Raw genomic sequence first — 57,671 nt, forward strand, 5'->3', positions numbered from 1 at the left:
TGTGAGCGCCCGTTCCGAGATATCCCCCTCCATATCCCGCTCCATAGGCCCGCCATGCTTGTTGATACGCCTTCGGCAAATAGGGAAGCAAGTCATCCTTGCTTCCCATACTATTGTGAACATCCGCATCGATCAATGTTGGTTTCGTACTCGGCATCTCCATCATCATCGTTCCCACTCCTCGCAAAACAGATTTCCTTCAGCATAGGACAACGAGTCGGAGGAGTCGATGCATGATCTATCGTTTTTGGACGATATTACGATTATTTGCAAATAATTTGTAGGTTGGAATACTGGATAACTTGTATAAAAACAGCTATGATGAGGACAAACAATGTCTGGTGCGCATTTCGCATTTCGAATATTTTACCGATTGTATTAAGAGAGGGTGTTCGCCGCCATGGAGTTTGTCATGCTTAATCCCCCACGCCAGATTTCGCAAGATTGGAAGCTTGGTCCATCGCCTACCGCGACCTATATTCTCGCTTTGGTGACCGACGGCAATCTCATCTACCAATTCCAGCAGGGGTCGATGCATTTGGCAGGAGGCGATCTCTTGTTCATGCCGCAGCATTTGCTTCGTTCAGCCCGTTCCTGTCCTCCAGGTTTCCATAAAATGTATTCCGCCCATTTCCATCCCGATGACCGGGAAGCAGCGCTCCCCTTTCTTCACTACAAGGAGCCGAGGAAGCTGCGGCTGGACCGCTTCGAATATGTGCGAAGCCGCTTTGCGGCGCTCCATGACGCCTGGCAATCTCATGAACCGTTTCGCGATATGCTGTGTGAAGCTATTTTGCAAGAGATACTTATCGTGGTCAATCGGGAGCTTGAGCTGGATCGGCACGGGACCAGGAAGCGTCATACGATCCAGCAGCTTCAATCCTATATTCAAACGCATTATGGGGATAAAATTACCTTGGAGGAGCTTGCCCGGCTCGTCGGTCGGACGCCAAATTATATCTGCCACCTCTACAAGGAGATGACCGGGCAGACGCCGATTGAATATGTAAATCAAGTGCGCGTATCCGTCGCGCGCGAGCTATTGATGAGCACCGAGCTTGGCACGGCGGACATTGCCGAGAAAGTCGGCTTCTCCGATCCATACTATTTCGGCAAAGTATACAAGAAGATTACAGGCTTCCCGCCGAAGCGGTCTATGACAGAATAGGACTCGCCTCATCGGCTCAGATTTCACCTCTATGTATGCTGGGCGAAACTCTAACGAATCTTGGTAGCTCTGAATGCTCATTTATTGCAAAATTTGAAATCTAACGAAGAGCTTTGTTGCGATAACGTTGTGAATCTTCGTTAGACTATTGAAGAATCGTACTCTAGCCTTCCGTAATATCTGCCCTCAGAGCGCTCGCCACCTCAACCATTCGCGGCACGACCGCTTCGTTCGTCCCGAGCACGTACACATCTCCTCCATAATGCCGGAAGGGAATCTTCGCGTCTTCAAGGCTCCACATAAAGAAGTCGCCGTCGATTGTCATCGTTGTGCCTTCCTTGCCTTTTACCGTATATGCAGAGGTATATTCGAAGTCGGATTGCGCCGCAAAATACTGCTTGCATTCCTCCAATGTAATCTCTTTCTGCGATTGTTCAATTTGCTGGAATTCTCTCGTAACCCGATAGCGTTGCGCCATGCCGGATACCTCCATCTTTTTTTGTTTCATTATAGCACGCTCCCTCCATCGGGGCGCTTATCGCTTCCTGAACTTTATCCCCAACTTTACACATATTTTATCCACAACAGGCGGAATTCAACATTTATCGCGCTTTGTCAGAATCGTCCAATTGCAACGAATACGGCTAATGCCAGAAATACGAAATTCACGCCAATCTCCTTATACTCCTTGCGCGACACATGGAATAATACGCCCAGCAGCACGATTACAGCGAGTCCAGTTGAGGCAACAGGCGTTAAGTCAGGCGCTGCGCCCACCGCTTGCGGCAGAATCAGGCCAACCGCACCCAGGAGCTCCGCCAATCCGATTAGGATAACAAGCGCCTTCGGCACATCATTCACCCAGTGCCAAGCCGCTGCAGCCTTGTCCTGAAGGAACGCCTTCATCCAGCCAGAATACATAAATCCAACAGCCAGCAATCCTTGCACAATCCACAGAGCGATATTCATATGCTGCACAACTCCCTTTTTATTGGTGGCCGGGTCTGTATCCCATCGACCGATAGGAGTATAATAATCGCTAGCCGCCATGAAAGGAAGTAGGCACTTCAATCATACCTGGTATTCAAAAAGTAACCTTAAATCGAGCCTTAAGCCTAACAAGACAGGAGCATGCCCTATGTCCAGCTATTGCAAATTCGAAACGGCACTAGATATTCTGGTCGGAAAGTGGAAGCCTGTTATATTGCTTCGTTTGTTCGCTAACGGGACGATGCGATTCAGCGAGCTTCAACGAGCCATTCCCGACATCACCAAAAAAATGCTCACCCAGCAATTAAGAGAGCTGGAGTATCATGACATCGTTCATCGCAAGGTCTATCAGCAGATTCCGCCAAAGGTCGAATATTCGATTACCAAATACGGCCAAAGCATGTCAGCCGTCCTGCAGGTTATGAATGATTGGGGGACTGCACATATCGAGCATATGAACGAGTTATACGGCGAGGAACGCGAGGACGGGCAACAGGACGAAGAGACATAATCGATATGCAGCTCGGAGCAGTTGTTAACTGTACACAACCGTTTTCTCTATTCTGCAGACGATTTACGAAGCTCTTCCGCTCGATTTCGCATGATGCGATTGGCTCGCAGCATATAATCGAGTAGAACGCGCAGCTCGTCCTCCTTATAGGTTCCGTACAGTTCAAGCATGGCATCGTTCAACGGTCCGAATACTTCCTTCAACTTATGCAAATGAGCATACACTGGCTCTGCATAAACGATTCTTAAATCAGCGGGATCCTTGGTTCGACGAACATAACCCGCCTTGGTCAATCGATTGAGAACGCTCGTTATGGCCCCGGTCGTCAGACCGGACCAATCGGCAAGCTGACCGGCTGTCGCCCTTCCCTTGCTCAATATGAAATCCAGACATTTATGATCCGTAATGTTAAGGCCAAGATGAACAGCCACTGTTTGATGGAACAGAACCGTCAAGGTCGACATCTCTTTGGAAGCTTCAATTAGCGAGGCATTCAAATCCTGCTGAAGATCCTTCATAGTCAGCACCTACTTCGAACAAAATGAGTTGAGATCTATTATAGCATGGCTGTGTCCCCCAGTTACAGCTTGCAACGGCATCGCTTCTCCCCCTCCTCTGGTCGGGGTCGGGAATCATTCCCTGGACGGTTTCGATCATCTTGTTTTTTTGCAAAAATAAAGGGAATTCAGTTTTGCAAATGCCATATATCTTAAAAATTAAGATAAATGAAGAGGAGGAAGTTACATGTTATCACCCAACAAAGATGTCGCCGTTATCGGCTGCGGAATTGCCGGACCCGCGGCGGCCCTATTCCTGAAGAGAGCCGGCTGGAGACCGGTCATCTACGAAGCCGCACAGGAGCATGACGATTACGCGGGCTTGTTCCTGAATGTGGGACGCAATGGCGTGCATGTGTTAGAAGAGCTCGGACTGGATCGCATGATCCGCAATGAAGGCTTCGAAATGCGGGTCATGCAGTTTCGAAACGGCAAGGATAAAAATCTGGGGGAAGTCGGTCATATGGACGGCAAACCTCAAGGCTTTACGGTAAAGCGCGGATGGCTTCAGCGTATTCTGCGCGAAGAAGCGGCGCGTCAGGAAATTCCCATTGTCATGGGCGCCAAGCTGACGAAAATCACGACCGGAAAGGACTGGGCGGAGGTTTCCTTCGAAAGCGGATTATCGGCCAATGTGCGTTTCGTCGTAGGCTGCGACGGCATTCATTCCGCCTTGCGCAGCCGCTTGCTTCCCGATGCGCCCAAGCCTTCCTACACAGGCCTAATCAGCTTCGGAGGTTACTCTCGCGGCGTTCAGCTGCCTTATATCCCCGGCGTACAGCAAATGGTATTCGGCAGCAAAGCCTTCTTCGGCTACATCGTCCAGTCTTCGGGCGAAATATTCTGGTTCGGGAACGAGGAGGTTCCGGGCACGCCAACGCGCAAGGACATGCTTGCCATATCACAAAGCGAGTGGCGTCGGCGCATCATGGACTTGTATCGTAATGACGCTTCGCCCATTCTCGATATTATCGCCAATACGAAGGGAGAGATCGGGGCTTATCCGATCTATGATATGCCTCCCCAGACAAGCTGGAGCAAAGGTCAGGCCGTGCTTATCGGGGACGCGGTTCACGCAACCTCGCCAAATGCCGGGCAAGGCGCCTCCATGGCGCTGGAGGATGCTCTGATGTTGGGGAAATGTTTAAGAGATATCGGGGATGTCGAAGGAGCCTTCGATCAATTCCAATCCTTGAGAAAAGAGCGCGTCGAACGGATTATCCAATATTCCCGCAGTTTGGGCCAGCGCAAATACGCTACCAATCCTGTTCAGGTATTTTTCCGCGATCTGATGATGCCCCTGTTCTTGAAATCGGCCAACAAGGACTCGCACAGCTGGATGTATGATTATCGTCCGCAGTGGAATGAACGCCTGCAGACAGACCGCGATGTAGTTCATCATGATTGAAGCGTTCCTGGGCTTCGAATTCATTCTATTGCTGCTCTTGATGCTCCTCTGGGGAGCGGCCGCCTTTGCCGTCAATCATCTGAAATATGTTCAATCGAATAGCGCTTTTGTGACTCGTTGGCGAAAGGCGGCCAGAGCAAGCTCTCTCATCGGCCTGGCATTACTGTCGTTATGGATATTGGATCTGACGCTGGTATGGATTCATTTTGGCTGGCTGTTCGTTATGGACCGATTCGCGGTTGTCATGCCTCTTCTCCTTGTGCCGGCGGCGGCAGTTCTGTTCGTCGCCTTGCCGGAGCTGGCTTCAACGAGCGGCAAGCACTCGCTGCGCGCAGCCATTGTGCCGATTCATGCAATGCTCGCGGGAACCCTGCTTGCCTTCTATCTGGTCACCATGCATATTCCAGCCATTCCTGAGAGCGAGGATATCTTGCTGCATGGAGGCATACTCGCTTTGACCGCGGCAGCGTTGTGGATCTATCATTCAGCCAGGCTGAATCGCTTGAAGCAGCGGCAGCCCGCTCTACTCGCAAGAGTGGTCAGAGGCCTGCTCATGTGCTCGCTTGCCATTATTATAACGTTTACGGGATTCACCCTCTCCATGAAAAACAGCGAACTGCCCGGCACGATGGCCATGGTTCATCAAGCATCCGCCGATTTTGGCGGCGGGGCTCCCTTTGCCCTTGGCGCTATGCATGGGAGTATGGATCATGGGAGCTCGAGTCATGGGGGCAGTCCTACTACCCTTGACGAGAGGATTAGCGTCGACGATCTGAAAGGCCCTCAAGATCAAAAGCCCGATCGGCGATATGAGCTCATTGCCGAGAAACAAACCGTCAAGCTGGCTTCCGGACAATCCATTGAAGCTTGGACCTTTAACGGTCAAGCACCGGGGCCTCAGCTCGTCGCCGATGAAGGCGATCTTGTAGAGGTCGTCTTGAGGAACAACAATATAGAGGACGGCGTCACGCTGCATTGGCACGGAATCGACGTTAGGAACGCGGAGGACGGAGTTGCCGGCATGACGCAGAATGCCGTACTGCCCGGCGAATCCCATACGTACCGGTTCGTCGTGAATGAATCCGGCACCCATTGGTATCATTCGCATCAGCAATCGTCCTTGCAAGTGAGGGAGGGATTGTTCGGCTCGCTTGTCATCCGTCCGGCGGACGAGAAGATAGACACAGAGATGGTTGATGCGACCCTAATCGCCCACAGCTGGATGAAGCCCGATGGGACTATCATTCCGGCGCTGAATAGCAACGACGGGTTCCAGAGCAAGAAGACAGCACCCGGCACCCTTATGCGGCTGCGGCTTGTTAACGCGGACAATGCCATACGCACATTTTCTCTGAACGGCGCTTCCTATCGTGTAACGGCGATAGACGGCTATCGATTGAATAGGCCCGGTTCGTTGACCGACAGCCTGCTCAATATCGGAGGCGGCGGCCGCTACGATATCGAGTTCATAATGCCGGAAACTCCTGTGACTTTGGCGTTGCACATCGACGGCAACCCAATCGGATACGTCTATAGTGCGGACGGGAAAGCGGCCGCGGAAAGTCTGGAGCATGGCGAACCGCTGGACATCTACTCCTATGGCGAGCCTGCCCAGGCGTCATTCGACGCAACAACGAAGTTCGATCGTTCCTTCACGCTCATTCTGGATCAAACCTACTTCGGATTCTACAATGGGCAAGGGGGATCGCAATGGATCATCAACGGGGAAACCTTCCCTGATACGCCTACGCTGATGGTCAGGGAGGGAGATCTTGTGAAAACGAGCTTCGTGAACCGCAGCTTTGCCGATCATCCCTTCCATCTGCACGGCCATCATGTGCAGCTGCTCAGCAAGAACGGCCGACCGGTCAGCGGCAGTCCGCTCATCCTGGACACTGTAACCGTCATGCCGGGCGAAACAATCGAGGTCGCCTTCCTCGCCAACAATCCCGGTCTATGGATGGATCATTGCCACAACCTGGAGCATGCCATGCTCGGGATGACGATGCATGTCGCATACAAGCATGTCTATAGCCCGTATGCGATCGGCGACGATACCGGCAATCATCCGGAATAAGCAAGCGAGGCCCCGAATGCTAACTTAAGCGGGCCTCGCTCTCCTCTTATCTAAGCTTCAACACATCCTTGACTGTGAAGCTTACGCATGATATTCGCTCCGAATTCACAGTATCGTCCTGGGCGAATAATTGAAGCAGCTCATACGGTTGTCCTGTCTCCGCCTGAACGTACTGCTCCACGGTCAAATTCGACGGATCGACGATCCAATATTCCCCTACGCCGAATCGCGCATAAGACTCTTTCTTCATAATACGGTCCCGCTTGGCGCTGTTTGGCGAGATGATCTCAATAACGAGATCCGGCGGGCCGACAACAGCATGCTCTTCAATAATTGCAGTTCGGCTGCGATGAATCATTAATATATCCGGCTGCCTTGTTTCATTATCCGACAAAATGACATCGATAGGAGAAGACATAATAATGTATTGCAATTCACATGAATCTGTCAGAGCGTGTTCCATTTGATGGGCAATTCGTTGATGCGTCGTTGTCGGGGAAGGCTTCAGCTCCAAAATTCCGCCAACAACTTCATATTGGTTCCCATCCTCGGGTAGACCATAATAATCCTCCACCGTCCAGCCTGATTCCTTAATCTTGAATCCTCGGTCCTTGCTTTTGTATTCCACTGGCAGCGCCTCCAGTCTCTTCTTAATTACCGTTATTTTACCACACATACGTTCGTATTCCAAGCGGAAATGCATTCGTTCTCAAGCGCATAAGATGGCAAATACGATGAGAGTCACGACATTATCCAACTGCCTTCCTACCGACAAAAGCAAACGAAAGCAAGCTGCCGCAAACTAAAATAATCGTTGTAACGAGCAAGGACACATGCATCCCCGCGACGAAGCTCCCGCTTCCGCTAATAATCGAGCCCAGAATGGCTACTCCCAGCGTCGCGCCGAGCTGGCGGCTCGCGTTCAGCGCCCCCGAAACGGCACCGGACTGCTCCTTTGGAGCCGATCCCATTACGGCCGCCATCAACGACGGAATCGTAAAGCTCACTCCGAATCCGAGCAGCAGCAGCCCAATCGACGTTACCGCATAGCCGCTTTCCACATCCAGCCGAAGGAGCAGCAAAGCGCCCAGGGCCGCTAATGCGAATCCCGCCGTCATCGGCATCCGCGCTCCGATCCTGCCCACGATTCGCCCTGTGAGAATCGGGTTGAAGGCCATCGGAATCATCATGGGCAGCAGCGCCAGACCGGCAGCATGGGCCGACAGCCCCCGCAATTGCTGGAAGAACAGCGGCAGGATGAACAGGCTCCCGGACAAGCCAATGTTAATGAGCATACCCGCAAGCAAGCCCGCCGATATCGTGTAATTCCTGAACAGACGCAGCGGCAGCAGCGGCGACTTCACTCGAAACTCCACGATGACGAACAATACGACGCAGAGCGCCGCCAGGCCAAACGCCGCCGCAATAGGCCCGGAGCCCCACCTTTCGCTCTCCCCTTCCATTAACCCGTAAGACATGAAGACAATCGCTCCAATAGCCAGTGTTTGCCCTGCCAGATCAAGCTTTCTGCCCGGATTGCGAGGCGCTTCGGCAATAAATCTCGAGGTGATGATCAGACTTAGAATGGCAATTGGAATATTGAGCAGAAAAATACTGCGCCAGCCGAAGGAGTCCACCAAAACCCCTCCGACCACCGGACCCGCCGCCATGGCAATCCCGGTAACGGCTGCCCATATTCCCATCGCGCGGGCTCGCTCTGCGGAGTCCGGGAACGCATGAACGATAAGCGTCAGCGAGGCCGGGAGCAGCGCAGCGCCGCCGATTCCAAGAATCGCGCGCCAGGCAACAAGCTCGCCAAGCGAACCGGAAGCAGCCGAAACCGCGGAAGCCGCGAGGAAAATGACCAGGCCGCTCAGAAAGATTCGCTTGGCCCCAAACCTGTCCGCGATCGTGCCCATGGAGAGCATAAGGCCGGCGAATACGATGGTATAGGCGTTGACGACCCATTGAAGCCCGGACAAGCCTCCTCCCAAGTCGGTCCGAATATCCGGCAGCGCGACGCTGACCACGGTCATATCGAGCAGCACCATAAAGTAGCCCAGCGAAATGCCGATTAGCAGTATGATTTTGGAAAGCTTGCCCGCTTTCAGCTCTTGTACATACATGGCTTTTTCCAATTGAAATCCCTCATTCCGCTTAAGTTTCGAACGCTGCTTGAAGGAGCTTTAAAGGAGCTTACTCCCTCCAGCGCGTTTTCCATCCTCCTCCGCAAGTGTATAATGAAAGGAATACTAGAACGAGATGAGGCTTTATCCTAGGAGAAATAATCCTAGCCTATTCGGATAAAAGCACGCAAAAATAAGGAGGAAAGTCAGGGATGGAGCATTCGGAATATTCGAATAAGGAACGATTGCAGGAGCTTGCGCAATTTCTGAAATCGCGCCGAGAGCGGATAACGCCTGAGCAGGCCGGCCTGCCGAGCGGCGGACGCCGCCGTACGCCCGGACTTCGGCGGGCGGAAGTAGCGATGCTCACAGGCATCAGCGCCGACTGGTACACTTGGCTGGAGCAGGCTCGCAGCATTCAAGTGTCCGCGCAGGTACTTGAGAGCATCGCCAGAGCACTGCAGCTCGATGCGAACGAGCGCAGGCATCTCTTCCTGCTTGCTCTACAGCAGCCTCCCGCGGATCTGGCGCCGGTGGACAGCGGCATTAGCCCGGAGCTGCAGCGATTTCTCGATCTGCAGAGCCCAAGCCCCGCCTTCGTGACCGATCAGCGCCTGAACGTCGTGGCGTGGAACGGAGTGACGCGCCTTATCTATGGCGACTACCAGGCGATGTCGGAGCGCGACCGCAATTCGGTATGGCGCACTTTCACTTCGCCTTATGTACGGAGCTTGCTTAAGGAAACCTGGGAGACCCATGCCAGACATCGTCTCGCACAGTTCAGAGCAAGCTACGGGAAGTTCGCAGGCGATCCCTGGTGGATGGCATTCATTGAGGAACTAAGGCAGACAAGCGAGGAATTCAGAGAGTGGTGGCCGCAGCATGATGTGCTCAATGGACCCGAAGGCGAAAAGCTCAACTACCATCCGGCTGTCGGGCGGCTGCGGTTTCATCAACTATCATTCCAGGTGTCCGACGCTCCCCATCTAACCCTAACGATTAATATGCCTTCGATGGAAGACGGTACCATCGCCAAACTGAAAAGGCTGCTGGAATCAGCAGCCTTGCAACCAATATGAGGAATGAGATTCCATAGCTGACCATTCATTGTGTGCATTTGCACAAAATATTCATGATTCAAATTCATTTCTCTTAGCAAGAAACAAAACCACAGCCTGAGGCTTGTGATAGATGTCGCCACTTGCTTCAATTGCGCCTCTGATCTCAGCGAACAATTCATGCCGAATCGCTTCTGGAATTAATCGATGTCTGGAATTTGTGTTCAATAACGCAATATATTCTTCTGCCGTATACGTATGATGACAAGCGTATCGCTTCACTTCGAGTTCCTTGAAAAGACCATTCGCCAACGTCAAAGCTGATCGTTTTTCTATGATTTGCTCCAGTGTTGGATTCTTTGAATCATCCAATTGCTGCGCATGCCTCCGATAGCTCTCTCGAATGAGATTCGAGACTTCGTCATAGGTCGGAACATGTACTGTCCAGAACAAAGCGATTGAGCCGTCATTGTCAAGCAAGTCATAGACCTTGCGATAGCCCAGCTCCTGCGGCTCAACAAAGTGAAAAGCAGTGCCGGATATAGCTAACGCGAAGCCGCCGCTCTTCTCACTATTCCATGTTTCAAAGGGAGCCTGAATGACACTAACATTGGGATAACTTCGAAATTTGGTTTGTGTGAATGCAGCCAAATGTTCACCCAGCTCCACACATGTCACATGGTCATAACCAAGGTCGACAAGTCCTCTCGTAGCCTGCCCTGTGCCGCAGCCGATTTCGAGAATGGATGAATCTGACGCAATTCCTGAATAGGCCAAAATATCTGCAAACAGCTGATCAGGATAGCTGGGCCTATGCTTATCATATTCGTCTGCAATCTCGTTGAAGGTATGTATTCTTTTCATCATTGTACCCCCTTTGAATGGATAAGATAGTTTTATATTACGCTTAATAGAGCAATCTTTCACACATTTTCGACCAAACGTTCAGAGATAGCATCAACTGAGTTTCAGTTTATTCGTTAATGGTCGTAAAAAGCCCGATGACGAGTTCCGCCATCGGGTTTTTGCTGTATTAATCTAAAAAGAAATATGCTTACTCCGGCGTGCCCTGCGTAACGCCGTGAACATAGGTCTGCCATGGGGTATCGAGCGCACCCTGGCCCGGGTTATACGTGAAGAAATATTCCACCGTATCTCCGGCTTGGAGATTGTTGACGGGATAGGTGAAGTTGCCGTTGCCGTCCGAGGTCATGGCCACATTCAACTGCACGCCGTTGTTGATCTTGTAATGCAGATCCGCGAACGTTGCGCCGTTCACGTAGAACTGCAGATTGTCGCCCGACTTCTTCAGGCCGCGCACTTCATCACCAATGACGATAACAGCGGACACTACCGTAATCGTACTCGTTGCCGTAAAGCTCCCGTCCACGCTGGTCGCCGTCACAGTTGTCGTGCCCGGCGCTACTCCCGTCACGAGACCGTTCGAGCTAACGGACGCCACACTGGAATTCGCCACGCTCCATGTTACGGCTTGGTTCGTTGCGTTAGAAGGCGCAACAGCGGCGTTCAGCTGCGCGGTCTGGCTCTCCGACAGCTGAACCGTGCTCTGATCCACGCTTACGCCGGTTACAGGCACGTTGACAGGATTCTCATCATCGCCCGGCTGATAGACGCGAACGTAGTCCACCTGCATCGTTGCCGGAATATCGGATGGATCCGGCGACAAGCCGCCGTCGAAATGACCTCCAACCGCCAAGTTCATAATGATATAGAACGGCTCGTCGAACGGAGCATCAGGGTTATTCGGCGCGGCAACGGAATACCACTGCTCTCTCGTCACCTTGAAGAAGAATTTGCCGTCCACGTACCACTTAAAGTCGTCATCCTCCCAGATAAGCGTATAGGTGTGGAAGTCATTCGCGAACGTTTGACCCTCGGGAAAGTCATACTCCCCTGCCAGATACTGATTCACCGGCCATTGACCGCCGAAGTGAACAGCGCCGCTTGTCGTGCCGGGCAAGCGTCCCTTCGCCTCCATAATGTCGATCTCGCCGGACGCGGCCCATGCGCCGTACACCGCATCCTCCGGCAGCATCCAAAGCGCCGGCCAGATGCCGTCGCCCGTAGGCAGCTTGGCGCTGAAGTCCACGCGGCCGTACTGGAAGGAGAATTTATCCTTGGTATTGATTCTGCCGGAGGAATATTGTGCGTAACGGGAAGGATCCTGCGGGAACGACATCGGATCGTTAAGCGCCTTCAGATTCAGCTTTCCGTTCTCCACGAATACATTCTGCGTGCTGTTCGTATAATGCTGCAGCTCCGCATTGCCCCAGCCCCAGCTATTCGGATCTTCGCTGACATAATAGCCGGTCTCGTAGCTCCACTTGCTCGTATCGAGCGTCGTGCCGTTGAACTCATCCTGCCATAGCAGCGACATGCCCGCAATAGTCGGATCGCTAGATGTTCCAATCGCGATATCCTCTTGATCGGTCACATCCGGACGGGGCGCGTTCGGATTGCCGATAAAGGTATAGGTGACATAGTTGCTGCCAATGCTGCCGCCGGACTGTCCGTTCAAGGGATAGCCGATTCGAAGCTGCATGTCCTCCTGAATCGGCTGGAACCACAATCCGTAGATATAGTCGGCCCAATAGCCCCATTGATTCGCGTCGGACATGTTGTTATAGCCGCCCCCGGAGTACGAAAATCCGCTTTGGCCGGAGTCCGACATGTCCACCCACTGACCGTTAACATAAATCTCGTAGACGAAATTGCCCAGTTCAGTCCCGATGGCCGGATTGCCGTCAATCTTGGGCAGCGGAATGCCGATAGCGCCGCTCTCGTCCGCCGTGTAGCTCGTGCCGTCATACGCTGTAATCGCATAAGAGTTTCTTACAGGTTCATTGAAAACAATCGTGTACACGACGCTTGCGGAAGAGGTTGCCGATTCCAGCTTGACGTTAATGGATTCCGTTACCGTGAACCAATAACCGCCCCCGCCATCGGTGAATTGCCCGAAATTGCTGTTGTAGATCCAGCCGCTCGCTGCATTGTTGTCGATGCTCACCCACGTGCTGCCGCTCACAGGCTTGACATACAGCCGCAAATCATCGGCTACCGCAGCGTAAGGAATCGCCGGATCGTTGTTGAACACCGGATAGGTGAATCCGGCGCCGCCTGTGTAGCCTGCTGTAATTTGCGGGCCTTGCGTCGGCGTCATTGATGTAATGGTCTGAGTCGTAATATTTTGAAATTGAAGGGTGTAGTCCAGTGTAACGCCGGCATTGGTCTTGGAATACAGTTGAATCTCCGTCGTTGCCGATAGCGTGAACCAATAGCCGTTCAAGCCGCCGTCGCTCCAATGTCCCCAATTCTGGTTGTAGACAAAGCTGCCGACGCTGTCAATATCTACCCAACTGCCGCCGACCTTCACTTTGACGCCAATATCGTCAACCACTTCGCTCCAAGCCGCGGAGCCGCCGTTGAAGATTGGCATGACAAAGCCGTAGCTCGCCTGCCCTACTCCGGATTTCGAGACTACGGGGCCGTCCGCAGCCGAATAATAGGACATGGAAGTCACCGTGGTGCCCTCCGCATGAACGCCGGTCATCGGCAACAAGCCGGCGGCCGCGAGCAGCATTGCCGTTAAGGCCAGACTCAGAACTCGATGTGCCATCCTGAAGCTTTTCTTCGCAGAAAAAAGATTCATAATTTCCTCCTTCATCGAATATAGGCGAATTTATCTGAGAGGAGTTTGTAATGGGATACAAATGGCGACCGTCATGCCGCCGCCCTTGTGCGCATCAAGAAGCAGCAGCCGTGACAATTCGGGCAAGCGAGGCGTATTACAGATCTCGGTAACCGCTTACAACAGCCTGCCTATTCCATCCGTTCCTCTAAGACATCTTTATTCTATCGAAGCTTACCCTGAGAGGGTAGGCACATCGTTTTTTGTTGTGACCCAATTTTTTGGCTGATCCTTTGCCGCATGAGCTGATGAATAAACGTATAGAAGGCTCAAAGCGCCGTATCCCGGAAGCGCTTCTCCTCCTCCGCCTTCCTTCTCATTCGCTCTCGATATTCGGTGGGCAGCATGCCCATCACCTCCCGGAACGCGCGCGTGAAGCTCTTGTAATTCTCGTAGCCGACCATAGTCGTAATCTCGACGATCTTATGCTCCGTATCCGCGAGCAGCCGGCGCGCCTTATCCAGACGCACATCGCGCAGATATTCCGCGAAGCCCTTGCCGATATTCTTCTTGAACAGGTTGGAGAAATACGCGTAATTCAGCGAAACATGATTCGACACCATCGCAAGATCGAGCGGTTTATGATAATTCTCATGGATATAACGAATCGCCTCGTTCAAATCCTGCGTGTTGCGGTAGCTGCATTTGAACGCTTCGTAGAACTGATTCAGTCGGAGCAGCTGCTGCTGAAGCGCCTGAATATAGTCGCGAATGCCCGGATAATCGAAGAGATTGCGCAAGCAATCTATATCAAGCGCCTCCTCTCCCATATAAGGCCGGATGACGCGCTCGTATTCCTCCAGCATCTGCGCCATGGCGCGACAGAGCTGCTGCGTATAGCGGATGTGATAGCGCTGCAGTGTCTTCTTGTTGAACAATTTCGACAGATCTTCCGCGATCTTGCCGCCGTTCTGCGTGCCGATCAGCTGGAACAAAGCGTAAATCTCCTCATGCGGAAGCTCCCATTGCGGCTCAAGTCCCGTGATATGCTCGGGCAGTATGCAGCGTTTCTCCGGGAACAGATAGCTGTGGGCGTACAGCTCCATCAGCTGGGAATAACCTTCCGGCAGCCTCAACAATCCTTGCTGCGGTCCGGTCATAGCCATTACGGCATGAAGCTGCGCTTCCTTGAGTGCAGCCGCCAAGGCGTCAGTACTCGCAGAAGCGTCGACCGCCAAAATAAGATACGGACGCTGCTGAAGACAGACGCAGCCCTGTCTCCCGTACACATTGCAGGCAATCGCTCCCATACTATGCAAGCTTGCGGCTCCGGGCTGGTTCACTCTGACTTCCTCCCGCAGCAGACATAGCCGATAGCCGCTCCACAGACCTGGATGTTGTTCCTCAACGGAGCGAACCCAGCTCTCGTCATAGGAGGCGCCCTGCATGTACATGCCAAGCTCCTTGCGATCATTCTCTTGGGCAAGCGCGGAGATTTGCCGCATATTGTCATTCAAAGTCTGCCTTGTTCGAAGCTCCTGCAGCACATGCTCCACCGAGGTCTGAAGATCCTCCCGTTTCACGGGCTTGAGCAGGTATCCCTTCGCTCCGAGACTCATCGCCTTCTGCGCGTAAGCGAATTCGCCATAGCCGCTGAGAATGAGAAAATCAGCAGCAATTCCCTCCTCCCTGGCATGCGCCATAAGCTCCAGTCCATCCATATCCGGCATTCGAATATCGGTGATGACGAGTTGGACGTCATGCTCCCTCAAGAGCTTCAAAGCCTCAACTCCGTTGCCTGCGCAATACATGCCGCCCAGCTCCAACGGAAACTGGCGCAGCATTGCCTGCAAGCCTTCGCGGATATTTCGCTGATCATCCACCACCAAAACCGTAAGCATCGCTACCATCCCCCCAGATTATCATTCTCCCAAGGCAAACGTATCGTGACGTTGGTATATACGCCAATTTCGCTGTCGATCCACAGCCCGCAGTCCTTGCCATAGTGAAGCTGCAATCTCTTATGCACGTTTTCAATGCCAAGCCCGTTCTTGCTTGCCACTATCGGTCCGTCCGCATCATCTTGCAAAGCCTCCTGCAGAACGGCTAGCTGCTCCGGGGCAATCCCGACACCGTCATCGTGAATCTCAATGAACAATCCCCTGTCATTCTCGGCTTTCACCTGGATTTGAATATGAACTCCGCCGCCTGAGGGCGCCGCATGCTGGACCGCATTCTCGACGATCGGCTGCATGCACATCTTCGGAATAGCGCAGCGCAGCACCTCTTGTGGGAGATTTGCCGTCAAGACGAAGCTCCCGCCTTCCATGAAGTTAATGAACTGGATATAGCTCTGTATGTTGGCAAGCTCCTCTCCAAGCGTGACCGTGTCGCTTCTCCACTTCATGCTGTAGCGCATCAGGGAGCCAAGGGATACGAGTGCGTCGGCAATTGCCGACTGCCGCTCGACCTCCGCCTGCATACGGATCGCTTCGAGAGCATTGTACAAGAAATGCGAATTGATCTGGGAATGAAGGGAATGCAGCTGCGCATTCTTGGCGATAAGCTGCTTATCCACCACCTGCGTCATTAATTGCTGAATTTCATCCAGCATATTGTTGTAGCTGACGGCCATTTCATCGATCTCGTCGCCTTTCTCGCCATCTGCAAGACCCGTTTCGAGCTTCGCATCCAGCTGTCCCCTCCGCACCTTGCGCATCGAAATCAGCATTCGGTCCATCCGGCGGAAGATGCGCCTCGTTACTTGCGAGACGAGCAGCAGCATAAGAAGCAGCACGCAGGAGGCAATCGCCGTTACCCACGCATACCAGCTGCGCGGTCCCTTGAGCAACGCATCGCGGGAAGCGATATCCACCACATAGGCATCAAGCGGGGCGATGTACCGGTACAGCGCATAATAGGTATGGCCGCCGGCCTTCACCTTGATCGGGCTGTCCTGCTGCAGCACATCCAGTTTCTCGTGAATCAAGCCAAAAATGGCGGGGAGCTCCTCTCCGGCGCTGCGGGAGAAAGCATGCCCGGAATTGTAAACATTGCGCGCAGAATCGCTCCCGTCCATAACAACCGAGAAGAAATCGCCTCCGTTCTCCTCTAGCAGCTGATTGAAGAATTTGTCATGCTCCACTCGGATTTCCATAATGCTTGGTCTCTTCTGCTGGCCTTGAAGGCGTACAAGCCGGTAGTAGGACAGCGTGTGATCGCCATCCTTGAAAGAGAACAAGCGGTAGGCGGCCCCGCTGTTTTCTCTAAGGCTTACCCAGTAATCCTGCGGCCAAAATTTATCATAATGATAGATCTCCGGCCATATCTCGAATAAATTCGGATTGTCGACATAGAAGCTGAGCTGGCTGATCATCTCATTGCTCTGAATGATATGACGCATCTGCTCGAATTGGTTCTGTCTGAACTTTACGAGCTCGAGACCGTCCCCTAGCATATCTGAATGAATATAATCCACAAACGCCTTTTGCGTGAGCGCCGTTGAGGAAACGTTTTCAATAATGGTCATCTTGCTTCGCAGCTGCTCGTTCAGTCTTGATACATGACTGCTTCCGGATGCCATCGCCTCCTTGTACAGCTGCGCTTCCTGCAGACGGATGAACAGGAACGATACAGCGATTGCCGGAATCGCGATTAACAGGCTGAAGGCGATGAACAGCTTGCGGGATATGTTGGCATTGCGATAAAATTTCCTGGCTTTCACGATAGCAGCGTTCACGTCCGTCGCCCTCCTTATCTCTGAAATATACCATGGATGGCGACTTGATCGAAAGATGCTCGTCAAGAACCGCTTCTGCGATGGAAGGCTGTTTTCAGGCTTAGCGGTTCGCGCGCACATCTTGCCCCAAAAGCAGGCAATACCGGCCGCCTGACAGGCGACCGGCAATACAGAAAGTATTTTCAGCTAAGCTGCTATGGGTTTATAGACAGGGCTGATTTCCCGCTACTCCGCCATCTTGGCTTTGCGAGCGTCGAGCTCGGCTTGCCTGAATTCCATCACCTTGGCGAAGCCATAATCGTCGCGGCGCGCAAGGAAGCTCTCGAAGGTTTTGTCGAAGGCGGCTTCGCTCTTCGCGGTTATGAGCTCCGGCAGCACTTCCTCCCAATTCTGCGAAATTCTCGACCAGGCCACCGCCGCGTCGGAATCGCCGAGCGGATCGAGTCCCTTGTAGATGCCGCTGTCGATATCGGCTTGCGCGTTAGCGAAATCCTCCATTTGCTTGATTACGGGAGCCTTCTCCGGTCGCCATTGGTTGACGATTACCGGGTTGCGCATCATCCAGTACGTATCCATAATGCCGTATTCCTTCTCCAGCTTCTCGATATCCGAATCCAGCAATTGAACCATATCGGCCTTCAACGTCGGCTTGCCGTCCGCCATATCCCAGGTTTCGCCTTCCTTGCCCAGGAACAGATCGCGCTGCCCCTCCTCGCTTGCCAGATAGGTCAGGAAACGAATCGCGCGTTCCGGATCCTTAGCGGACTTGCTGATCATGGTCACCATCCAGCCGTCCATATTGCCCGGGAACAGCTTCGCCGAATCGCCATTGCTGTTCTGCGGACCGTCCACCGCGATATAATAGGAATCCGGATTAGCGCTAGCAGCCAGCATCGGATTGACCGCAGCCATCCCCGTCCATTCGCGAACCATCATGAAATAGCGTCCGTTGTTCGTTTTCTCCTCCACCTGAGCGTCGGAATCAACCAGGAAATCTACATTGATGAGGCCGCGTTCATAGGCGGTGCGGAAGGTCTTGAGCCACGCCACATAATCCGGATCGGTCATGCGGTCATAGACTTTGCCGTCCTTCTCGAATGGAATCGCAAGCAGGTTCTGCAAATATTCCGTCATGCCGTACGGCACGTTGCCTTGCGCGAAGAAGGGGCTCATCGGCTGACCTTTGTATTCCGAATATTGATCCTTCAGCAGCTGCAGCGCGCCAAGGAAGCCCTCCGGCGTCGACAGATCCGGACTGCCCATATCCTCGTACAGATCCTTGCGCACCAGGAAGGTCTGGTTGGCGGCCGTCATGCCGGTTTCATGCATCAGGTTAGGGCTGTAGGAATCGTTGGGAATGCCGTACGTATTGCCGTTCTCTTGACGATACCACTTCAGCGTGCCGTCGCCCGCCACCTTGTAGAAGTACGGGTCATATTGATCGGCGAGTTCGTTCAAAGCATAGACATGATCGCCCTCCCACAGCTTCTTGACAGCGGTTTCCCATGAGCCCATGCTAATGATGTCAGGCAGCTTCCCGGAGGTCATCATCAGCGTAATTTGCTCGTTGGCGTCGCCGGACGGCACCTCGAGCTTGACATTCACGCCTGTTTTCTCCGTTATATATTTGGAGTTCATGCTCTCTCCCCATGTATGCGCATACCAGGACGCGCCCACGAACCAGCTCAGATCGACGGGGCTGGTGTCCAGCTTCCATGCGGCTTCGTCCGGACTTGGCGTCGCTTCGCCCTGCGCTTCCCCGCCTTTCGTCGCTTCGGGCTGCTGTGTGCTGTTCCCGGACTGGCCGTTCCCATTACTCCCGCCCTCATTGTTGTTCGTGCAAGCCGCCAGGCTGAACACAAGAACCGCGGCCACGGCAAGCGCCAACAAGGCTCTTCTCTTCTTCAAACGTTTCATTTCACGATCATCCTTTCATTTCCCCTATTATAATGCAAAATCATGCCCATCAATTATCCCATGAGCTCAAACTTCTCTATTACCCGGGCCAATGTACTCTAACGAATCCTCATAGCGTTAAAAGCCCGTTTACCGCGCCGTTTAAAATCTAACGAATACCCATATCCTTATTGCTCTTTGATAGGCTATAAAAGGTCCTGCTTTGCTGCTTAGCGTTATGAATCTTCGTTACATTCCTGTAAAAGGTGATTTATTGAGATTAACGTTATGAATCTTCGTTAGATTCTCTCGTGCGGGGCCTGCTTAAAGTCCACTTGAGAGCCCTAGCATATATTCATGCACAAGTACCTTTACGCTCACCCCTTAATCGCTCCAATCATAACCCCCTTCACCAAATACCTCTGGATGAAAGGATAGAACAAGAGAATCGGCAGCGTCGCCACCATCATCGAGGCGAACTTGATCGAATTGCCGGGCAGCCTCGCGCCGAATTGCGCCATTGCCTGCTGCTGCATGAACGACATGGAGTTCTCCGCGATGATCTTGAACAGCATCGTCTGCAGCGGCAGCAGCTCCTGCGTGCGGATATACAGCACGCCCTGATAATAATCGTTCCAATGGTAGACCGCCGCGAACAGCGATATCGTCGCGATGACCGCCATGCTGTTGGGCAAGACGATTCGGAACAGCACGCCATAATCCGAAGCGCCGTCCACCTTGGCGGATTCCTCCAGGCTCTCCGGTATGGTGCGGTAGAAGCTGATGAAGATGACCATGTCGAAGAACGTATACATGGCCGGTATAATGAACACCCAGAAGCTGTCGTAGAAGCCAAGCTTCGTCATCAGAATGAAGGTGGGAATGAGCCCTCCCGAGAACAGCATCGTGATCAAAGCGATTTTCATGTATATCTTGCGCCCAATCAAATTGGTCTTGCTGAGCCCGTAAGCCACGATGGCGGTGAACAAGACATGCGCCGCCGTCCCGATGACCGTCCGCAGCGTCGTAATGAGAAATCCGTTCATCATATTCTCATTGCCGAACACCACCCGGTAGCTGTCCAGTGTGAACGCCTTCGGAAACCAATTCTCCGTGCCTAGCGCCGCATATTCCGCCGCGTTCAGCGAATTGACAAGCACGAACCACATCGGATACAGCGTGATGAAACAAACCCCCAGCATGAGAAGCGTGTTGACGACTTCGAACGGACCGATGCGCCGAAGTCCTCCTCGTGTTCCCATCTTTCTGCCCCCCTTTTTTAAAATTCAAGTCACCCCTTAAAAGATGCCGTCGCCGCTTAGCTTTTTGGATGCGTAATTGGCCATGAACAGCAGCGCCAACGCCACGATTGATCGGGCGAACAGAACAGCCGTCGAGAAAGAATAGCGGCCGGACACCAAGCCCATGTTGTAAATGTACAAATCCAGGCTTTCCGCCATCTTGATGTTCATGTTGTTCTTGAGCATAAAGATCTGATCAAAGTTGCTGCCCAGCATACCCGCAACCGCCAGAATGAACAAGATCGCGATTGTCGGCCTGATGCTTTGCACCGTAATATGCCACATCCGCTGTCCTCGGCTCGCGCCGTCCAGCTCGGCTGCTTCGTACAGGGCCGGATCGATACCGGCAATCGCGGCGATGTAGATGATCGCGCTCCAGCCGGTTTCCTTGAGCGTGTCGGAGAAGAAGGTGATCCACCAGAAATACTTGGGATCGCTGTTATAAAGAATTTCACGATCCTGCACCCCGATCGCCATCATCAGCTGATTCATCACGCCTCCCTCGCCAAGCCAGTTCAGCAGAATGCCGCCGAAGATCGTCCAGGCGATGAAATGCGGCAAATACGAGATCGTCTGCACCGTGCGCTTGAAGCGTATGCTCCGAATTTCGTTCAGCATCAGCGCAAACAGGATCGGGATGCAGAAGCCGAGCGCGAGCCGCAGACTGCTCATGCCGAGCGTATTGCGGATCGAACGCCAGAACCGGTCATCGCTCGTGAAATCCTCAAAGTGCTTCAGCCCCACAAAGGGCGACTCCAGCACGGGCCCCGATATGCTGTAGTCCATGAAGGCGATAATGAGCCAGATCATCGGAATGTAACAGAAGATGAACATCCAGACGATTCCGGGTATGACCATGCTTTGCAGCTGCCACTGCCTTAGAAACGTTCTCATTTGTCCTGCTTTGTGCCGCAAGCTTCCTTCGCCCCCTTCCTTCTCCATCGTATGAAAACGCGACCATAAAAAAAAGGCCATCATTTTTGGCCCTATCCCATTTTTTTGGATTTGATTGATTTCGCTTCCCGGCGGAGTATGCTGAGAGTATCTGATGACAGAACAAGCAGGAGGACGAATAGGATGAATGAGAGGAACAAGCTGATTTGGCAGCAAAATTTCCAGCAGCCGAGCGCCGACCTGAGCGCATGGAATATCCGCATCGGCAATGATTTGCTGAATGAGAACGGAGCGCCTGTCGATACGGGTTGGGGAAACGGAGAACAGCAATATTATACGGGGCATCCAGGCAATCTCTATATAGATGAAACGGGGCTGAACCTCTGCGCCCGCCGCGAGACGACAACCTTGCAGGACGGTCGCAGCTTCGTCTACACCTCAGCGCGCATCGATACCAGGAATCATATGGCCTATACTTATGGCAAGCTGATCGTGCGCGCGAAGCTGCCCGCCGGGAGCGGCATCTGGCCCGCCATCTGGCTGCTGCCGCAGGAGCAGGCTTACGGCCATTGGCCGGCCTCCGGCGAGATCGACATTATGGAAGCCAAGGGGCGCTTGCCCCGGCAAATTTTCGGCACGCTTCACTATGGAAAGGACTGGGAACAGAAGCAAATCGACGAATTTTCTTACACTTTTGAGAACGGTTCGATTACGGACTTCCATGATTATGGACTGGAGTGGGATGAAGCGTCTATCCGCTGGTCGGTCGACGGCCATCTATTCGCGAAGCGGCATTTGGAGCCAGGCATCATGCCCTTCGACAAGTCTTTCTATCTCGTGCTCAACCTTGCCGTGGGAGGCTGGTTCGATAGAGTGCCGGTCGATGAAGATGCGCTTCCTGCGGTCATGACCGTGTCCCGCATTTGGTTGTATCAATAAACAAACGGCAAAAATCCGTCGACCTGGCTCAGTCTACGGATTTGCCTGCTAACATTCGGTCGAACGACGATAGATCATCCGATACGGCACTGTTACACGCACCGGCAATGAATACTGATTGTCCAGGTAATCCAGCAATAGCTTAACGGCATACATGCCCATCTCGATCTTCGGCACATGTATAGTCGTAAGAGGCGGAGACGTGAACTCCGATAGTTCAATATTGTCAATGCCCACTATCGCAATATCCTCCGGAATACGCAAGCCTCGCTCGGTAATAGCGCGCATAGCCGCAATCGCCATCGTATCGCTTGCGGCGAAAATCGCGGTTGGCGAGCTTCCCTTTTTCTCAAAGGCTTTCTTGGTCAACTCATAGCTTAGCGAAACATCCCATTTCACATCTATGATCCAGCTATCGTTCGTCTCCAGTCCAGCCTCTTGCATGGCGCTTAAATAACCGACGCATCGCTTCTCCTGTCGGAAAGGATCGTTTAACTCCGATCCGCCGATATATCCGATCTGCTTATGCCCTTGCTTGATCAGATGCTGCACGGCTTCCTTCGCCGCAGCCTCCCTGTCATAGCATATGACCGGAATGCTTTTGTCAGCCAGATCCACGCCGATTACAGCCTTCACATTCTGTCTGATCCATTGGTAAGCGTCGGCATCGATGCGCTCCACAATAATCATGCCGTCGATTCGGTTCTCCTTCACCAGCGCCTGCAGCTTCTGAATATCGCCTTGATTCTCGATGCTGTACACAAACTCCAGCTTGAGCCCCCTTGCTGTCAGCGCCTTTTCGATTCCTTCCAGAATAACGGAAAAATAAGGATTATTATATTTATTCTGCGGAATAGCAACGACGCAGCCAACATGAATCGATAGCTTGGCATCGGCTTTGGCTTTTTTCTCCGATCGGTTCGACTTGTACCCGAGCTTATCCGCAGCCTCCCAAATCTTTCTGCGGGTCTCGTCGCTTACGGAACGGACAGAATCATGGTTCATCACGCGCGATACCGTCGATATGGATACACCGACCTGCTCTGCAATATCCTTCAACTTGGCCATTATAAATTCCTCTCTATTCGCCATCCAATAAAATTGCGGCAATTGAATATTAAGTTGCGGCAAACATAATTGTATAGCTCCTCTCAGCATTAGTCAAGGCAAGCCAACTGCAAGAAGAAGCTGCAAGCAGAAAAAAGGGAAAGAAGCGAAAATACGCTTCTTCCCCTGCCTTCGAGCAAGTCTATTTATTTCAGCTTCGACTCCAGGTCCTTGATAGCCGCATCCAGGTCGCCGTCTCCGGCAAGCGGATTTTTAAGCGATTGCTCGCCATACGTCCATACCAAATCTGTCTTTTTCGTCGTGAAAGGCGATATGATGCCGAATTGCTGCGCGTCGAGGAAGATTTTGTTCTCCTCGCCCACCGTTGCAATATACGCATCCGATGCGGCTTTGTTCGCAGGTATCGAATAGCCTTGTTTCGCCAACTCCGTTTGACCTTCCGGTCCAGCCAGCCATGCAAGCAGCTTGTAAGCCGCTTCTTCATGCTTCGTGTTGTGCGAAATCGCCATGCCGGCAGGCTGCACGACCGTCTTGGTCTCTTTGAACTTCGGCAAGTAAGTCGTGCCGTAATCGACATTCGCTTCTTTGAAATTCGTTGTGTTCCAGTTGCCTCCGGGATTCATAGCCACTTTGCCCGTTGTAATACCCAGATTAACCTGGCCTCCGAGTCCTTCGATTTGAGCCGGTGTCGTATTGATATGCTTCTTCGTCGCATCGATGAAGAAGTCCAGCACCTCGCGCGCCTCCGGTGTATCGAGCGCAAGCGAATCATCCTCATTAACCAGCTTCGCGCCATTGGACCAAAGCTCCGGCTCAAGGAACCAGTCCATGCTGGAGCCAGGAGATACGGACATGCCCCATTGTACGATATTATCGCTGTCAAAGCCTGCTTCTCCTGGATTCTTGCCGTTTTTGTCCAGTGTCATCTTGGTGGCAATATCTATAATTTCATCCCATGTCGGCTCAAGCGAAGGCACCGGAGCACCTTTCGGGTTCTTGGCGGGATCCGCGAACATCGCCTTATCGTAATACCAGACAATAATATTGGCATCGATTGGCAAAGACACTTGCTTGCCGCTGTATTTATGCAAGCCAAGCAAGCTTTCGTCGATATTGCTCAAGTCGAAGCCATTGTCCGCCAGCAATCCATCCAGCTCCTTGAAGATTCCGAGCTCGCCGTATTTCTCAATATAAGCATAGCTGGTCTTGAAGACATCCGGGAGCGTGCCGCCTGCCGCATTAGCCGTCAAGCCGTCCCAATAGCTTCCCCAATCCTTGCCGTCCAGCTTAACGGTAATCGTCGGGTTGGCGGCCATGAACAGATCCAGAAGCTCTTGCGTCCGCTGCAGCTCCTCCGCTGTGCCCCATTGCGAATAGGTGATGGTCGCCTTCTCTGCCGGCTTATCCGTTTGTTCGGCTCCGCCGTTGTCGCTCTTGCCCGAATTTGTCGCTTCGCTTGCGCCGCTGTTATTGTTGCTGCTGCAGCCGGAAATGATGATTGTCATGGATAATACCAAAGTTAATAGACTCAAAAACCACTTGCTGTTCGTTTTCATAGCCAGTCCCCCAAGAGATTATTTTGAAAACAGTAGTCATTGAATTGCTTCTGTCATCCCGTGCTGTCAACCCTAGCCTTTCGAGCCTGTAAGTACCACCCCCTCGACAATGTAGCGCTGCGCGAACAAGAAGAGCAGTCCGATTGGCACAATGCTTATGAACGCACCGGCGGCAAGCGCCGGGAAATCCTGACTCGTCTGACCGATTAACAGCTGCAAGCCGACGCTGAGCGTGTACATATCATTGCTCTTGATATATAGGAACGGTCCGAGAAAGTCGAGCCATGAATTCACAAAGGCGAATATCACTGTCGTGACAACAATCGGCTTGGACAATGGCATAATGACTCGGGTGAACACCGTCCAACGATTCCCGCCGTCGAGATAAGTGGCTTCGTCAAGCTCGGTCGGAATTGTCATGAAGAATTGCCTGAACAGAAAGATGTAATAAGCTCCGCCAAGCCATGCCGGCACAATGAGCGGCAGCCAGGTATCGACCCAATGCAGCTTCGTGAACAGCACATAAGACGGAATCATAAGAATAGAGGGCGGAATCATCAAGGTCATCAGGACGACAGGAAACAGCAAATCCTTATATCTGGTTGCAAATCGCGAGAAGCCGTAAGCCACGATCGAGCTGGACACTACCGCGCCAATAACAACTAGCGCCGAGATGGTGAATGAATTCTGTATCCATCTCCACATTAACGGCTGTATATCGAATAGTCGCTGGAACGCTTCGAAGTTCAACGAATCGGGCAAGATCGCAGGAGGCACCTTATACGTCTCGGCCTTCGTCTTCATCATGGTTGACAGCATCCATACAAGCGGTCCTGCGAACAAAGCCAAAATGATTGTAAGCAGCGCGTATTTGCCAGATTGCTTCGTAACGAAATGTTTTGACCGGCTCATTTTATCCCCCCCTTACCTCTCGCCTTCATAATAAACAAACCGCTTGGAAAGCTTCATAAGCACGAATGTGACCAGCGAAATCAGGGCGAACAAGAAGATCGACTGCGTCATCGCCATGCTGAATTTCAAATCCGTAAATGCCGACTTATAAATCGTGTACACAAAGGTGTATGCCGCATAATTGGGTCCGCCCTTCGTCAGCAGCAGCGCCTCTGTGAACATTTGGAAATTGTACATCGTTTGGATAATGACAACAAAGAGAATGGAAGGGCTGATCATGGGGAGCGTCACGCCGAAGAAGGATTGAACCCGATTCGTGCCGTCAATGAGGGCCGCCTCATACAGATGCTTCGGCACATTCTTGAGCGCGGCCAGGAAGATCAGCACGCCGCTGCCGGAAATCCACACTTGCAGCAAGATAATAACCGGCTTGACCAGCCCCTCGCTGCCTAGCCAGTCAGTCTTGCCAACTCCAAGCAAGGATAAACCCGCATTCAGAATGCCGAATTCCGAATTGAACACCAACCGCCATATAATAACCGTGGCCACGATCGGCACAAGTGTCGGCAGATAATAGAAGGTGCGATAGAGAGCGATTCCCTTGACATTCATATTCAGCAGCATTGCTATCAGAAGCATGCCAACCGTTACGACAGGAACACCGATGATGACGAAATAACCGGTATTCCACAGACTCTTGCCGAAGATCGAATCATTTACCATAGCCGAGAAGTTGGCCAGGCCGACGAAATTGTAATCCGCCGCTCCCGGCAGACGAGCATCTGTGAACGCGTAGAATACGGATGTGCCGAAAGGAATAAGAACGAAGAGCGAGAAACCGATTATCCAAGGAGCAATAAATAAGAAGAAAACGAATGTATCATATCTTCTCAGCTTGTTTTTCATTCCGGCGCCTCCCTACCTTGTAAATTCGTTCAAATAGACATAGCGTTCTTCCATAATGGATTTCTCCGCTGCCAACGCGATCAAAAGCGCCTCTCTGCCAACATAAGCGGAAGCGAAGGGATCGCCGCCCTCGCGAACACTCTTGACGAATGCCATTCGCTGTGTCTGTCCGCCGGTATGCCCGCCCATGATCGAATCCGAGGTGACATCGATATCCAGATGATCGCGGGTGAAATCCACCCCTCCGACGATATCAATCGTCTTATCATTCCTTGCTACCATCTGACCGCCGTTCTCGCCGATCAACCCGATCTCCAGTCCATCCCCCATTAGATTGCGAGGCTTCAAATACATGCACAGACCAAGATTCGCCTTGCTTCCATTCTCATAATCGATCGTCACCCAGGCATGGTCCACAATAGAAACATCTTCAATGACTTTGGCCGGATAATGGCTGTACGAATTCGTAATTCTGTTCTGCTGCCCCTGCTTCATTACATGCTGTCCGCCGCTTGCGAACACTCGAGTCGGCCGCGAGCCGATCATCCAATTGAAGATATCAAAATGGTGACAGTCCTTCTCTACAAGCGTGCCGCCTGACTTCTTCTTGTCATAGAACCAGTCCGTAGGCGGGAACGGATCGCGAAATTCCTTGCACCACATCAGCTTCACCTCGCCAAGACGATTACGCTGCAGCTCCTCGGCCATTCTGCGGTAGACATTGGAATAACGATAGACAAGACCAATCTGCAGCAAGCGCTCATTTTTTTCTGCCGCTTCAATAATCGCATCGCAGTCCTCCAGCGAATGGGCAACAGGCTTCTCCAGGAACACATGCTTGCCCGCCTCAAGAAACGCAACCGCCACCTCACGGTGCAAATAATTCGGCACACTGATGACAACCGCGTCGATATCTTCTTTATTCAGAAGCTCCTTGTAGTCGCTCACGATAACCGGATTGTCGTTCTTCAGCTCCGCGAGCGTACGCTCAACATTAGCCTGATTCATGTCGCAAATATAGTTCACCTTGCATTCCGGAATAAGATCGAACCCTATGCAATGATGCGAGCCCATATCGCCCACACCGATAAACGCCATTCTCAATTTATTCATTCTCAACACTCTCCATCAATATTATTGCGCCAAATTCGTTTCAGTCCGTTACCATTCATGGCGAGTATTCGTCGTTCATGCAATGATCATATCGCATCTTTTACATCAAGTCAACAATAATTTGGGTAAATTTATTTGTTATTTGCGGCAAATATATTTACGGTTTAATTCCTTTATTATAGCGTTTTTTCATCATATCGGAATCAAATATACATGTTTTCTACATTTAAATCTGACATCAAAATAGAGGTTCATCGTAATTATTTGCGCCAAATTTATTATGAAAGCGTTGCGCAATATGCAGAGCGAATAAGCAATCATATATCCATGACCATTGCCCCCATTATCGCAAAATCATAGTTAGATTTCGTTAACACTCCGCCTATCTCTCTCACAAGATTTTTCCAGTTCATCTTCATGAGGAGGACGCTTTTAGACAAAAAAAACCGATCGAACAGCCAAGCGACAAGCTTGGTTATTCAATCGGTTTTGAGCCATACTATTCATAGAAACACCGAAAATAGCGGTGACTTAATCAGAGTACCCGAGCGTACCTTAGGAAACCGTCCGCGCCTTCTCCTTCGCTGCGGCATCCTTCAAACCAAGCGTCTGAGCGGTCGATTGCTGAATGTCTGCTATCAACTCCGGATTCTCCATCAAGGTCGTGCCGTAGGAAGGAATCATCTCCTTAATCTTCGGCTCCCATTCCTTGATTTGCTGCGGGAAGCATCTTCTCATCACTTCCAGCATGACGGATACGGCTGTCGAAGCTCCAGGAGAAGCGCCGAGCAATGCTGCAATTGATCCATCGGCCGCGCTAATGACTTCCGTTCCGAATTGAAGCGTGCCCTTGCCCGCTGCCGTGTCCTTGATGATCTGGACGCGCTGCCCTGCTACGAGCAGCTCCCAGTCGTCGCTCTTCGCATCGGGAATGAATTGTCTGAGCTCCTCCATGCGCTGTTCCTTCGACAACATTAATTGCTTAATGAGATAAGTGGTTAACGGTATATTTTTCACGCCGGCAGCCATCATCGTGACCAGATTATGCGGCTTGATCGACGTGAACAGGTCCATGTTGGAGCCGAATTTCAAGAACTTCGGCGTAAAGCCGGCGAACGGGCCGAAGAATAACGATTCCTTCTTGTCGATGACGCGCGTATCCAGATGCGGAACGGACATAGGCGGTGCGCCAACCGGCGCCTGACCATACACCTTCGCGCGATGCTTTGCGACGATTTCAGGCTTTTTGCACACCATAAACAGTCCGCTTACCGGAAATCCTCCAATTCCTTTGCCTTCAGGAATGCCGGATTTCTGCAGCAAATGCAGACTTCCCCCGCCGCCGCCAATGAACACAAACTTCGCGTTCAGCCTCTCGACGCTGCCGTTCTCGACGTTGCGGACCTTCAGCTCCCAAGAGCCGTCTTTCGCTCGTTTAATATCATCTACATTTTGATTGTATTTTATATCAACATTTTTGCTTTTCAGATGTGTGGTCAAAATTCTCGTCAAAGATCCGAAGTTTACGTCTGTTCCAGACTCGATGCGGGTTGCCGCAATCGGCTGATTCGCGTCCCGATCTTTCATCATCAATGGAATCCATTCCTTCAGCTTATCCGGATCCTCGGAAAATTCCATTCCCGCGAATAACGGATTGTCTGACAGCGCGGCGAACCGCTTCTTGAGGAAGGATACATCCTTCTCTCCTTGCACGAAGCTCATATGCGGCACCGGCACGACGAAATCACGCGGATTGCGGATGAGATTGCTCTTGACGAGATACGACCAGAATTGCTTCGACACTTGGAACTCTTCGTTGACTTTAATCGCTTTGCTAATGTCGATTGAGCCATTCGATTTCTCGACCGTGTAGTTCAGCTCGCACAGGGATGAATGTCCCGTTCCCGCATTGTTCCATTCATTGGAGCTTTCTTCCCCGGCCTTCGAGCGTCTCTCGATCACTGTCATTTTCCAGTCCGGCGCTAATTCCTTCAACAGTGATCCCAGTGTGGCGCTCATAATTCCCGCGCCAATTAAGATAACGTCTGTTTTCGTTTGTCTGCTGCTCATGATTACCTTCCTTATTCCGTACGATTTCCGGCTTAATCACCTGTTTTCCGGATCCATTCACTATTATCAGTCTATCACTATTGCATATCGATGAAAATAACTTTCACCATTTTGTAATCGTTAAAAAGCTGGTAATGGAGATCTTGTATGCCAATTCGAAGCTTCATGCTTTACTGTAAGTTTACAACTGTGCCCCCCCAGGGTCTAATATATAATGTTTATCGGGACAATAGCTTTTCTCGATGACTGGCATTTCAGAATTAGCCCCGACAGGAATCGGACCGTGCATGTCGAATTCCCTTGAGAAAACCATAGATATAAATTCAGGAAGGCGGGTTATTCATGAATCCGAAATTTTCGCATCAGCAGTACAGAATCCGAAAGCAAGTGTTATCGCTTGCCGGAGCCAGAATCGATATCTTCGATACTGCCGGGCGAGCTATTTTATTTTCCAAAATGAAAGCGTTCAAGCTTAAAGAGGATATTCGGCTGTTCGAGGACGAGTCCATGACGAAGGAACTCGTCACGATTCAGGCACGCAACGTTATCGATTTCTCTGCGATCTATGATGTGGTGGATGCAGAGACAGGCGGAAGAATCGGCTCCCTGCAACGCAAAGGAATGAAGTCGATGTTCAAGGATGAGTGGAGCATCCTGAATGCGAACGAAGCAGCGATCGGACTCATTCAAGAGGACAATGCATGGCTGGCTTTCGTTAGAAGATTCTTGACACAATTAATTCCGCAGAAATTCAAGCTTCAGATTGACAGCCGTCAGGTCGCGCTCTTCCGTCAAAACTTCAATCCGTTCGTAAGCAAGCTGCATCTGGATTTTTCCCAGGATACAGGCAATCAACTGGATCGTCGATTAGGCCTTGCTGCGGCGGTGCTTATGCTGGTGGTCGAGGGTAAGCAAGGTTAATTCCATAATGAAGCGCGGACCGTTGATTGGACGAATCGCTTGCTGAGTCGCTCTATCGATTAACAAAGCTGTCTGACCGTTGACAAATATTGCGCCCTTCGGGATAATAAACGCAAAAGAAAGTCTGGGAAGCACCTCTTTAGCGCTTAACACCTGTGTGTTAGTCTGAAGAGGTGCTGTTCGTTTATTGAAGGAGGTAGAATGCGGAAATGAAGAAGAATAGGGAAGATCAGGCGAAGGAACCGCCTGTGACCTACGACGTCTACGCCGAGCTGCCTGACGATGGGCAGAGATACGAAGTGTTGGGCGGCGTACTGGAGCTTATGTCGCCAGGGCCTGCCACTGCACATCAAGCGGTCAGTCGCGAATTGGAGTTTCTTTTTATGAAAAGCTGTAGAATGGATTATATTATCTTTGACGCGCCGGTCGATGTCATCTTGAGCGAATCGAATGTTGTGCAGCCCGATATTCTGATGGTCCACCGCAGCAGGCAGCATATCGTGACGAAGAGAGGGATAGAGGGATCGCCCGATCTGGTCGTCGAGATTCTGTCTCCAGGCTCTCGCAAACGGGACAAGGTTCGAAAGTTCGCCATCTACGAGGAGCACGGCGTTCCCGAGTATTGGATAATCGACGCCGAGTCTCGCACGCTCGAACAGTTTCAGCTTTCGGATGGGGGAAGATACGCGCTTGTCCAGGTGTTCGAAGGGAATGACCCCGTAACATCAACCAGCTTGCCATGCGTCTCGTTCATAATCGACGAGTTGTTCCGGGATATGCCGGTCTAGGGTGTTAGGACGGCATGCCAAATTCCGGTAACGACGCGACACTTTTGCTTGCGCCGGGCTTGCTGGACTTTGGCTCAAATTCGGTAGGCTGGTGCCAGGTTGATCCGAATTTTTGATAGATCATCATCCTTCTTTTGGACCCGCACTCGCAGCCTCTTCAAGAACCATCCCTTTTTCGCGCGCAATACCGTTTCCTCTAAATGAGTAAGAACTTCTTGCTGTTTGCAGCTCTAACGGACATTTCGTCTCCTTAGAAGCCTTTTTCCGATGCTTATCCGCTCTAACGGACATTTCGTCTCCTTAGCGGAAAAATCCAGCAATTCCACGGTCCGATTAGCCCGCTAAGCGTCCAGAATGTCCGTTAGAAATTCGAACAAGCTTAAATCAGCCTCTAAGGGTCGAAAATGTCCCTTACACCCCTTACAATTGTAGTCCCTCAGTTTGGGTTCAAAAATACCGCATTCACTCCGCAGCCGGGCTCCAGAAGGAGGTGCAGCCCCGCAGCTTCGACAATGCCTCCATATAATAGTAGTCGCCGTAGATAATTCCCTTGTCGATGTTCTGATTCATCGGCAAATTGCCCGTGGCATGCAGCAGCAGCGCTTCCTCGGCTTCCCCATCGGCCGGAGCGTACCGTTGGCTCAGCGATTGCAGAATCGCCAGCGCATCAGCATGATGCTGCGCGCGGCTCACAGCTTCTGCCGCGTCATGCTCCGTCTGGCCGCCTGCGGCTCCGGCAGCACTCGCTGCAGCATGCTCCGCTTGACCGCTTGCGACTCTGGCAGCTCCTGCTTCACCTCGTGCAGCAACATCTCGAGGGCTGCTTACGGCTCCTGCGACTCTCGCCGCAGCTTCACCCGGCAGGCCGCTGCTTGCGGCGAGATCCGCCTTCGCCGCGGCCAATTCGAGCAGCCCGCTAGCCGCGATCGCGGCGGCGCTGGAGTCGCGCGGCGCGCCGTCGTTCGTCGGCAGCCGGAAATCCCAGTATGGCACCTTGTCCTCCGGCAGGTGCCGGGTGAAGAACGCGGCAGCCTGCTCGGCGGCCCGCAGGAACACCGCATTGCCCGTATGCCGATAGCTCAGGGCAAAGCCGTAGATCGCCCAGGCGGTGCCGCGCGCCCAGGCGGACTGCTCCGCAAAGCCTTGCCCGCCAAGCGCGCCGACGCGCTCGCCGCTCTCGGGATCGAAGCAGACGACGTGGTAGACCGAGCCGTCCCCGCGCAGGAACTGCTCGGCGGTCGTCGACGCATGCGCCTCTGCGATATGACGAAAACGCGGATCGCCCAGCTGCTCCGAAGCCCAATACAGCAGCGGCAGATTCATCATACAGTCGATGATCGCCCAGCCCGTCCGCTCCGGCTGATTCCAGGCGCGAATGAAGCGGCCTTTGAGGTTAAATCTGCCGGCCAGCAAATCTGCCGCGACGAGCGCCCTGTTCCGCGAAACCTCGTTTCCCGTCAGCTTATAGCTTGCAACGGCGGTCAGCGTCCACATAAAGCCGATATCGTGGCTCAGATCGTCATAGCGCAGCTGCAAAGCATCAAGCTGCGACTCACATTCTTCGGCCAGCTGCCGAAGCCGATCCTCCGGCTGATCTCGATGCAGCAGCCAAAGCAGCCCCGGCCAGAAGCCCGATGTCCAATAGACGGGCGCCGTTAATTGATACCGCCCGTCTGCTGATCCATGCGGAAAGCTCGCGCCAATGCGCCCGCTGGAAGCTATCGCCCGCTCCCTCCCTTTTTGCCACGCCTCATTCGCCCACTCCATTTTATTCATCTATAATGGCTCCTTCCTAAAGTCGCAGGATTATGTCATAATGACACGGCTGAATTATATAACCCGCTTCGCGGCGCGGTCTATATACACTTTTCAAACAGACTACCCCCTGCACAAGACCGACTTATGTCTATTCCTCGAAATAGTGTATATTGACTTACAGATGGAACTGCAATCATTGTTAGTACAACAAGGGAGTGGACATAATGAAGAAAAACTGGTTCAGGCGCTTGCTTCTATCCTATCTTCCCGTGCTTGTCGTTATCGTGACGCTGTTCGCCTTCGTGGGAATCGTTCAATTCAATGCGCTGGCCCGGAAGGAAGCGGAGACGTCGACCCGTATTTACGTGCAAAATTTGCAAAATACGCTGGAGCTTTCGCTCCGCTCCATCGAAAGCATGATGCTCGAGACGATAGCGCGAAATCCTACGCTGACCTCCTTCGTCGCGATGGACAGCGATCCGGAGTTTATTATCGAGCTCTCGCAGCTGCTGCAAAGCATGGTGAATACGCATCCATGGATTCGCTCCGCATATATTTATCGCGCCGGGGACGACGTAATCGTCAGCAATGAAACGAAGCTTACGCTCGCCACGTTCGGGGACCGCGACTATATCGAGGAGCATCTGTCCGATACCTCGCGCCATGCCTGGAGCTCGCCGCGCATCTATCGCACGCTTCCGAATTCCGAGGGAGAAGGCGCGGTCATCTCGATGACCAAGGGCGTTCCCATCAATATGTACGGACAGGCGCTGCTGGTCGTCAATGTCGGCTTAAGCGACGTGCAGCAGGTTCTTCGCCAATACGGTCTGTCCGATGTGAATCAGATTCGAGTGACGGACGGCGACAATCATGTACTGTTCGGCCAAAATGACGCATCGGCAGTCGAAGAAGGCTTCCGCCTTCAATCCGATTACACCGGCTGGGTGTATCATGGCGGACTGAAGCCCGGACGCGCGAGCACCATGCTGTCTTATGTGGCAAGTCCTTACTTTATCGGCGGATTCTTGGCTTTGGCTGCGGCAATCGGCTGGGTGATCTATATCACGAGAAAGAATTACAGACCTATCGAGACGATGATGTCCCGCATCAAGCTGTACAATGAAAGCCGCATGGACGGAGGAGCGATTGAACCGCCCCATGATGAGCTTCAATATATCGATCAAACCTTAAGCTCGATTATGGAAGCCTCCCAGACCTATGAAAGCCGGAACAAAGAAAACAGCGAATATCGCAGACTGATGCTGCTGCAGGAGTTGATTAGCGGCGACGGGCCGCCCGACATCGGCAATTGGAAGAGCGAGCTCGAGGAGGTCGGCCTTGCGGAGGGATACAGCAGCGTCTGCGTCAGTGTGTTCGAAATTGATAAATACGTAGAGTTTATCAGCCAATATTCGCGCAAGGATCAAGGCTTGTTCAAATATGTGCTGAAGAAGGTGGTCGACGAAACGGCGAAGAGCAAGGATTTCCGCGTCTGGCAGGAGTGGATCGACAATCATCGGTTATGCGTCATGGCTATCGATCAACCGGAGAAGCCCTTGCCCCAATCGGAGCTTCTTGCCGCCTACGACGAAATCCGGATTTGGCTGGAGCGGCATGTGCGTCTGACCGTCACGGCCGGCGTCGGTCCCGCCGTCACTCCGATAGGCGAGCTGGCGAACTCCTACGATATTGCGCAGCGAACGCTCGATTACAAATCCACGCTTGGCGGCAACCGCATTATTAGCCACAGCGAGATTGGCTTGCTGCAGCCCGATGATCTCTATGTCAACCTGCAATACGTGCCGACGATCGCGCAGTCGTTCCGTTTCGGCAACGACAGCTGGCAGGAGCAGCTCGAGCTGTTGTTCGCCGGACTGAAGAAGCTGCTGCTGCCGAAGGAAGAGATTAACGGCATTTTGACATATATGAACTACTATTTCCACTTGGAGATGAAGGAACTTCCACCTGATTATGAGGAAATATGGAAGGATGAATTCCGCCTGCTGGTGGACGAGCAAAGCGATTCGATGGAGACGCTGGATGAGCTTGCGGACTTCTACGTCGACACGTTGTCGCGATGCGCCGCCAGGCTGCAAGAGCATAAAGCGCAGAAGGGCAATCAGGGCTCCATCCAGCGCATGAGGCAGTATATCGAAGAGCATTACAGCAATCCCGATCTTTCGCTGTCGCTGCTCAGCGATATGCTTGAGCTGAGTCCGGCCAGCCTGAGCACGATGTTCAAGGAGGAATTCGGCGAGAAGTTCGTCGTCTACTTGAGCAAGGTGCGCATGGAGCATGCCAAGGACCTGCTGCGGCAGACCTCGCTCCCGATTCAGGACATCTCCGAGCGCTGCGGTTATCAGCATCAGATGTCCTTCATTCGGGCGTTCAAGAAGACCGTCGGCACGACGCCGGGCGAATATCGCAAGACGTATGTATGAGTGAGTAACGGTCACGGACATGCCGTTCTCTCGGCCGGTTTTTTCAGTGTTCATGGGCTCTAAGCGGACTTGTGGAGGCGGTCGAACCTGCTTTTAAAAGATATGCGCGACCGTTCCACAACGTTAGTAAAGTCGGACATGACGGACCTTATTGGGCTAAATTACGAAGATTACTCATTTTGGCGGACATGACGGACCTTATTGGGCTAAATTGCGGGAATTCCCCACTTTCGCGGACATGGCGGACCTTATTGTGTGGAAAACACTCTTTTTTTCCTCGATTTGTAACAAATAAGAGCGCTGGTGTCCGTTAAAATGACGAACGGTGATTTTTGATGGGAATAAGAGCGCTGGTGTCCGTTAGCCTGTCAATCGGCGCGTTTGAGAGGACTGCTCCAAAGAATCGACTGCCTCGCAACTGAACGCCAGGCTCCCTTCCCGTTCTATCTCGAGCGAACCCCTTCCGGTGCATGCAGCTTAAGCTCGCCAGCGGCGTACTCTACCCGAATTGGACCCTGGGCCGTCGGGAATTCCAAGGAAAAATCCTTCATCCCCTCCGGAATGCGGGGCTCGAACCGAATTTCCGACCAGCCGGGCTTCGCCGGCTTCAAGCCGATAATCTCTTCAATCAATAGCGGGATCGGCGCGCTCGCCCAGCCGTGACATAGACTGGTATTCCACTTCTGCTCCTTGCCCCAGGCTTCAAAGCAGGAGGTTGCGCCTTCCCGAACCATATTCGCCCAGGAGCGCTCGTCTCCGCAAGCAATCAGCTCGTAGACCATGTCGGCCCGCTTATGCTTCGCCAGCGCTTTCAGAAGGAAGTAAGACATGTAGACGCCGCAGCTTAGCCTCTTCTCCGCAATCAGAGACAGAATCGCATCCACCGAATCCGCCGGAGCAATATCATACAATAACGGGAAGATATTTGAATGCAGAGAAGCATGCATCGAATCAACGGAATCCGCGAACAGCTTGGTCTCCTCCCTGTAGAAGGCATTCACGAACGACCTCCGAAGTGCCGGAAGCTCGTCCTCGAAAGGTATGCGCAAGTATTCCCTTATCGCTTGAATAGCCTCCACGCAGCCGATATAAAACCCATTAATGACGTTGTGACAGCCGTCGTCGACAGGGCGCCCCAGTCCGAAATCGTAGCCGTCGCGCAGATTGTCCGGCCAATCGACCAAATTCCATTTATCCTTGACGCTTTCAATCAAGCCGTCCTCCCGGGCATATTGACGGAAATGAGCGAGAATGCCTTCGGCGACGGGATGCATCTCCCGCAGGAACTCAACATCCCCGGTATACTCGTAGTAATTCAGAAGCTGCATGGGCCATTGAAGCGAAAAATCGGCAATTTCCTGCATGAAGCTGCCTGGCGCAACGGCGAGAAGCCCCGGGCATGCTTGAGCGGATAAGGCGAAATCCTTAATCGCTTTCTTGAACAAGCGCGCGTCTCCGCTGATGTACATATGCGTATGGCCGATAATTGTGTTGTCGCCCAAATACTGTCCCTTCTCGCGGGAAGGGCAATCCACATAATTCTCTTGCGAGCTGAGCTGGACACCCCGCTTGCAGATATCCCATATTTGCTGCAGCATGGTATCCTTTGATTCGAAGAAACAAGACTCTTCCCGAAGCGGATAGTGGCGGACGATGGCGGCGAAGCTGTCCGGCTGTATGCCTGCCACTGCCCTGCATCCCATCACCTTACTCTCCACCTTCCCTTCGCCATCTGCCGCGACTTTGCTTGCATCCCTTTCACCCTCTACTGCTAATTCATCTGCATTCTCAGCTGCCTCCTTGCCTGTACCTCCAGCCTGCACCTCGCCTGCATTCTCCGCTGTCTCCTTGCCTCCCTCATTGCCCGCACCCTCAACCGCGACCTCGACATAGCGGAAAGCCTTATAATCGAACTGCTCCAGCGTATCGTCGCCGCCCGACAGGATCCAGCTCTCCTCGTAACGGCAGTTGGCCCGCATCTCATATCGAACCGAGCCTCCACCCTCCTCCAGCTCTTCCCCCTGCCGAATACGGATGACTTCCCCCGCTTCTCCGCGAGCCTTCATCTCGAATTGCCCCGTAATCTCATGCCCGAAATCAATCAAATAGCCTCCAGCCTCCAGCTCCCGCACGCTTGCCGGAGCCATTCGGTACACGCTTAATGGCGGCGTCATTTGCTCAACAAGAACATAATCCGCATCATGCTTCTCGACGGCGCGAGCCCACGAAGCATCATCATATCCCGGCTGCCCCCAACCCGCGATATACAGCCTTTGATCGATGTCCTCCGCAAATTGCGTTTCGTAGCCGATCGTTCCGGGCGATACGAAATGAGGAGCGACGCTGTATTTCCAGGTGCGGTCTGTGCCGACCCTCACGCCATGCCCGGTTTCGAGTTCAGCTATCATACCCATCCGCAGATCCCCGCTGTTATAAGCCCGATTGATGCAGCCATTGTAATAGACGTGAACCGCTATAGTGTTGATTTCCGCATGTAGGTAGGCCTCAACATCCCAGACATTATAGTTGTAGTGGAACGGATACCCTTGCGCGGGTCCCTGACCGACGAACACGCCGTTCACATACAGCTTGTAATAATCATCCGCCGTTATCTTCAGCGTGGCTTGCTCCGGCTTCTCCTCCAAGCGAAATGTCTTGCGGAAATAGACATGCCGATTTTTCAGATGCTCGGGGTGGGCTGGCCGCTCCCCTTCCTTGGGCGGGTTGTATTCCTTATGCAGCATCGAGATTCCCTCAAGCTCCGCAAATGCCGGATCTGTTATCCATACCGCGTTCCAATTCTCCATACGTCACCTCATGCAATCCAAATTTTCTCACATTATACCCCGGCCTTCGCCGTAGAACAATGAGCGAATTTCTGTGCGATATACACCACTCCTCCAGCTCTATTGCGCAATTCGCCCTGCAGTGGACAGCCCCGCCTTACTCCCGCTTGGAGCAGCAACAAACGCAGTTCCTCCCTATTCCTCTGCCTGTTTATCCCTCGAAAAAAGGTATATGCGCTTCCCGCAAAACCGCGTCCAGCCTGCATGTTAACCGCTTGAAATCGTGTATATTGACCCTCCCCCTTCTCCCGTCCTACGATAGGGCCACAACATAGCCAAGGGAAGTGAGCACGATCAAAACATCCATCTCAAAACGAACCTGGAAGCAGAATATCCCGCTGTTCATCATGTTCGCGCCTATTCTGATTTTCTTCGTCATCTTCAAGTATTATCCGATGCTTGGACTTGTGATCGCTTTCAAGAATTATCGCTTTATCGACGGCATATGGGGCAGCGACTGGATCGGCTTCGATATGTTCAGCATGATCTTCCATAACCAGCAGCTGCTCGGCATTATATGGAACACGTTCATGCTCAGCGGACTGAGCATCGTCGCCGGCTTTCCCGTGCCGATCATACTCGCGCTGCTGGTGAACGAGCTTCGCCGCGCCTGGTACAAGCGCACGATTCAGACCTTCGTGTACTTGCCGCATTTTCTGAACTGGGTCATCGTCGGGGGCATTGTCATTACGATCTTCTCGCAGGGTCCCGGTACGCTCAACCAATGGCTCGACAAGCTGTTCGGCTTCACCTTCCCGTTCCTCTACAACGAGAAGTCGTGGGTGACGATCTTCATCGCCTCGGGCATATGGAAGGACGCCGGCTGGGGCGCCATCATCTATCTGGCCGCCTTATCCTCCATCGACCAGAGTCTGTACGAAGCGGCAAGCATCGACGGCGCGAACAAGTGGAAGCAGATGACCCGCATTACGATTCCGGGCATACTGCCTACCGTGTTCATCATGCTCATTCTGAAGATTGGGCATCTCATGGAGGTCGGCTTCGATCAGGTGTACGTGCTGCAAAACAACACCGTAGCCGAAATTTCCGAGGTCATCAGCACCTTTATGTTCAAAATCGGCATCCAGCAAGCCCAGTTCAGTCTGGCAACGGCAATGGGCTTGTTCGAGGGACTCGTCGGACTCGTGCTGGTCGTCACCGCCAATACAATCGCGCGGCGCTTCGGGCACGGCTTATGGTAGAAGGGAGAATTTTACGATGAAAAGCACCTATGGCGAACGCGTATTCTACGCAATCAACGGTTTGTTTCTACTTTTGCTCGGGCTCAGCTGCGTGCTGCCGCTCATTCATGTCGGAGCGATGTCGCTCAGCGACAAAAACGCGATTGCATCCGGCTCGGTCAGCCTGTGGCCGGTCAACTTCGATCTGTCGGCTTATCATGTGCTGATCGATGACACGCCGCTGCTTCGCGCCTTCCGCAACAGCGTCGTCATCACCGTCGTCGGCACCCTGCTGAATATGATTTTCACGGTGCTCGCGGCCTATCCGCTGTCGAAGCGGTATTTTATCGGGAGGCGCTTCTTCTCCTTCCTTATCATCTTCACCATGCTGTTCAGCGCGGGCATCATTCCGATGTACCTGCTGCTGAAGGCGCTGGGGCTGCTCGATACCTACGGCTCACTCTGGCTCCCGGGCCTCGTCAGCGTCTGGAATCTCATGGTGCTGCGCAGCTTCTTCGAGGCGATGCCCGAGGAGCTTGAGGAGGCGGCGCGCATCGACGGCTGCTCGGAGTGGCGGTTGATCTGGCAGATTATCCTGCCGCTATCCATGCCGGCGCTTGCCGCGTTATCCCTCTTCTACGCGGTGGCGCATTGGAACGCCTTCATGAGCGTGCTGATCTTCATCAGCTCCTCCAAGTTGCATAATCTGTCCGTGCTGGTGCAGCAGATGATTATGAATCAGACGCTGATGCAGGAGATTGGCAATCTGCAGCCGGATCTCGCCATGAGCCTGACTCCGGAGGGCGTCAAATCCGCCGGCATCATCGCGATGGTCATCCCGATGCTGATCGTGTATCCGTTCTTGCAGAAGTATTTTGTGAAAGGCGTCATGATCGGGGCGGTTAAGGGGTAGCAGGGCCGTTCGGCAGCCGCTTCGACAATCTTGTACAATGAAGGGAGGTGAGGCTAAGCGATTCGATTGATTGCAGCCAGATTGGAACAGAGCATGACCGCTTGTCACTTTATTAAAGGGGAGATTTTGCAATGATTAGAATGCCTATCGCAAAGAAATCAATTCAACTGACTTCCACAATTTTGCTCGCAAGCAGCCTTCTGCTCTCTGCCTGCAGCTCCGGCAACAACAATAACGTGAACAATAATGAAAATACAAGCCCTTCGAGTTCCAACCAAGGCTCCGACGCTACTGCAGAGCCAACCAAGGGACCAAAGCCCAAGATTACCGTATCGGTCTATGATCGGAACAATGTGCCGGAGGAGGAAGGCACCATTACCGACAACCGCTGGACGAAGTGGATTCAGGAGAATGCTCCGGTCGACGTGGAATTCGTGCCGATTCCGAGAACCAATTCCGCGGAAAGATGGAATGTGCTGTTCGCCTCCGGCGACGCGCCTGACCTTATTTTCGAATTTTCCAACGCGTTCATGAGAGAAATCGCCGACAAGGGCCAGCTTATGCCGCTGGACGATCTGATCGAAAATCATTCGACCACCTACAAGCAGTTCCTGGGTGAAAATCCGCTCATTCAGAAGCTGACAAAGCATAATGGCGAAACGTATTTCTTCGGTCGCATTATTCCAATGACGACGAATCACTTCCTGATGATTCGCAAGGATTGGCTCGACAAGCTGGGTCTGGATGTTCCGAAGACGACAGAGGAATTCCTGAACGTCGCTAAAGCGTTTACTTATGATGATCCGGACGGCAACAAGAAGGATGATACGCTTGGCGCTACGTTCCAGGCCGTCGACTTCTTCTATCAGCTGAACAATATTCCAGACGATCCAATTACGTCCTACTTCCTCGAAAATGACGAGCTGAAGCGTTCATGGGACCGCCCTGCGGCTGACCTTGCCTTCAAGAAGGCGATGTACGAGGCGGGCGTTGTCGACAAGGACATCTTCGCCGACAAGAACGGCGCCAAGGCGCAGCAGGACTGGCTGAACGGCAAGCTCGGCATCTGGGGCATGGGCGGTTTGGAAGGCGGACAGAGCTACAGTGCTTATGAGACATTCGTGAAAAACAATCCGGATGCCGACGTCATGATTCTTCCTCTGCCCGAGACAGAATTCGGCTCCTTCGCTCCAGCGGGCGGCACGCCGATGCAGTTCACCGCGGCGATCAACGCTACTGCGAAAAACCCGGAAGCCGTCATGCAATATATCGACTGGCTGAGCAGCGAGGACGTGGCGAAGACGTTGATGTACGGCTTCGAGGGCGAGCATTACAAAATCGGCGAGAACGGCTGTCCGAAGCCGATCGATCCCGAGAAGAACAAGAAAGAGCTGAGCTGGAACGGCGATATGTATATGCTGGCCAACACCGGCCTGATGGGCGAATGCGCCGAGTTCTCGAACCAGCTTGATCCGTCCAAGCCGCTTGACCAAGCGTATCTGGATCTCATCAAGCAAGGCCGCGACGCCTATCTGACGCCGGATCGTCCGCTTTGGAAGGAGCTCGAGTTCTCGCCTGCATTGCCAGCTGATATGCTCGTCACGACGAACACGGTGAAGAATACGATGACTAATATTTATACGAAAGCCATTGTAGGCGGTCCGTCCGTCACGGTCGAGCAAGCGATGAAGGACGCCCAGAAGGCTTGGGAATCCGCAGGCGGCAAGAAGATCGACGATTTCTACGCGAAATCGTATGCAGACAACAAAGAGAACATCATTCATACGGATGAATATTTCAAGTATATTCGCGATTAGGACGGCGAAGGCGGAGCTCGACTCCGCCTTTTCCTTTGCCGGTTGCGGCCGGGGGCTTAAGCTTTCCCGTGTCGCCTGGTTAGCTGTTGCTCAGGAGCAGTTTGTTCGGCTGCTGTTGCTTGGGTTGCTGTTGCTTGGACTGCCCATAACTGAGCTGTTTTTGCTTGGGCTGATGCTGCTTGGGGCTCCCGATAACTGAGCTGTTTTTGATTAGGCTAATGCTGCTTGGGCTGCCCATAACTGAGCTGTTTTGTTTGGGCTGATGCTGCTTGGGCTGTCCATAACTGAGCTGTTTTTGCTGGACTGCTGATGTTTAGGCTGCTGTTGCTAGGGCAGAGGGAGTCTGCCGACAGCCTTTGATCCCATTTCGCAAGCGTTTACATTTCGATGGGAGCTGATTTTAACTCCTAACAGCAAGCTTCCGATTACGCTTCAGCGGAATCTGGCTTCGACCTGGCTCAGGCTCATGGAGGAACTTTAATATCTTACGAAGATTCATAACTTTATTTGCTCGGAAACAGTCATTTCTTAATTCTAAGGAAGCGTCATATCGCTATTGCATCAAAAAATGGCTTTCCATTAACCAAACAGGACAAATAAGAATACAGATCTTCGTTAGATTCATAAGTCATGCAGCAAGTCGCAATTAACGTTATCAGAATTCGTTAGAATGCCGCTTCGCGCGACATTCGCTCGAACGCAGCGCTGTTCGAGCGCACGCAATGCCTTTCGAGCGCTTGCAACCGCCTTTCGAATGCACGCAATGCCTTTCGAGCGCTTGCAACCGCCTTTCGAGTGCGCGCAATGCCGTTCGAGCGCTTGCAATCGTCTTTCGATCTTACGCAACGTCGTTCGAGCGCTTGCAATCGTCTTTCGATCTTACGCAACGCCGTTCGAGCGCTTGCAATCGTCTTTCAATCTTACGCAACGCCGTTCGTGCACACGCAACACCACTCCAACCTTTAACCTAAGTAACCTGAACGAAATGCACGACCAATGAAATGAACAAGGGGCTGACTAACGTTGAATTGGAAATCGATGAAAATACTATCGCTCATCCTAGCCGCCGTCATGCTAGTTAATCTGCTAATCGTGCCCGCGCACCAGGCTTCCGCCAACGGCGGCGACGAGTATGACGAGCTGCGCGCCAAGCTGTACGACACCATTACGGGCGGCGATGCCTTCGATCCCCAGGATGGAGACATCGCGCCGCGAATCGCCAGCATCGATGAGCAGGCGGAGGGCTATTGGAGCACGTTGGACAAGAGTCCGACGAGAACATACCTGTGGAGCGAGCTCGGAGACCAGCTGGGTCCGGATATGACGTCCAATCATGTGTCGGGCAGCTACAGCCGCCTGCAGACCATGGCTGTCGCTTACAGCACAAGAGGCTCCGAGTTGTACCAAAACGCCGAGCTGCTCTCGGACATCATCGACGGCATGGACTGGATGTATGCCAATCGCTACAATACGAGCGTGCCGAAGCGCGGCTATGACAACTGGTACGATTGGCAGATCTCTTCCCCGCTCTCGATCAACAATATTACGATTCTGCTTTATTCGCATTTGACGGCTCAGCAGATCAGCGACTGGCATGCGGCAGTGGATTGGCAAGGGCTCGAGCTCTCCGCAGGCAACACGGGCGCGAATCGGGTGTGGACCTGCAATATTTTGATTACCAGCGGCATTGTAACGAAGAACAGCGCCAAGATCGCGCTTGGCGTGAGCGCCCTTAGTCCGGTCTTTCAATATGTGAAATCGGGCGAAGGCTTCTACAGCGACGGCTCGTTCCTGCAGCATACGGCGCTCATTCCGTATAACGGAGGCTACGGCGTCTCCCTGCTCGACAACCTGACGAAGGTGATGGCGATCGTCGCGGGCTCGTCCTGGGATTTCACCGATCCCAACCTGAACAACATCTATAATTGGATCTACGAAATGTATGAGCCGCTGTTCTACAACGACAGCATGATGGCGATGGTGAATGGACGAAATATTGCCCGGGTCGCCAACGACAACGAAGGCATAACGTCGATTGGGGCGATTGGCTCGGCGGTGGTGAGGCTCGCCTATTCCGCTCCCGATGCGAACGATGCCTCCGCGTACAAATCGATGGTCAAGCAATGGATGAGCGAGGCCACTTCGCCAACTCCATACGATTCGCTCGGCTCCATCCAGCTTGTCGCGCAGACGAAAGCGATCATGGATGATTCGTCCATCGCGCCGCGCGGCGAGCTCGTGCTGAACAAGCAATATCCGAGCATGGCGAGAGCCGTGCACCGAAGACCCGGCTTCGCCTTCGGCATCTCCATGTATTCGGACAAGATTGCCAACTATGAGCTGATCAACAACGAGAACGAGAAGGGCTGGAACACGGGGGCGGGAATGACCTATCTGTATAACGCGGATCTCGCCCAATTCCAGGACAGCTTCTGGCCGACCGTGGACAGCCATCGGCTTCCGGGCACCACCGTCGTGCAAGGCAGCGAGACCCCGCCGCATTTGAAGAACGGCTCGAACTGGGTCGGCGGCACGGAGGTAGACGGTCTGTACGGCGTGACCGGCATGCATCTGGTCGAGCAGACCTCCTCCCTGTCCGCCCGAAAATCCTGGTTCATGTTCGACGACGAGATCGTCAGTCTCGGCGCGGATATTGAATCGACGGATGCGGCCAATCCTGTCGAGACGATTGTCGAGAACCGGAAGCTGAACGAGGACGGAAGCAACACGTTGACCGTGGACGGCGTGGAGCAATCCTCGGCGCTCGGCTGGTCGGACTCGTTGACGGATGTCGCATGGGCGCATCTCCAGGGCAATGTGCCCGGCTCCGATGTGGGCTACTATTTCCCGGGCGGAGCGAATTTGGAAGGATTAAGAGAAGCGCGCACCGCAAATTGGAACAGCATTAATCATTATTTTACGGATAGTGTCAAAGACCCGGATTATTTCGTCGATCAAACCCGCAATTATTTGAGCTTGCGCTTCGATCACGGCACGGCTCCGAGCGACGGCTCGTACGCCTATGTGCTGCTGCCGGGCAAATCCGCCTCCGAGGTGGAAAGCTATGCGTCAGCCTCTGATATCGAAATCCTGGAGAACAGCGCCGATGCGCAAGCCGTAAGGGAAAACGGGCTTGGCGTGACGGGCATTAACTTCTGGCAGGATGGGGTCAAGACGGTCGCAGGCGTGACCAGCAACAAGAAGGCTTCTGTCATGATGCGTACGGATGACACGGGATCGGAATTTTCGGTGACGGATCCGACGATGGCGAACACGGGAACGATCGAGCTCAGCCTCGATATGGAGCTGGGACAGCCTGTCTATCTCGATTCCGGCATAAGTGTAGGGCAGAATGGAGACGAAACAACGCTGTCCATTAACGTGAACGGAGCCGGGGGACAAAGCTTCAAAGTGCGGTTCGCTCCTCTCGGGGCGCCGGCCAGCGGACCGGACACTCCGACGGGACTCGCGGCAAGCGAGGTTACCGACCATTCCATTACGCTGAGCTGGGATGCCGTGGATGGCGCGGAGGACTATCGATTGTATCGGGCGGAAGCGGCAACAGGAGATTATGTGTCCATTCGCGAGCTTTCCCCGGGCGCTGTCTCGTTCACGGATTCAGGCCTGAGCAGCGGCACGAATTATTGGTATAAGGTTGCGGCGCTGAATGCGTTGGGCTTGTCCCCAGATTCGGAGGTTTTGTCGGCCTGGACCGTCCCTGCTGCACCGGGCGGGCTTCAAACGGAGGATGTGTCCCAAGACGCGGTGACGCTCAGTTGGCAGGCGGCGGAAGGCGCTTCGGGCTATATTGTTGCGAGATCAGAGTCGAAGGAAGGACCCTTCACGCCATTAAATGATGGTATGGCGGTCACGGACACTGTATACACGGATACTACGATTGTTAGCGGCATCAACTATTACTATCAGGTAGCCGCCAAGAATGCGGGCGGGCTTTCCGCGCCGTCAGCCTCTGTCCCATCCTTGTTCGGGCTTCCTGCCTATTTGATTGAGGAAAGCTTCGACAGCATGAATGAAGGAGATCTCGGCGGTCAGAACGGCTGGATGAGCAATAATGCCGGCGTCACCGTCAACACGGTGACGGTAGAGGCTGCCGATGCGTCGGAGGGCGGCAAGCAGGTTCGCATTGCAACCGCTTCTACCGAAGGCGCGGCAGAGGCTTACGCGCTGTTCCAAGCGCCGCAGGGCAGTATGGTGACGGCGGAAGCCACCATGACAACCTTCAACAACAATTGGAAGAATGCTCTTATTCTGGCGGACAGCAGCATGAGCTCGAACAGCTCAGCCGTTCATATCGTCATGCAGAACGGCAAGATTTGGGGATACAACGGAGGCAGCAAAACGGATATCCTGACCTCCGCTCCGAACGGCGTCCCTTATCAATTAAAGGTTATTGTGAACACGTCGACCCGCAAGTTCGATGTGTATGTCAACGGACAATTGCTAGGATCGCAATGGAATTATCGCTATTCCGGAGTCGGAACGGTCGATAAGTTCTCTTCCTCCATCGGCGGCAATGCCAGCACAACGACGATGGATGATGTGCGCGTTTCTTATACATTAATCGCTCCGTTGAACGTCCAAGCGAATCTGCAGTCTGACACTAGCGCGAATGTGACATGGGATGCGGTTCCGGGAGCAGCGGAATACCGGGTATACAGAGCTTCCGGCGATAGCGGCGGCTATGTTTGGATCAGTCCTTCGGGCTACGACGGGCTGTCCTACACCGATGCGGATCTCGAGACAGACACCACTTACGATTACAAAATCGTTGCGGTTCATAATCAGGCCATATCGCCGGAATCCCCTGTCGTCTCGGTAACGACGCCGGCTGGAAGCGACGGCGGCGAAACAGATCCTGAACATTTGCCGACAGCCTCTCTTGCAGGACCTGCATCAGGCGTAATCGGGCAGACAGTCGATCTATCCGTTGGCATCAGTCAAACGGCTGTAAGCGGCGCAGCCATCGTGGAGGCCATCGTCCAGTATGATCCTTCCAAGCTTGAGTTCGCTTCCGCCGACAATGGGGAAGGCCAACTGGAATTAGCTGCAGGAGCCGTCACCTTGCTCCAAAGCGGCTTCCAATTGCTGGCCAGCGGCATCAAGCCGGAGGATGGCGAGCTGATGCTCATGCTTGCCCGCACCTCCGAGGAGGATATCGCGGAAGGCGGATTGCTCGAGCTGCACGGCGCAGTGAAGGCCGATGCTGCTGCAGGCAGCGCCGCAGTTCAGATCGCAAGCCTGCATGTTTCTTCGGGCGGCGAGCTTCTGGAAGCAGACACATCTAACGCCTCTATCGATATAGACGTAAGGCTGGCGGATGCTTCAGCGCTGGAAGCAGCCATTGACGCTGCCGAAGCCTTGTTGGCGGGCGCGGCTCCAGGCTCGCAGCCGGGACAATATCCGGCAGGCGCCATTGCGGCTTTCGAAGGCGCGATCGCCGCTGCGACATCGGCCGCGCAAGACGGAAGCCTGCGGCAAGCGGATATCGATGCCGCGCTGGCAGCCTTGCAAGCGGCGCGGGCAACCTTTCAGAGCAGCGTTATCCCGCTGCCTGCGACTGACAAATCGGCGTTATCCGCTGCGCTGCAGAACGCCGTTGCCAAGCTTGACGCTGCCGTTGCAGGCGACAAGATCGGTCAATATCCAGAGGCTGCGATCAATGCGCTTGAGAGTGCCGTTCAGATGGCTGAGGCCGTCATGAACAGCGGCGCTGTCTCGCAAGCCGACATCGATAACGCGCGCACTGCGCTGAACGATGCCGTCAGCGAGTTCAAAGCCAAGATTATAACGCTCATTCCGGGCCAGACCTCCGTCACCATTCGAGATCTGTCGCTCATCGCCTCCTACTACGAAACAACGGCGGATGATGCGGATTGGAGCAACGTCGAGAAGGCTGATCTATTCGGAAACGGAGAAATCACGATTGTCGAGCTGGCCGCAGTCGCTCGCATGATTGTCGCGGATTGGCTGGCCGAATAATTGCGCAAGCGCCGAGACATTCGTTCTGAGCAACCGCAATATGGGTTCCATCCATTACTTCTTTGAAGAGGCGGCAGTTGGAAGGCAGCTCGTCGCCTCTTCCCCACAGTCAGATGGCCTGGAACGCGATCATTAAGGTTGTCAAGCAACTGTGGACTGGGCTGCAGATTCGGACGACGCTCCGGCTGGCGCTCTAGCTCTGATTTCCAGCGCTGCAGCTTCAAAAGCGGTACCGGCTGAGGTGTTCTACAAGTTGGTGATTCACAGTTAATCGACAGCCTCTCATTTTTTGTTAAATATGCAAAATTCGCACCAGAGAAGGAGTTTCTCGAACATGATTATAAAAAAGCAGAAATCGGCCTCACTATGCCTGCTAGCTGCGTTTATCCTAATTGCCAGCCTGCCTGTATCCGCATCGGCATCGGCTTCCTCAGCCGGCGCAACGGCCAGCAGTTATGCATCAGTCCTTGGAGCTTCCGCGCAAGCCCCGCCGTCATCCAGCCAAGCATCAACCAATGAGGCAGCCCAAATTCGGATGACGTGGGAAGAGACAAATGGCAGTCTGGAAGTCACGATATGGGGAGACAAGCTGGAGGATGTGTATGCTTATGAGCTCAACCTGGAATTGGACAGCTCCAGATTACAGTTAATTTCGTCAGACATGCCGGAGCGGGGATTCTCTCTCCAGCCTCAAATCGAGGGGAATAACATAAAGCTGGTTTATACCAAAACAGGAAATGTTTCTGGGGAGTCCGGCAGTCAAAAGCTTGCCGTCCTGACCTTCGTTCGAACAAGAGGCGGAGACGCCGCCATCGTCTTCGACAACGCAGCGCTGGTCGATTCCAAGCTGGAACGGCTGGATCTAACAACCGACGTTACGACAATTCTTCCGGCAAGCGCCGGAAGCCTTCCTCTTACAGATATTTCAGGTCATTGGGCCGAATCCGTCATCTATGAAGCCGTTCGTCAAGGCTGGGCAACCGGCTATGAAGACGGCACCTTCCGGCCGGATCGCATGGTTACGCGAGCCGAACTCGCCGTGCTGCTGACACGGGCGTTCGATCTCAACTTAGACTTAGACGCATCGGTCAATGAGCCTGACACCAAGCAGGAGAAAGCTTCCGGCAGTGACACAGTGGATGACTCGGACAGCTATACGACTGGCGACGCCAAAACCCGCGCCTCTGCCGTATTCACCGACGAAGCAGATATACCCTCATGGGCGAAGCCTCATGTCGCCGCGGCGCAAGCGGCCGGGTGGCTCTCTGGCTACGAGGACGGCAGCTTCCGCGCAAGCCGAGCCGTATCTCGCGCGGAGCTGTCTGTCGTCATTGCACGCGTGCTCGACATGCCCATGAACAGCGAGCCCTCATCCTCTCCCCGCTTCGAGGATGAGGATCAGATTCCCGCATGGGCAAGTCCGGCAATCGCCGCATTGGCACAAAGCAATATCATAAGAGGGAGAGGCGGCAACCGCTTCTCTCCGTTGGAAACCGCAACTCGCGCAGAAGTTTGCGCTTTGCTAGCGACGGTGATGAATACGCAGACTCTCTCGATTTCAGAACAATAAAGCGCGGACAGTGCAAGCAATCGACTACCTCAGGCTTGACAGCCAAAGTTGGGAACAACAGCGATCCCAAGATTGATTTGTTCTCGCAGCAATAGGTCTGTGAAAAACAAAAACAATAGTTCTACTTATATTGACACATGTCCGCAATTGAAGAAGGAACGGCCTCTGCCGTTCCTCTTTAATGTGCTACATTTTATCAGGAAATTCCCCTCAAATTCCCTCCAACACCTGAGCAACTCCGTCCCGGTCATTGCTATCCGTTATCTCATTCGCCAATGCCTTCAATTCATCCACCGCATTCCCCATTGCAACCGCATACGCGGACATTCGAAACAGCTCCAAATCATTGTAATCGTCGCCGAACACGATGGCATCCGTTGCCTCCACCCCATAATGGCGAAGCAAGCTGAGCACACCGACCGCCTTGGTGACGGATTTATTCATAAGCTGTATGAGTTGGCCGCCGTCCGTCAATACGAATTGAAGCTTATCCTGGAATAACGCGCGAAGCTGCTCGGGATCCGCGAATTGAGAGATTAATATTTTGGTAGCGGCAACCTTCCGGAGTTCCTCCCATGAGCACACAATCGGCTTAAATAACGGATGATTGAACATAGCGTCACCCTGCTCGCGATTCGAATACCAAGTATCGTTGACCTCAATGCTAACACATGCCTCAGGCAGATTGTCCGAACAGAATGTCAGCACCTCCTCCGTCGTCGACATCTCGATTGGATGATGCTCCTCGAGGTCCAGCGCTGGATCAACAAGCAAGGCGCCATTGTAATAGACAAAGGAACACACGGCAAGCAGCTCCTCAGGCAGCATCGACTTCACCGATCTCGGAGGCCTTGCCGTAGCGATAATCACCTTCATCCCTTTGCGATAACAGGATAACACCGCAGCCGAATTTCGCTCGGACACTTGCTTGTCCCCATTCAATAATGTTCCGTCCAAATCCAGCACCACGGCCTTCAAGCAGAATTCATCTCCCCTCCAAAAATTAACTCTATTATAGCCAGTTTCATAGCTCCAAGGTTTCACAGCTTTATCGCCACCAACCGATCATCCGTCTCGCCCGGCTGTCCTCTTCCATCCCGATTATTCGTAATAAAATAAAGCAAACCTTCCTTCAGCTTCACATCGCGAATTCGTCCCTCGCCGTCGTGAAGCTTCTCCATCTCCCCCGTCGAAGGCGTATAACGGTAGATAGCCTCCCCCTTCAACGCGGCAATAATGAGCCGGCCTTCCTCGTCGATGATCGTTCCCGACGGAGCTATCGCTTCGTCGCCGGTATGATAGAGCGGCGCGATCGTCCCTTTCAGCTTCTGATCGCCAATAACATCCGGCCAGCCGTAATTGCCGCCGGGCTCGATACGATTAATCTCGTCATGGCCTCCGACATTGCCGGAGGGGCCATGCTCGGTGCTGTACATGACTCCGTCAGCAGTCCAGGCCAGCCCTTGCGGATTGCGATGGCCGTAAGAATAGACGTAGGAATTCTCGAATGGATTATCTGGCGGAATATCTCCATCCGGCGTCATTCGCAATATTTTGCCCCCCAAGCTGTCCTTGTCCTGCGCATGTCCCCCCTCTGTCGCGTCTCCTGTCGTCACATACAGCATATCATCCGGGCCGAAGGCCAGCCTGCCGCCGTTGTGATAGAGATCGCCGGGAATATCCTCCAGCAAGGCGCGCTGCTCCTCCCAAGCCGATCCGCTTTGCTTAAGCAGCACCACGCGATTCTTCGTCGCTCCATTCTCCGCATACGTATGGTAGGCATACGCGAGCCCCGATTCGTTGAAATCCTGCGCGAGCAGCAAGCCAAGAAAGCCTCCTTCGCCTTCATGATGCACGGCCTTGCTCAGGTTGACCTTTTGCCGCTCCAACTTCTCGTCTTTCAGCTCCACAATATCGCCTTCGCGCTCGCTAAGATAAATCGTGTCTCCTGCGAATGCGATGGACCACGGAATCTTAAGCCCCTCCGCTATCACCTGATACGGCTCCTGTTCTGGCTCTGGTTCCGAATCTTGATCCGATTCTGCCGCGTCACCTTGCCCATCATTATTACTCGACATGGATGCAGTAGGATCAGGCTGGCCTTCTGGCTGCTCATTCCCAGTCGTCTGCGCCTCATTCATCTCGTTTGCATTCCCGCCGGCCGTATTCCCGCTATGATTAGAAGCGTTATTCGACTCTCCCCTGCATCCCGCGACAATAATAGCCACCATTGCCGCAATTGCAATTAAACCGAGCTTTCTAAGCAAAATAAGATCCCTCCTTAGTGCCTGCTAGTACGAGCGATTATCGAGAAACAAAAAGACGACCGCAGTCGTCCTCACTCGTTGTAAATTACCCTATTGTCATTATAGTTGAAACAAACCGGTCATAGGCACCCGAAATGCTTCAAATACAACAGATTGAATCGTATCCTGTTCTGTGAAGAGTTCTCGCACCTCATAAGCCCCGTCCTGCAGTGCATACACATGAACCGTTCGATTGCCTGGATCAACGATCCAGTATTCCTGCACGCCGAATTTCTGATAAAGATTGAATTTCTCATTGAAATCCTTCAATGCAGTTGAAGGCGATAATACCTCAACAATCATCTGTGGCGCACCATGACATCCGTTCTTAGAAATTTGATCCTTAGCGCATACCACGGACAAATCCGGCTGCGTAACATGATCGGGCTTGTCGTATTGATTGCTTTCACTGAAGAATACGTCGAACGGAGCCGTGAAGATATAGCCACTCTTATTCTGAAAATAGTTTCTCAGTGCGAACTGCAACTCTCCTACAATGAATTGATGCAAGGAGTTTGGGGCAGGAGTCATATTATAAGCTTTACCATTAATTAATTCCCAAGCACCGTCCCACGACAACCAATCATGAAAGGTGTGAGTCGTCTTTCCATCCGGATGAGACACGGCATTCACCTCGTTAATCACCAATTCACTTGAATTATAACACATATCGTTTATCCGCTTTCTTCATTAATGTTGAGGATTCGCCGCGTCAAGCCAGAAACATTGACTGTCATATCATTTATATCTTGGAACAAAAACAAGCCCCGCTGCGATTGAATCGCGTACGGAGCTTGCCGGAAATGGCTTGTTCAACCTTTCAAATTACTTATAATACGAAGTTGTCAGCGGAATGAAGACGAAGCCGCCATCCTTCACTTCAGCGTTCACGTAAACCGTATCCACGCCGCCAATGTCGACCTTGACTGTGACGAGACCGTCATCCGAAGCCACCTTTGTGGTTTTCAGCTCGATATCCTTATCCGAGTCCTCAATCGACAATTCGCCAATATCCTCGTTAATGGCCGCAATCTGGAGATACAGGGTCTGGTATTCGCCCTCTGGGCGAAGAATAAAGCCGCTGCCGCGGTTGCCGTCGCCGTCGTCCAGGTAGACTTCCTTGTAGTCATGACCCTTGTACACCGTCTTGTCCGGATCCTTGGTATGGTACATGCTGTCGAAATCCTTGTAGAGCGGAATGCCTTCGTTCTTCTCGCCGAGCAGCACCGCGTACCCTTCCTCGTCGAAATCCACCGCTACGTCAAGAGCATCCGAGATCGCGCGAACCGGGAGATAGGTCGTTCCCTCGTAAGTAATCGGGAGCACAGTCCCGCCCTTCTCATTCGTCAGGTCGAGAGTATCTCCGTTCAGCTTCACCTTCAAGCTATGATTCAGATAAGCGCTGATATCCTCCAGATTGGCACCGGCATATACACCGGCGCTCGAGCCGAGCAGCAACGACGCACCGGCAACACACGCGATAATTCCTTTCTTCACACGATTAACCTCCTTTAAAATATAATTGCACAATACAACATTACTATACGCCTATTTCGCCAAGAAGGTTGCACTTTCGCATAAATTTATCCAAGTCATAGCAGAAATTTATTGATTGATCGTCGAATGAATCGTCCAACGGTAACATTTCGAGCGGCAACAATCAATTGCCTCTGCATTGTTCCAGTCTAGAAGACTGTCAGAAATTCGCTAGAGAGCGGTTTCGGATTATGGAGTTGATATTTTCGAATATGACTTTATCTCCGAAGGCGGAAGAAAAAAAAGGATACTACTAAGTAGATCAAGATGAGACATGCCAATCGAATGAAAATCGTTTCATACCATTCCGGGGATTGTAGATATTCAATATGACCGTAAAGTCTATAAAACAAGTGAAAATAAGCCACAGTTAAGCATGTGAATACGCCATATAAAATACAATCAAATAACATCTTCATGCTCGCACCTCAACAGCTGCAGCATAGATTGCGCGATTATTTCCTTCACCAGACCATTCAGACCGGACAGTTAACACGTAGTTTAATTTGTTCTCCCATGGAAGAGGAATGCGGCGTACCCGAGGATTATTTTGACTTTGTTTATTCGATTTACGCCATTGGCTGGACCACCGACCTTGAGGGCACTTTCGGCCGAATTGCCTCTTATCTGAAGATAGATGGCGTCTTTATTTTCAGCTGGTCTCATCCTATCCACAAATGCGTTGCTGCAGAAGAGGACAGGCTCCTTTTCAAAAGAAGCTACTTCGACGAATCCTGGTATTCAGTCTCTCTTGGCGAAGGCGAGATCGCTTTGTCGGACCGCAAGCTGTCCACCTATGTGAATGCGCTGGCAAAAGCGGGATTTGTTATTGAGCAGTTGGTCGAGGAATCGGATGAAGACATGATGCAGTCGCGCGACGATAACGACGGGTTTGCCAGAAAAGCAAGGGTGCTCCCCGTCACCTTTGTCATCAAAGCGAGAAAGCTTTAGTTCCAACAAAAAGGGGAACAAGCCTCGCGAAGGTCTGCTCCCTGTTTATCACTATTCCTTACCTTTTTATTGCCATCAAATATTAAGCCGCTTTCCGTCTATAAGCGCGAACCGCGAATAGATACGCGACAATTAGTATTCCTACGCACCACGCAAGAGCAACCCAGATATCATTGCCTACTGGCTGGTTCGACAAGAGAGCGCGGATCGTTTCGACGATAGAGGTCACCGGCTGGTTGTCGGCGAAGGCGCGCACGACTGAAGGCATGGAGTCCGTCGGCACGAAGGCCGAGCTGATGAACGGAAGGAAGATGAGCGGATAGGAGAACGCGCTGGCTCCTTCCACCGATTTCGCGGAAAGTCCGGCAATCGTTGCGACCCAAGTGAGCGCCAGAGTGAACAGGATGAGTATGCCGGCTACAGCAAGCCAGGGCAGTACTCCCGCCGACGATCGAAAGCCCATAATAAGCGCTACGGCAATGATGATGACAAGGGAGATGGCGTTGGATACCAGCGAGGTGAGCACATGTCCCCATAGCACGGCGGAACGAGAAATCGGCATGGAGTGGAATCGCTCGATGATGCCCTTCTGCTTATCCAGAAACAGACGGTAAGACGTATAGGCGATGCCGCTTGCGATCGCAATCAGCAGAATGCCAGGCAGGAGATAATTCACATAATTATCCGTGCCGCTTTGAATCGCGCCGCCAAACACATAAACGAACAGCAGCATCATGGCAATTGGGGTGATGCATACCGTGAAGATGGTGTCCATGCTTCGCATAATATGGCGCATGGAGCGTCCGAGCATCACGCTCATATCGCTGAAAAAATGTTCATTCATTGTTATTTCCCTCCTGTTTTCCAATGATTGCGAGGAAGATTTCCTCTAATGAAGGCTGCTTTTCCACATACTCCGTTTTTGCGGCAGGGAATAGCTTCTTCAGTTCGGCGAGCGTGCCATTCGCAATGATCCTGCCCTTGTGCAGGATCGCAATTCGATCGGCAAGCTGCTCAGCCTCTTCCAAATATTGCGTGGTAAGGAATACCGTTGTGCCGCCATCCGACAACTCCTTGACAACCTTCCAAGTCTCTATTCGCGCCTCGGGGTCGAGGCCTGTGGTCGGCTCGTCAAGGAAGATAAGCTGGGGATTGCCAATCAGGCTCATCGCAATGTCGAGCCTGCGGCGCATGCCTCCCGAATAGTCGGACGCTTTGCGGTCAGCGGCATCGTTCAAGCTGAATCGAGTCAGCAAATCATCTGCGACCTGACGCGGATTTTTAAGATGCCGCAGTTTGGCAATCATGATCAGATTTTCCCGTCCCGTCAAAATCTCGTCCACAGCGGCAAATTGCCCCGTCAGACTAATCTCCTTCCGCACCTTCTCCGGTTTTGACGCGACGTCAATTCCGTTGATGGAGGCGGCGCCTCCGTCCTGACTCAGCAACGTGGTCAGGATTCTGACAAGGGTCGTCTTGCCCGCGCCGTTGGAGCCGAGCAAGGCGAATATCTCGCCTCGCTTCACTTCAAAGTCAACGCCCTTTAAGACTTCCGCATCCTTGAAAGACTTTCGCAGGCCCTTTACTTCAATAGCGTTTCCCATCCTGGCATCCCCCTCTTACTTTAATTTATCCGCGGCCTTTTTAACGGCCTCGTTCACTTTTTGGTTTACCGATTCTTGATAGACGTCCCCGTACGTTTTCGAATCCTTGATGAGATCGTCGCTGAAAGCCGCCACGTCATTGCCCGTCACCTCGAGCACGCCTTTCCCCGAAGCCGCGCCCTCCTCGAACAGATCGACAATCCCCGAAAGCAAGCCCGTTCCTTCGGTTAGTTCGACAGGACCGACCTTGAAGAGATATTTTTGAATTTCCTTATAAACAAACTGATAATCCTGCGGAAGCGCTTTGACTCGCTTCACATGCGCACGCCATTCTTTTTTGCCCTCGATCATATCTTGAATTCTCATTGTACCTTCCTCCTATTTGCCTAATTTTTTTGCAATATTTTGATTGAGCTGCTGACGCCATTTGTCGCGGTAAGACTTTGCGCCCTCTTCGCCAGCCAGTGCCGCGCAGAAGCCTTGGATATCGTCGCCGAGCACCTCATGGGCGCTCTGACCGTCCGCCGCCGATTGCTCGAGCAAGCCGAGCACGCCGTCAAGAATCGGCATCAGGTTGCGGCCGCTGAAGTCGGAATATGTCCAGAGAGTACCATTCACTTGTTCCCATGCCGCTTGATAATCGGAGGGCAGCTTCTTGACCCTCGATCCAAACTCCTTAAATTCTTTCGTCATGTCGTTTCCGGTGATTTTATCCCAAAAATTCATTGCGCTCTCTCCTTTAACTCATTCATTTTGGATGATACAAACTCCCATTTTCCCCAGAACTTCTGCAGCACCTCGCGCCCCGCGTCATTGATCGAGAAAAACTTGCGCGGCGGTCCCATGTCGGACGGCTTCTTGGTAATCTCAACCAGCTTGTTCTTCTCAAGCCGGATCAGGATGGTGTACACCGTCCCCTCTACAACATCTGCAAAGCCGAGTGCGTTCAGCTGACGCGTGATTTCGTAGCCGTATGTTTCTTTCCGGCTTATAATTTCAAGCACGCAGCCCTCAAGCACGCCTTTGAGCATTTCCGTTAAATTTTCCAGTTCAATCACTCCTTGCTATTCTGTATCACTGGTATTCAGTATCACTTGTATT

Annotated in this window: 44 protein-coding genes and 1 pseudogene (1 of these 45 only partly in view); 15 read left to right on the forward strand and 30 right to left on the reverse strand. The window is 52.7% G+C overall.

Going from position 1 to position 57,671, the window contains the following annotated elements; all coding sequences use genetic code 11:
* Positions 1-169, reverse strand: the 5' portion of a protein-coding gene (locus tag HFP08_RS20435) for an amidohydrolase family protein (protein ID WP_481856589.1). The gene continues 944 nt to the left of window position 1, outside the view; the window shows 169 of its 1,113 coding nt (coding positions 1-169); its start codon is at positions 167-169; its stop codon lies beyond the left edge, outside the window.
* A gap of 243 nt (positions 170-412) precedes the next feature.
* On the opposite strand from HFP08_RS20435, the gene HFP08_RS20440 reads away from it, so the two are divergent.
* Positions 413-1,168, forward strand: a complete 756-nt coding sequence (locus tag HFP08_RS20440) for a helix-turn-helix transcriptional regulator (RefSeq protein WP_168122466.1) — start codon at positions 413-415, stop codon at positions 1,166-1,168.
* A gap of 163 nt (positions 1,169-1,331) precedes the next feature.
* On the opposite strand, the gene HFP08_RS20445 is transcribed toward HFP08_RS20440, so the two are convergent.
* Positions 1,332-1,646 carry a hypothetical protein gene (locus HFP08_RS20445; protein ID WP_168122511.1) on the reverse strand — a complete coding sequence of 105 codons (315 nt, stop codon included), beginning with the start codon at positions 1,644-1,646 and terminating at the stop codon, positions 1,332-1,334.
* Positions 1,647-1,783: 137 nt separating this feature from the next.
* Positions 1,784-2,137, reverse strand: coding sequence for a DoxX family protein (locus HFP08_RS20450; RefSeq protein WP_168122467.1), 354 nt, complete (start codon positions 2,135-2,137; stop codon positions 1,784-1,786).
* Between the two features lie 169 nt (positions 2,138-2,306).
* Between HFP08_RS20450 and HFP08_RS20455 the strand changes: the two genes are divergently transcribed.
* A complete protein-coding gene (locus HFP08_RS20455) occupies positions 2,307-2,669 on the forward strand; it encodes a winged helix-turn-helix transcriptional regulator (RefSeq protein WP_168122468.1) in 363 nt (120 codons plus the stop codon).
* Positions 2,670-2,716: 47 nt separating this feature from the next.
* Here the strand turns inward: HFP08_RS20455 and HFP08_RS20460 are convergent, their stop codons facing one another.
* The gene (locus HFP08_RS20460; RefSeq protein WP_168122469.1) at positions 2,717-3,187 is read right to left on the reverse strand and encodes a MarR family winged helix-turn-helix transcriptional regulator; all 471 of its coding nucleotides are present in this window, start codon (positions 3,185-3,187) and stop codon (positions 2,717-2,719) included.
* Positions 3,188-3,413: 226 nt separating this feature from the next.
* Here HFP08_RS20460 and HFP08_RS20465 point away from each other — a divergent pair, with 226 nt between their 5' ends.
* Together HFP08_RS20465 and HFP08_RS20470 are read left to right on the forward strand one after the other, a co-directional pair.
* Positions 3,414-4,634, forward strand: coding sequence for an FAD-dependent oxidoreductase (locus HFP08_RS20465; protein WP_168122470.1), 1,221 nt, complete (start codon positions 3,414-3,416; stop codon positions 4,632-4,634).
* Positions 4,627-6,711, forward strand: coding sequence for a multicopper oxidase family protein (locus HFP08_RS20470; protein WP_168122471.1), 2,085 nt, complete (start codon positions 4,627-4,629; stop codon positions 6,709-6,711). The genes HFP08_RS20465 and HFP08_RS20470 overlap by 8 nt, the downstream gene beginning before the upstream one ends.
* A gap of 46 nt (positions 6,712-6,757) precedes the next feature.
* Here the strand turns inward: HFP08_RS20470 and HFP08_RS20475 are convergent, their stop codons facing one another.
* Positions 6,758-7,339, reverse strand: a complete 582-nt coding sequence (locus HFP08_RS20475) for a Uma2 family endonuclease (RefSeq protein ID WP_168122472.1) — start codon at positions 7,337-7,339, stop codon at positions 6,758-6,760.
* Positions 7,340-7,460: 121 nt separating this feature from the next.
* On the reverse strand, positions 7,461-8,849 hold the full coding sequence (locus HFP08_RS20480; protein ID WP_240941621.1) for an MFS transporter: 1,389 nt from the start codon (positions 8,847-8,849) through the stop codon (positions 7,461-7,463).
* 200 nt (positions 8,850-9,049) lie between these two features.
* Here HFP08_RS20480 and HFP08_RS20485 point away from each other — a divergent pair, with 200 nt between their 5' ends.
* Positions 9,050-9,916: a helix-turn-helix transcriptional regulator gene (locus HFP08_RS20485; RefSeq protein WP_168122473.1), complete on the forward strand. Its 867-nt coding sequence runs from the start codon at positions 9,050-9,052 to the stop codon at positions 9,914-9,916.
* A 51-nt stretch (positions 9,917-9,967) separates the two neighbouring features.
* On the opposite strand, the gene HFP08_RS20490 is transcribed toward HFP08_RS20485, so the two are convergent.
* From HFP08_RS20490 to HFP08_RS20520, 7 genes are all read right to left on the reverse strand, one after another.
* Entirely contained in the window at positions 9,968-10,822 is an 855-nt protein-coding gene (locus HFP08_RS20490; protein ID WP_206109298.1) for a class I SAM-dependent methyltransferase, read from the reverse strand.
* A 127-nt stretch (positions 10,823-10,949) separates the two neighbouring features.
* On the reverse strand, positions 10,950-13,565 hold the full coding sequence (locus HFP08_RS20495; RefSeq protein WP_240941624.1) for a family 16 glycosylhydrolase: 2,616 nt from the start codon (positions 13,563-13,565) through the stop codon (positions 10,950-10,952).
* A 308-nt stretch (positions 13,566-13,873) separates the two neighbouring features.
* Complete coding sequence (locus tag HFP08_RS20500) at positions 13,874-15,445, reverse strand: response regulator transcription factor (protein WP_168122476.1); 1,572 nt, start codon at positions 15,443-15,445, stop codon at positions 13,874-13,876.
* 2 nt (positions 15,446-15,447) lie between these two features.
* Positions 15,448-17,283 (reverse strand): sensor histidine kinase, encoded by a 1,836-nt coding sequence (locus HFP08_RS20505; protein WP_168122477.1) that lies wholly within the window; start codon positions 17,281-17,283, stop codon positions 15,448-15,450.
* A gap of 225 nt (positions 17,284-17,508) precedes the next feature.
* Positions 17,509-19,200, reverse strand: coding sequence for an extracellular solute-binding protein (locus tag HFP08_RS20510; protein ID WP_168122478.1), 1,692 nt, complete (start codon positions 19,198-19,200; stop codon positions 17,509-17,511).
* 356 nt (positions 19,201-19,556) lie between these two features.
* Entirely contained in the window at positions 19,557-20,441 is an 885-nt protein-coding gene (locus HFP08_RS20515) for a carbohydrate ABC transporter permease (protein ID WP_168122479.1), read from the reverse strand.
* 36 nt (positions 20,442-20,477) lie between these two features.
* Positions 20,478-21,458 carry an ABC transporter permease gene (locus HFP08_RS20520; RefSeq protein ID WP_240941626.1) on the reverse strand — a complete coding sequence of 327 codons (981 nt, stop codon included), beginning with the start codon at positions 21,456-21,458 and terminating at the stop codon, positions 20,478-20,480.
* Positions 21,459-21,557: 99 nt separating this feature from the next.
* Between HFP08_RS20520 and HFP08_RS20525 the strand changes: the two genes are divergently transcribed.
* Positions 21,558-22,313 (forward strand): glycoside hydrolase family 16 protein, encoded by a 756-nt coding sequence (locus HFP08_RS20525; RefSeq protein ID WP_168122480.1) that lies wholly within the window; start codon positions 21,558-21,560, stop codon positions 22,311-22,313.
* 48 nt (positions 22,314-22,361) lie between these two features.
* Here the strand turns inward: HFP08_RS20525 and HFP08_RS20530 are convergent, their stop codons facing one another.
* The 6 genes from HFP08_RS20530 to HFP08_RS20555 all read right to left on the reverse strand — a co-directional run bounded on the left by HFP08_RS20530 (position 22,362) and on the right by HFP08_RS20555 (position 29,938).
* Positions 22,362-23,381, reverse strand: a complete 1,020-nt coding sequence (locus HFP08_RS20530; RefSeq protein ID WP_168122481.1) for a LacI family DNA-binding transcriptional regulator — start codon at positions 23,379-23,381, stop codon at positions 22,362-22,364.
* Between the two features lie 185 nt (positions 23,382-23,566).
* Positions 23,567-24,937, reverse strand: coding sequence for an ABC transporter substrate-binding protein (locus tag HFP08_RS20535; RefSeq protein WP_168122482.1), 1,371 nt, complete (start codon positions 24,935-24,937; stop codon positions 23,567-23,569).
* Positions 24,938-25,009: 72 nt separating this feature from the next.
* Positions 25,010-25,849: a carbohydrate ABC transporter permease gene (locus HFP08_RS20540; protein ID WP_168122483.1), complete on the reverse strand. Its 840-nt coding sequence runs from the start codon at positions 25,847-25,849 to the stop codon at positions 25,010-25,012.
* A gap of 12 nt (positions 25,850-25,861) precedes the next feature.
* Positions 25,862-26,755: a carbohydrate ABC transporter permease gene (locus HFP08_RS20545; RefSeq protein ID WP_168122484.1), complete on the reverse strand. Its 894-nt coding sequence runs from the start codon at positions 26,753-26,755 to the stop codon at positions 25,862-25,864.
* A 12-nt stretch (positions 26,756-26,767) separates the two neighbouring features.
* Complete coding sequence (locus tag HFP08_RS20550) at positions 26,768-27,868, reverse strand: Gfo/Idh/MocA family protein (RefSeq protein WP_168122485.1); 1,101 nt, start codon at positions 27,866-27,868, stop codon at positions 26,768-26,770.
* A 555-nt stretch (positions 27,869-28,423) separates the two neighbouring features.
* Complete coding sequence (locus tag HFP08_RS20555; RefSeq protein ID WP_168122486.1) at positions 28,424-29,938, reverse strand: malate:quinone oxidoreductase; 1,515 nt, start codon at positions 29,936-29,938, stop codon at positions 28,424-28,426.
* Positions 29,939-30,280: 342 nt separating this feature from the next.
* On the opposite strand from HFP08_RS20555, the gene HFP08_RS20560 reads away from it, so the two are divergent.
* Positions 30,281-30,859, forward strand: a complete 579-nt coding sequence (locus HFP08_RS20560; protein WP_168122487.1) for an LURP-one-related family protein — start codon at positions 30,281-30,283, stop codon at positions 30,857-30,859.
* A gap of 209 nt (positions 30,860-31,068) precedes the next feature.
* A complete protein-coding gene (locus HFP08_RS20565; protein WP_168122488.1) occupies positions 31,069-31,647 on the forward strand; it encodes a Uma2 family endonuclease in 579 nt (192 codons plus the stop codon).
* Positions 31,648-32,109: 462 nt separating this feature from the next.
* On the opposite strand, the gene HFP08_RS20570 is transcribed toward HFP08_RS20565, so the two are convergent.
* Positions 32,110-33,423 (reverse strand): glycoside hydrolase family 88 protein, encoded by a 1,314-nt coding sequence (locus HFP08_RS20570; protein ID WP_240941628.1) that lies wholly within the window; start codon positions 33,421-33,423, stop codon positions 32,110-32,112.
* 206 nt (positions 33,424-33,629) lie between these two features.
* Here HFP08_RS20570 and HFP08_RS20575 point away from each other — a divergent pair, with 206 nt between their 5' ends.
* Positions 33,630-35,846, forward strand: a complete 2,217-nt coding sequence (locus tag HFP08_RS20575) for an AraC family transcriptional regulator (RefSeq protein ID WP_168122489.1) — start codon at positions 33,630-33,632, stop codon at positions 35,844-35,846.
* Positions 35,847-36,289: 443 nt separating this feature from the next.
* On the opposite strand, the gene HFP08_RS29350 is transcribed toward HFP08_RS20575, so the two are convergent.
* Positions 36,290-38,653 (reverse strand): family 78 glycoside hydrolase catalytic domain, encoded by a 2,364-nt coding sequence (locus HFP08_RS29350; RefSeq protein ID WP_240941630.1) that lies wholly within the window; start codon positions 38,651-38,653, stop codon positions 36,290-36,292.
* Between the two features lie 323 nt (positions 38,654-38,976).
* Between HFP08_RS29350 and HFP08_RS20585 the strand changes: the two genes are divergently transcribed.
* From HFP08_RS20585 to HFP08_RS20605, 5 genes are all read left to right on the forward strand, one after another.
* Positions 38,977-39,894 carry an ABC transporter permease gene (locus HFP08_RS20585; protein WP_346768751.1) on the forward strand — a complete coding sequence of 306 codons (918 nt, stop codon included), beginning with the start codon at positions 38,977-38,979 and terminating at the stop codon, positions 39,892-39,894.
* Between the two features lie 16 nt (positions 39,895-39,910).
* The gene (locus HFP08_RS20590; RefSeq protein ID WP_168122490.1) at positions 39,911-40,786 is read left to right on the forward strand and encodes a carbohydrate ABC transporter permease; all 876 of its coding nucleotides are present in this window, start codon (positions 39,911-39,913) and stop codon (positions 40,784-40,786) included.
* Between the two features lie 131 nt (positions 40,787-40,917).
* On the forward strand, positions 40,918-42,603 hold the full coding sequence (locus HFP08_RS20595) for an extracellular solute-binding protein (RefSeq protein ID WP_168122491.1): 1,686 nt from the start codon (positions 40,918-40,920) through the stop codon (positions 42,601-42,603).
* 1,023 nt (positions 42,604-43,626) lie between these two features.
* Entirely contained in the window at positions 43,627-48,603 is a 4,977-nt protein-coding gene (locus HFP08_RS20600; protein WP_168122492.1) for a polysaccharide lyase family 8 super-sandwich domain-containing protein, read from the forward strand.
* Between the two features lie 334 nt (positions 48,604-48,937).
* Entirely contained in the window at positions 48,938-50,173 is a 1,236-nt protein-coding gene (locus HFP08_RS20605; RefSeq protein ID WP_168122493.1) for an S-layer homology domain-containing protein, read from the forward strand.
* Positions 50,174-50,383: 210 nt separating this feature from the next.
* Here the strand turns inward: HFP08_RS20605 and HFP08_RS20610 are convergent, their stop codons facing one another.
* The 4 genes from HFP08_RS20610 to HFP08_RS20625 form a co-directional block, all read right to left on the reverse strand.
* Entirely contained in the window at positions 50,384-51,142 is a 759-nt protein-coding gene (locus tag HFP08_RS20610; RefSeq protein WP_240941640.1) for an HAD family hydrolase, read from the reverse strand.
* A gap of 71 nt (positions 51,143-51,213) precedes the next feature.
* Positions 51,214-52,440: a PQQ-dependent sugar dehydrogenase gene (locus tag HFP08_RS20615; protein WP_240941632.1), complete on the reverse strand. Its 1,227-nt coding sequence runs from the start codon at positions 52,438-52,440 to the stop codon at positions 51,214-51,216.
* Between the two features lie 99 nt (positions 52,441-52,539).
* Complete coding sequence (locus HFP08_RS20620; RefSeq protein WP_240941633.1) at positions 52,540-53,103, reverse strand: Uma2 family endonuclease; 564 nt, start codon at positions 53,101-53,103, stop codon at positions 52,540-52,542.
* A 201-nt stretch (positions 53,104-53,304) separates the two neighbouring features.
* The gene (locus HFP08_RS20625) at positions 53,305-53,976 is read right to left on the reverse strand and encodes a stalk domain-containing protein (protein WP_168122496.1); all 672 of its coding nucleotides are present in this window, start codon (positions 53,974-53,976) and stop codon (positions 53,305-53,307) included.
* A 528-nt stretch (positions 53,977-54,504) separates the two neighbouring features.
* Between HFP08_RS20625 and HFP08_RS20630 the strand changes: the two are divergent.
* Positions 54,505-54,966: pseudogene (locus tag HFP08_RS20630) on the forward strand (methyltransferase domain-containing protein); the annotation flags it as partial.
* Positions 54,967-55,048: 82 nt separating this feature from the next.
* Here the strand turns inward: HFP08_RS20630 and HFP08_RS20635 are convergent.
* Genes HFP08_RS20635 through HFP08_RS20655 form a run of 5 tightly spaced genes read right to left on the reverse strand, consistent with a single transcriptional unit; the run spans position 55,049 to position 57,601 of the window.
* A complete protein-coding gene (locus HFP08_RS20635; protein WP_168122497.1) occupies positions 55,049-55,810 on the reverse strand; it encodes an ABC transporter permease in 762 nt (253 codons plus the stop codon).
* The gene (locus tag HFP08_RS20640) at positions 55,803-56,570 is read right to left on the reverse strand and encodes an ABC transporter ATP-binding protein (protein ID WP_168122498.1); all 768 of its coding nucleotides are present in this window, start codon (positions 56,568-56,570) and stop codon (positions 55,803-55,805) included. Before HFP08_RS20640 ends, HFP08_RS20635 begins: the two co-directional genes overlap by 8 nt.
* Positions 56,571-56,585: 15 nt before the next feature.
* Complete coding sequence (locus HFP08_RS20645) at positions 56,586-56,936, reverse strand: DUF1048 domain-containing protein (protein ID WP_168122499.1); 351 nt, start codon at positions 56,934-56,936, stop codon at positions 56,586-56,588.
* Positions 56,937-56,948: 12 nt separating this feature from the next.
* Complete coding sequence (locus HFP08_RS20650) at positions 56,949-57,296, reverse strand: DUF1048 domain-containing protein (protein ID WP_168122500.1); 348 nt, start codon at positions 57,294-57,296, stop codon at positions 56,949-56,951.
* Positions 57,293-57,601: a PadR family transcriptional regulator gene (locus tag HFP08_RS20655; RefSeq protein WP_168122516.1), complete on the reverse strand. Its 309-nt coding sequence runs from the start codon at positions 57,599-57,601 to the stop codon at positions 57,293-57,295. The genes HFP08_RS20650 and HFP08_RS20655 overlap by 4 nt, the downstream gene beginning before the upstream one ends.
* Between the last annotated feature and the right edge of the window lie 70 nt (positions 57,602-57,671).

The sequence above is a fragment of the Paenibacillus sp. HB172176 genome (assembly GCF_011947265.1).
Lineage (GTDB): Bacteria > Bacillota > Bacilli > Paenibacillales > Paenibacillaceae > Pristimantibacillus.

Excerpts from the sequence above, each read along its gene's own strand:
- HFP08_RS20495 (WP_240941624.1), bottom strand. The coding sequence starts at position 13,565 with ATGAATCTTTTTTCTGCGAAGAAAAGCTTCAGGATGGCACATCGAGTT.
- HFP08_RS20530 (WP_168122481.1), bottom strand. The coding sequence starts at position 23,381 with ATGGCCAAGTTGAAGGATATTGCAGAGCAGGTCGGTGTATCCATATCG.
- HFP08_RS20550 (WP_168122485.1), bottom strand. The coding sequence starts at position 27,868 with ATGAATAAATTGAGAATGGCGTTTATCGGTGTGGGCGATATGGGCTCG.
- HFP08_RS20565 (WP_168122488.1), top strand. The coding sequence starts at position 31,069 with ATGAAGAAGAATAGGGAAGATCAGGCGAAGGAACCGCCTGTGACCTAC.
- HFP08_RS20510 (WP_168122478.1), bottom strand. The coding sequence starts at position 19,200 with ATGAAACGTTTGAAGAAGAGAAGAGCCTTGTTGGCGCTTGCCGTGGCC.
- HFP08_RS20640 (WP_168122498.1), bottom strand. The coding sequence starts at position 56,570 with ATGGGAAACGCTATTGAAGTAAAGGGCCTGCGAAAGTCTTTCAAGGAT.
- HFP08_RS20540 (WP_168122483.1), bottom strand. The coding sequence starts at position 25,849 with ATGAGCCGGTCAAAACATTTCGTTACGAAGCAATCTGGCAAATACGCG.
- HFP08_RS20455 (WP_168122468.1), top strand. The coding sequence starts at position 2,307 with ATGTCCAGCTATTGCAAATTCGAAACGGCACTAGATATTCTGGTCGGA.
- HFP08_RS20445 (WP_168122511.1), bottom strand. The coding sequence starts at position 1,646 with ATGGCGCAACGCTATCGGGTTACGAGAGAATTCCAGCAAATTGAACAA.
- HFP08_RS20590 (WP_168122490.1), top strand. The coding sequence starts at position 39,911 with ATGAAAAGCACCTATGGCGAACGCGTATTCTACGCAATCAACGGTTTG.
- HFP08_RS20545 (WP_168122484.1), bottom strand. The coding sequence starts at position 26,755 with ATGAAAAACAAGCTGAGAAGATATGATACATTCGTTTTCTTCTTATTT.
- HFP08_RS20635 (WP_168122497.1), bottom strand. The coding sequence starts at position 55,810 with ATGAATGAACATTTTTTCAGCGATATGAGCGTGATGCTCGGACGCTCC.
- HFP08_RS20450 (WP_168122467.1), bottom strand. The coding sequence starts at position 2,137 with ATGAATATCGCTCTGTGGATTGTGCAAGGATTGCTGGCTGTTGGATTT.
- HFP08_RS20515 (WP_168122479.1), bottom strand. The coding sequence starts at position 20,441 with ATGGGAACACGAGGAGGACTTCGGCGCATCGGTCCGTTCGAAGTCGTC.
- HFP08_RS29350 (WP_240941630.1), bottom strand. The coding sequence starts at position 38,653 with ATGGAGAATTGGAACGCGGTATGGATAACAGATCCGGCATTTGCGGAG.
- HFP08_RS20575 (WP_168122489.1), top strand. The coding sequence starts at position 33,630 with ATGAAGAAAAACTGGTTCAGGCGCTTGCTTCTATCCTATCTTCCCGTG.
- HFP08_RS20650 (WP_168122500.1), bottom strand. The coding sequence starts at position 57,296 with ATGAATTTTTGGGATAAAATCACCGGAAACGACATGACGAAAGAATTT.
- HFP08_RS20485 (WP_168122473.1), top strand. The coding sequence starts at position 9,050 with ATGGAGCATTCGGAATATTCGAATAAGGAACGATTGCAGGAGCTTGCG.
- HFP08_RS20535 (WP_168122482.1), bottom strand. The coding sequence starts at position 24,937 with ATGAAAACGAACAGCAAGTGGTTTTTGAGTCTATTAACTTTGGTATTA.
- HFP08_RS20520 (WP_240941626.1), bottom strand. The coding sequence starts at position 21,458 with ATGATGGCCTTTTTTTTATGGTCGCGTTTTCATACGATGGAGAAGGAA.
- HFP08_RS20555 (WP_168122486.1), bottom strand. The coding sequence starts at position 29,938 with ATGAGCAGCAGACAAACGAAAACAGACGTTATCTTAATTGGCGCGGGA.
- HFP08_RS20595 (WP_168122491.1), top strand. The coding sequence starts at position 40,918 with ATGATTAGAATGCCTATCGCAAAGAAATCAATTCAACTGACTTCCACA.
- HFP08_RS20525 (WP_168122480.1), top strand. The coding sequence starts at position 21,558 with ATGAATGAGAGGAACAAGCTGATTTGGCAGCAAAATTTCCAGCAGCCG.
- HFP08_RS20570 (WP_240941628.1), bottom strand. The coding sequence starts at position 33,423 with ATGAATAAAATGGAGTGGGCGAATGAGGCGTGGCAAAAAGGGAGGGAG.
- HFP08_RS20500 (WP_168122476.1), bottom strand. The coding sequence starts at position 15,445 with ATGCTTACGGTTTTGGTGGTGGATGATCAGCGAAATATCCGCGAAGGC.
- HFP08_RS20560 (WP_168122487.1), top strand. The coding sequence starts at position 30,281 with ATGAATCCGAAATTTTCGCATCAGCAGTACAGAATCCGAAAGCAAGTG.
- HFP08_RS20440 (WP_168122466.1), top strand. The coding sequence starts at position 413 with ATGCTTAATCCCCCACGCCAGATTTCGCAAGATTGGAAGCTTGGTCCA.
- HFP08_RS20645 (WP_168122499.1), bottom strand. The coding sequence starts at position 56,936 with ATGAGAATTCAAGATATGATCGAGGGCAAAAAAGAATGGCGTGCGCAT.
- HFP08_RS20605 (WP_168122493.1), top strand. The coding sequence starts at position 48,938 with ATGATTATAAAAAAGCAGAAATCGGCCTCACTATGCCTGCTAGCTGCG.
- HFP08_RS20655 (WP_168122516.1), bottom strand. The coding sequence starts at position 57,601 with ATGCTCAAAGGCGTGCTTGAGGGCTGCGTGCTTGAAATTATAAGCCGG.
- HFP08_RS20460 (WP_168122469.1), bottom strand. The coding sequence starts at position 3,187 with ATGAAGGATCTTCAGCAGGATTTGAATGCCTCGCTAATTGAAGCTTCC.
- HFP08_RS20470 (WP_168122471.1), top strand. The coding sequence starts at position 4,627 with ATGATTGAAGCGTTCCTGGGCTTCGAATTCATTCTATTGCTGCTCTTG.
- HFP08_RS20465 (WP_168122470.1), top strand. The coding sequence starts at position 3,414 with ATGTTATCACCCAACAAAGATGTCGCCGTTATCGGCTGCGGAATTGCC.